Source organism: Streptomyces sp. AM8-1-1 (assembly GCF_032229325.1).
Lineage (GTDB): Bacteria > Actinomycetota > Actinomycetes > Streptomycetales > Streptomycetaceae > Streptomyces > Streptomyces achmelvichensis.
In genome coordinates this window covers 1425940-1482818 of record NZ_CP135086.1, presented here as the reverse complement: position 1 = coordinate 1482818, position 56879 = coordinate 1425940, and the positions used below count along the sequence as shown (strand labels likewise).

51 protein-coding genes and 1 pseudogene (1 of these 52 running past the window's edge) are annotated in these 56879 nt (G+C 71.0%); 31 read left to right on the top strand and 21 right to left on the bottom strand.

Annotated elements, in window-relative coordinates; translation table 11 throughout:
* From RPQ07_RS06700 to RPQ07_RS06685, 4 genes are all read left to right on the top strand, one after another.
* Positions 1-1447, top strand: the 3' portion of a protein-coding gene (locus RPQ07_RS06700) for a phage tail sheath subtilisin-like domain-containing protein (RefSeq protein WP_313943114.1). Its footprint begins 128 nt before the window's first position; only the last 1447 of its 1575 coding nucleotides appear in the window; its start codon lies beyond the left edge, outside the window; the stop codon is at positions 1445-1447.
* A gap of 67 nt (positions 1448-1514) precedes the next feature.
* Positions 1515-1958, top strand: a complete 444-nt coding sequence (locus RPQ07_RS06695) for a phage tail protein (RefSeq protein ID WP_313943113.1) — start codon at positions 1515-1517, stop codon at positions 1956-1958.
* On the top strand, positions 1958-2455 hold the full coding sequence (locus RPQ07_RS06690; protein WP_313943112.1) for a hypothetical protein: 498 nt from the start codon (positions 1958-1960) through the stop codon (positions 2453-2455). Before RPQ07_RS06695 ends, RPQ07_RS06690 begins: the two co-directional genes overlap by 1 nt.
* Complete coding sequence (locus RPQ07_RS06685) at positions 2452-2610, top strand: DUF6760 family protein (RefSeq protein WP_313943111.1); 159 nt, start codon at positions 2452-2454, stop codon at positions 2608-2610. Before RPQ07_RS06690 ends, RPQ07_RS06685 begins: the two co-directional genes overlap by 4 nt.
* A 998-nt stretch (positions 2611-3608) precedes the next feature.
* Here the strand turns inward: RPQ07_RS06685 and RPQ07_RS06680 are convergent.
* A complete protein-coding gene (locus tag RPQ07_RS06680) occupies positions 3609-3905 on the bottom strand; it encodes a hypothetical protein (protein ID WP_313943109.1) in 297 nt (98 codons plus the stop codon).
* Between the two features lie 1288 nt (positions 3906-5193).
* Here RPQ07_RS06680 and RPQ07_RS06675 point away from each other — a divergent pair.
* The 8 genes and pseudogenes from RPQ07_RS06675 (at position 5194) to RPQ07_RS06640 (ending at position 13543) form a co-directional block, all read left to right on the top strand.
* The gene (locus RPQ07_RS06675) at positions 5194-6042 is read left to right on the top strand and encodes a hypothetical protein (protein WP_313943108.1); all 849 of its coding nucleotides are present in this window, start codon (positions 5194-5196) and stop codon (positions 6040-6042) included.
* Between the two features lie 67 nt (positions 6043-6109).
* On the top strand, positions 6110-6535 hold the full coding sequence (locus RPQ07_RS06670; protein ID WP_313943107.1) for a phage tail protein: 426 nt from the start codon (positions 6110-6112) through the stop codon (positions 6533-6535).
* A gap of 15 nt (positions 6536-6550) precedes the next feature.
* Positions 6551-7273, top strand: a complete 723-nt coding sequence (locus tag RPQ07_RS06665; protein WP_313943106.1) for a LysM peptidoglycan-binding domain-containing protein — start codon at positions 6551-6553, stop codon at positions 7271-7273.
* Positions 7273-9134 (top strand): annotated as a pseudogene (locus tag RPQ07_RS06660) (VgrG-related protein). The gene RPQ07_RS06665 and the pseudogene RPQ07_RS06660 overlap by 1 nt, the downstream one beginning before the upstream one ends.
* Positions 9134-9559, top strand: coding sequence for a GPW/gp25 family protein (locus RPQ07_RS06655; RefSeq protein WP_313943105.1), 426 nt, complete (start codon positions 9134-9136; stop codon positions 9557-9559). Before RPQ07_RS06660 ends, RPQ07_RS06655 begins: the two are co-directional and overlap by 1 nt.
* Positions 9559-11517, top strand: coding sequence for a putative baseplate assembly protein (locus RPQ07_RS06650; RefSeq protein ID WP_313943104.1), 1959 nt, complete (start codon positions 9559-9561; stop codon positions 11515-11517). Before RPQ07_RS06655 ends, RPQ07_RS06650 begins: the two co-directional genes overlap by 1 nt.
* Positions 11514-12071: a phage tail protein gene (locus RPQ07_RS06645; RefSeq protein WP_313943103.1), complete on the top strand. Its 558-nt coding sequence runs from the start codon at positions 11514-11516 to the stop codon at positions 12069-12071. The genes RPQ07_RS06650 and RPQ07_RS06645 overlap by 4 nt, the downstream gene beginning before the upstream one ends.
* Positions 12068-13543 (top strand): NADase-type glycan-binding domain-containing protein, encoded by a 1476-nt coding sequence (locus tag RPQ07_RS06640; protein WP_313943102.1) that lies wholly within the window; start codon positions 12068-12070, stop codon positions 13541-13543. Before RPQ07_RS06645 ends, RPQ07_RS06640 begins: the two co-directional genes overlap by 4 nt.
* A 146-nt stretch (positions 13544-13689) precedes the next feature.
* On the opposite strand, the gene RPQ07_RS06635 is transcribed toward RPQ07_RS06640, so the two are convergent.
* The 4 genes from RPQ07_RS06635 to RPQ07_RS06620 form a co-directional block, all read right to left on the bottom strand.
* Positions 13690-15078, bottom strand: coding sequence for an OFA family MFS transporter (locus tag RPQ07_RS06635; protein WP_313943101.1), 1389 nt, complete (start codon positions 15076-15078; stop codon positions 13690-13692).
* Between the two features lie 82 nt (positions 15079-15160).
* Positions 15161-17314 carry an acetate--CoA ligase family protein gene (locus RPQ07_RS06630; RefSeq protein WP_313943100.1) on the bottom strand — a complete coding sequence of 718 codons (2154 nt, stop codon included), beginning with the start codon at positions 17312-17314 and terminating at the stop codon, positions 15161-15163.
* Positions 17315-17316: 2 nt separating this feature from the next.
* A complete protein-coding gene (gene frc, locus RPQ07_RS06625; RefSeq protein WP_313943099.1) occupies positions 17317-18555 on the bottom strand; it encodes a formyl-CoA transferase in 1239 nt (412 codons plus the stop codon).
* 12 nt (positions 18556-18567) lie between these two features.
* The gene (locus RPQ07_RS06620; protein ID WP_313943098.1) at positions 18568-20262 is read right to left on the bottom strand and encodes a thiamine pyrophosphate-binding protein; all 1695 of its coding nucleotides are present in this window, start codon (positions 20260-20262) and stop codon (positions 18568-18570) included.
* Positions 20263-20421: 159 nt separating this feature from the next.
* Here RPQ07_RS06620 and sucC point away from each other — a divergent pair, with 159 nt between their 5' ends.
* From sucC to RPQ07_RS06605, 3 genes are all read left to right on the top strand, one after another.
* Positions 20422-21555 (top strand): ADP-forming succinate--CoA ligase subunit beta, encoded by a 1134-nt coding sequence (gene sucC, locus RPQ07_RS06615; RefSeq protein ID WP_313943097.1) that lies wholly within the window; start codon positions 20422-20424, stop codon positions 21553-21555.
* An 11-nt stretch (positions 21556-21566) separates the two neighbouring features.
* A complete protein-coding gene (gene sucD / locus RPQ07_RS06610) occupies positions 21567-22454 on the top strand; it encodes a succinate--CoA ligase subunit alpha (RefSeq protein WP_313943096.1) in 888 nt (295 codons plus the stop codon).
* A 125-nt stretch (positions 22455-22579) separates the two neighbouring features.
* Positions 22580-24148: an aldehyde dehydrogenase family protein gene (locus tag RPQ07_RS06605; RefSeq protein ID WP_313943095.1), complete on the top strand. Its 1569-nt coding sequence runs from the start codon at positions 22580-22582 to the stop codon at positions 24146-24148.
* Between the two features lie 67 nt (positions 24149-24215).
* On the opposite strand, the gene RPQ07_RS06600 is transcribed toward RPQ07_RS06605, so the two are convergent.
* On the bottom strand, positions 24216-25523 hold the full coding sequence (locus RPQ07_RS06600) for a DUF2254 domain-containing protein (RefSeq protein WP_313943094.1): 1308 nt from the start codon (positions 25521-25523) through the stop codon (positions 24216-24218).
* A gap of 186 nt (positions 25524-25709) precedes the next feature.
* On the opposite strand from RPQ07_RS06600, the gene RPQ07_RS06595 reads away from it, so the two are divergent.
* Complete coding sequence (locus RPQ07_RS06595) at positions 25710-27752, top strand: DUF1996 domain-containing protein (protein ID WP_313943093.1); 2043 nt, start codon at positions 25710-25712, stop codon at positions 27750-27752.
* A gap of 127 nt (positions 27753-27879) precedes the next feature.
* The gene (locus tag RPQ07_RS06590; protein ID WP_313943092.1) at positions 27880-28713 is read left to right on the top strand and encodes a S1 RNA-binding domain-containing protein; all 834 of its coding nucleotides are present in this window, start codon (positions 27880-27882) and stop codon (positions 28711-28713) included.
* Positions 28714-28789: 76 nt separating this feature from the next.
* Here the strand turns inward: RPQ07_RS06590 and RPQ07_RS06585 are convergent, their stop codons facing one another.
* The 3 genes from RPQ07_RS06585 to RPQ07_RS06575 all read right to left on the bottom strand — a co-directional run bounded on the left by RPQ07_RS06585 (position 28790) and on the right by RPQ07_RS06575 (position 34063).
* Positions 28790-31996, bottom strand: coding sequence for an alpha-L-rhamnosidase (locus RPQ07_RS06585; protein WP_313943091.1), 3207 nt, complete (start codon positions 31994-31996; stop codon positions 28790-28792).
* A 217-nt stretch (positions 31997-32213) separates the two neighbouring features.
* Positions 32214-33116, bottom strand: coding sequence for a serine hydrolase (locus tag RPQ07_RS06580; protein ID WP_313943090.1), 903 nt, complete (start codon positions 33114-33116; stop codon positions 32214-32216).
* Positions 33113-34063 (bottom strand): LysR family transcriptional regulator, encoded by a 951-nt coding sequence (locus tag RPQ07_RS06575; RefSeq protein ID WP_313943089.1) that lies wholly within the window; start codon positions 34061-34063, stop codon positions 33113-33115. Before RPQ07_RS06575 ends, RPQ07_RS06580 begins: the two co-directional genes overlap by 4 nt.
* A 165-nt stretch (positions 34064-34228) precedes the next feature.
* Here RPQ07_RS06575 and bla point away from each other — a divergent pair, with 165 nt between their 5' ends.
* The 3 genes from bla (at position 34229) to RPQ07_RS06560 (ending at position 37046) form a co-directional block, all read left to right on the top strand.
* Complete coding sequence (bla, locus tag RPQ07_RS06570) at positions 34229-35179, top strand: class A beta-lactamase (RefSeq protein ID WP_313943088.1); 951 nt, start codon at positions 34229-34231, stop codon at positions 35177-35179.
* Between the two features lie 239 nt (positions 35180-35418).
* Positions 35419-36396, top strand: coding sequence for a magnesium transporter CorA family protein (locus RPQ07_RS06565; RefSeq protein WP_313943087.1), 978 nt, complete (start codon positions 35419-35421; stop codon positions 36394-36396).
* Between the two features lie 98 nt (positions 36397-36494).
* Positions 36495-37046, top strand: coding sequence for a YciI family protein (locus RPQ07_RS06560; RefSeq protein WP_313943086.1), 552 nt, complete (start codon positions 36495-36497; stop codon positions 37044-37046).
* A 38-nt stretch (positions 37047-37084) separates the two neighbouring features.
* Here the strand turns inward: RPQ07_RS06560 and RPQ07_RS06555 are convergent, their stop codons facing one another.
* A complete protein-coding gene (locus tag RPQ07_RS06555) occupies positions 37085-37630 on the bottom strand; it encodes a hypothetical protein (RefSeq protein WP_313943085.1) in 546 nt (181 codons plus the stop codon).
* 286 nt (positions 37631-37916) lie between these two features.
* Here RPQ07_RS06555 and RPQ07_RS06550 point away from each other — a divergent pair, with 286 nt between their 5' ends.
* The 4 genes from RPQ07_RS06550 to RPQ07_RS06535 all read left to right on the top strand — a co-directional run bounded on the left by RPQ07_RS06550 (position 37917) and on the right by RPQ07_RS06535 (position 40621).
* Positions 37917-38897, top strand: a complete 981-nt coding sequence (locus RPQ07_RS06550) for an endonuclease/exonuclease/phosphatase family protein (RefSeq protein ID WP_313943084.1) — start codon at positions 37917-37919, stop codon at positions 38895-38897.
* A 143-nt stretch (positions 38898-39040) separates the two neighbouring features.
* Positions 39041-39424, top strand: coding sequence for an MmcQ/YjbR family DNA-binding protein (locus tag RPQ07_RS06545; protein WP_313943083.1), 384 nt, complete (start codon positions 39041-39043; stop codon positions 39422-39424).
* A 107-nt stretch (positions 39425-39531) separates the two neighbouring features.
* Positions 39532-39939: a hypothetical protein gene (locus tag RPQ07_RS06540; RefSeq protein WP_313943081.1), complete on the top strand. Its 408-nt coding sequence runs from the start codon at positions 39532-39534 to the stop codon at positions 39937-39939.
* Positions 39940-40060: 121 nt separating this feature from the next.
* The gene (locus RPQ07_RS06535; protein WP_313943079.1) at positions 40061-40621 is read left to right on the top strand and encodes a peptidase inhibitor family I36 protein; all 561 of its coding nucleotides are present in this window, start codon (positions 40061-40063) and stop codon (positions 40619-40621) included.
* A gap of 151 nt (positions 40622-40772) precedes the next feature.
* On the opposite strand, the gene RPQ07_RS06530 is transcribed toward RPQ07_RS06535, so the two are convergent.
* Both RPQ07_RS06530 and RPQ07_RS06525 read right to left on the bottom strand, forming a co-directional pair.
* Complete coding sequence (locus RPQ07_RS06530) at positions 40773-41201, bottom strand: TIGR03668 family PPOX class F420-dependent oxidoreductase (RefSeq protein ID WP_313943078.1); 429 nt, start codon at positions 41199-41201, stop codon at positions 40773-40775.
* Between the two features lie 15 nt (positions 41202-41216).
* Positions 41217-42041 (bottom strand): LLM class F420-dependent oxidoreductase, encoded by an 825-nt coding sequence (locus RPQ07_RS06525; protein WP_313943077.1) that lies wholly within the window; start codon positions 42039-42041, stop codon positions 41217-41219.
* Positions 42042-42321: 280 nt separating this feature from the next.
* Here RPQ07_RS06525 and RPQ07_RS06520 point away from each other — a divergent pair, with 280 nt between their 5' ends.
* Positions 42322-43866, top strand: coding sequence for a hypothetical protein (locus RPQ07_RS06520; RefSeq protein WP_413777707.1), 1545 nt, complete (start codon positions 42322-42324; stop codon positions 43864-43866).
* Here RPQ07_RS06520 and RPQ07_RS06515 read toward each other — a convergent pair.
* Together RPQ07_RS06515 and RPQ07_RS06510 are read right to left on the bottom strand one after the other, a co-directional pair.
* Positions 43856-44338, bottom strand: coding sequence for a hypothetical protein (locus tag RPQ07_RS06515; protein WP_313943076.1), 483 nt, complete (start codon positions 44336-44338; stop codon positions 43856-43858). The genes RPQ07_RS06520 and RPQ07_RS06515 overlap by 11 nt on opposite strands.
* Before the next feature lie 154 nt (positions 44339-44492).
* On the bottom strand, positions 44493-45497 hold the full coding sequence (locus RPQ07_RS06510; RefSeq protein ID WP_313943075.1) for a GlxA family transcriptional regulator: 1005 nt from the start codon (positions 45495-45497) through the stop codon (positions 44493-44495).
* Between the two features lie 131 nt (positions 45498-45628).
* Here RPQ07_RS06510 and RPQ07_RS06505 point away from each other — a divergent pair, with 131 nt between their 5' ends.
* The 3 genes from RPQ07_RS06505 (at position 45629) to RPQ07_RS06495 (ending at position 47157) form a co-directional block, all read left to right on the top strand.
* Positions 45629-46042, top strand: a complete 414-nt coding sequence (locus tag RPQ07_RS06505) for a hypothetical protein (RefSeq protein WP_313943074.1) — start codon at positions 45629-45631, stop codon at positions 46040-46042.
* Positions 46039-46467, top strand: a complete 429-nt coding sequence (locus RPQ07_RS06500; RefSeq protein WP_313943073.1) for a hypothetical protein — start codon at positions 46039-46041, stop codon at positions 46465-46467. Before RPQ07_RS06505 ends, RPQ07_RS06500 begins: the two co-directional genes overlap by 4 nt.
* Positions 46468-46596: 129 nt before the next feature.
* Positions 46597-47157, top strand: coding sequence for a cysteine hydrolase family protein (locus RPQ07_RS06495; RefSeq protein WP_313943072.1), 561 nt, complete (start codon positions 46597-46599; stop codon positions 47155-47157).
* 142 nt (positions 47158-47299) lie between these two features.
* Here RPQ07_RS06495 and RPQ07_RS06490 read toward each other — a convergent pair whose 3' ends face one another.
* On the bottom strand, positions 47300-47857 hold the full coding sequence (locus RPQ07_RS06490; protein ID WP_313943071.1) for a GNAT family protein: 558 nt from the start codon (positions 47855-47857) through the stop codon (positions 47300-47302).
* Between the two features lie 164 nt (positions 47858-48021).
* Between RPQ07_RS06490 and RPQ07_RS06485 the strand changes: the two genes are divergently transcribed.
* A complete protein-coding gene (locus RPQ07_RS06485) occupies positions 48022-48480 on the top strand; it encodes a hypothetical protein (protein WP_313943070.1) in 459 nt (152 codons plus the stop codon).
* Positions 48481-48607: 127 nt separating this feature from the next.
* Here RPQ07_RS06485 and RPQ07_RS06480 read toward each other — a convergent pair whose 3' ends face one another.
* From RPQ07_RS06480 to RPQ07_RS06455, 6 genes are all read right to left on the bottom strand, one after another.
* Positions 48608-49222, bottom strand: a complete 615-nt coding sequence (locus tag RPQ07_RS06480; RefSeq protein ID WP_313943069.1) for a dihydrofolate reductase family protein — start codon at positions 49220-49222, stop codon at positions 48608-48610.
* 422 nt (positions 49223-49644) lie between these two features.
* Positions 49645-50316: a response regulator transcription factor gene (locus RPQ07_RS06475; RefSeq protein WP_313943068.1), complete on the bottom strand. Its 672-nt coding sequence runs from the start codon at positions 50314-50316 to the stop codon at positions 49645-49647.
* Positions 50313-51650, bottom strand: coding sequence for a sensor histidine kinase (locus RPQ07_RS06470; protein ID WP_313943067.1), 1338 nt, complete (start codon positions 51648-51650; stop codon positions 50313-50315). Before RPQ07_RS06470 ends, RPQ07_RS06475 begins: the two co-directional genes overlap by 4 nt.
* A 10-nt stretch (positions 51651-51660) precedes the next feature.
* The gene (locus tag RPQ07_RS06465) at positions 51661-52839 is read right to left on the bottom strand and encodes an acyltransferase (RefSeq protein WP_313943066.1); all 1179 of its coding nucleotides are present in this window, start codon (positions 52837-52839) and stop codon (positions 51661-51663) included.
* Positions 52832-53809 (bottom strand): alpha/beta hydrolase, encoded by a 978-nt coding sequence (locus RPQ07_RS06460; protein WP_313943065.1) that lies wholly within the window; start codon positions 53807-53809, stop codon positions 52832-52834. The genes RPQ07_RS06465 and RPQ07_RS06460 overlap by 8 nt, the downstream gene beginning before the upstream one ends.
* Before the next feature lie 188 nt (positions 53810-53997).
* A complete protein-coding gene (locus tag RPQ07_RS06455; RefSeq protein ID WP_313943064.1) occupies positions 53998-54882 on the bottom strand; it encodes a hypothetical protein in 885 nt (294 codons plus the stop codon).
* 89 nt (positions 54883-54971) lie between these two features.
* On the opposite strand from RPQ07_RS06455, the gene RPQ07_RS06450 reads away from it, so the two are divergent.
* Positions 54972-55592 carry an L-threonylcarbamoyladenylate synthase gene (locus RPQ07_RS06450; RefSeq protein ID WP_313943063.1) on the top strand — a complete coding sequence of 207 codons (621 nt, stop codon included), beginning with the start codon at positions 54972-54974 and terminating at the stop codon, positions 55590-55592.
* 114 nt (positions 55593-55706) lie between these two features.
* A complete protein-coding gene (locus tag RPQ07_RS06445; protein ID WP_313943062.1) occupies positions 55707-56795 on the top strand; it encodes a hypothetical protein in 1089 nt (362 codons plus the stop codon).
* The last annotated feature ends 84 nt before the right edge of the window (positions 56796-56879 follow it).

The following is a 56879-nucleotide window of genomic DNA, read 5'->3' as shown; positions in this document are numbered from 1 at the left end:
GACCCTGGTCACCAACTGGTCCCAGTACGTCGCGGCCTTCGGCGAGTTCACCGACGGGTACTACCTGGCGCACTCCGTGTACGGGTTCTTCAACAACGGCGGCAGCGCCGCCTACGTCGTCCGCGTGGGCGGTACGCCCGGCGGCGCGTCGTCCGACGGTTCTCCGGCCGCGCTGCGCGGCTCCGCACAGCAGGCCGCGCTCCCGGCGGGCGAGCCGAAGCAGCTCGGCACCTTCAGCGTGACCGCCGTCGCGGGCGGATCGCTCAGTGTCGAGGTCGCCGACCCGGAGGGCGAGGGCCCCGCCGAGCGGTTCAAGCTGATCGTCAAGGACGGCGACAAGGCCGTCGAGACCTTCGACGTGACCGCCAAGAAGGGCGGCCGCAACTACGTCGTCACCCAGGTCAAGGAGCGCTCCAAGCTCATCGCGGTCCAGGAGTCGGCACCCGCCGGGCAGCTGGCGCGCCCCGACAACCAGAGCGTGGCCCTGGCGGCACCGGCCCCCGCGCCCGCCGCCCCCGCCGGTGCGAGCGACTCCCAGCCCGGCCCCGCCGAGTACCTCGGCGACTCCGCCGACCGCACGGGCTTCGGCGGTCTGGAGGCCGTGGACGAGATCGCCATGGTCGCCGTCCCCGACCTGATGGCCGCCTACCAGCGTGGTGCGGTCGACCTGGAGGCCGTCAAGGCGGTGCAGCTCGGTCTCATCGCCCACTGCGAGCTGATGGGCGACCGGGTCGCGATCATCGACCCTCCGCCGGGCCTGAATGCCCGTCAGATCCGTGTCTGGCGCCAGGAGACCGCGGGTTACGACTCCAAGTACGCAGCCCTGTACTACCCCTGGGTCAAGGTCTTCGACCCGGCCTCGGGCCAGTCGACGCTGGTCCCGCCGAGCGGTCACATCTCCGGTATCTGGGCCCGCAACGACTTCGAGCGCGGTGTGCACAAGGCACCCGCCAACGAGGTCGTCCGCGGAGCGGTCGACCTGGAGATCCAGATCACCCGCGGCGAGCAGGACCTGCTGAACCCCATCGGCGTCAACTGCATCCGCGCCTTCCCGGGCCGCGGCATCCGCGTCTGGGGCGCCCGCACGATGTCCTCCGACCCGGCCTGGCGCTACCTGAACGTGCGCCGGTACTTCAACTACCTGGAGGAGTCGATCCTGCTCGGCACCCAGTGGGTGGTGTTCGAGCCGAACGACCACAATCTGTGGGCCCGGATCCGGCGCAACGTGTCGGCGTTCCTCGTCAACGAGTGGCGCAGCGGCGCCCTCTTCGGCCAGCGGCCGGAGGAGGCGTACTACGTCAAGTGTGACGCGGAGACCAACACCCCGGAGTCGGTCGACCTCGGCCGGGTCATCTGCGAGATCGGCATCGCGCCGGTCAAGCCCGCGGAGTTCGTGATCTTCCGGCTGGCCCAGTTCTCCAGCGGCAGCGGGGAGCTGGAGGAGTAGGCCGCCGGCCTGACTCCCCAGCCCACGCCCACCTTCCTCCGGAACTCCTCAGAAGGACAGAGAACAGATGAGCCTCAGCCCGGGTGACTCCCTCACCTCACACAATTTCGGCCTCCAGATCGACGGAGTGATGGTCGAGTACCTCGCCGAGGTCAGCGGTCTGACCATCGAGCAGGACGTCATCAAGAGCCCGCAGAACTCGGCGCAGGGCAGGCCCGAGATCAGCCTCATGCCGGGTGTGCAGAAGGACGGTCAGTGCACCGTCGTACGCGGCATGACCCAGTCCCCGGCGTTCACGACGTGGATCAACGACTCGATCTCCGGCCGGATGAGCACCGCCCGCAAGGACGCCTCGATCATTCTGATGGACTACGAGAACAACCCGGTCAAGCGCTACAACATGCGCAAGGCCTGGTGCAGCAAGATCGACGCCAGCACCCTCAAGGCGGGCGAGGCCTCGGCGCTCACCGAGACCGTGACCATCGTCTTCGAAGAACTGGTCATCGAGTAATGCGGCGTACGACGTCCAGAACGGGCGCCGGCCCGGTGGCGGACGCACCGGCGCCGGAGGCGGCCGCGGCACCGGAGCAGACGGTTGCTCCGGCGCCCGCACCGGCCCCGGCCGCCGTCGAGCAGCGGCTGCGGACGGAGTTCCCCTTCGAGCTGCCCCGCGGCTACGTCGACGGGACCGGCACGGTCCACCGGGACGGCGTCATGCGTCTCGCCACGGCCCGGGACGAGCTGATCCCGCTGCGGGACGTCCGTGTGCAGGAGAACCCCGCCTATCTGTCGGTGGTCCTGCTGGGCCGGGTCATCTCCAGCCTCGGCACGCTTCCGTCGGTGCACGACGGCGTGGTGGAGAACATGTTCGCCTCCGACCTCGCCTTCCTCCAGGACTTCTACCGCCAGGTGAACGCCGAGGGCCACACGCGGGCCGCCGTGCAGTGCCCGCACTGTTCGGAGCCGTTCGAGGTCGAACTCGGCGGGAGCCGCCTGGGGGAATCGTGACGTACGCGACCGACCGGCTGCACGAGGAGATCGCGTACGTCGCCTACCACTTCCACTGGAGCATGGAGGAGATCCTGGACCTCGAACACCACGATCGCCGCCGCTACACGGAACAGATCGCGTCCCTGGTGGCGCGGGGCGGGGCGGAGGGCTGAGGCGTGGCGTTCTTCGATCGGCTCAGGGGCGGGTCGGCGGCTGCCGCCGGGCGCCGGGGCGGCGACGCGGAGGCGGCCGCGAGCCCGGCTGCCGTGACGAGCCCGGCTGCCGTGACGAACTCAGCTGTGGACGGCGGGAGTTCGTCGGGAGCGGGCGCGGATGCGGGCGCGGGCTCGGAGGGTCCGGGCACGGGTTCCGGGGCTGCGGTCGCGGTGACGGCCGGCTGGGCGGGGCTGGCTCCGATGCAGCGGGCTGTCGGCAGGCAGTCCGGTGTCGCGGACGCCGGGTTCGGCGGGCGGCTGAGCACCTGGCAGAACCCCTCCTTCACCGGGACCCTGTCCCACGCCGTCCTGGACGGGGCCCCGGGCGGGCTGGTCAAGGATGTGCTCACCTCATCGGCGCGGCCGGTCCCCGGACTCGAACTGCCCTCGCGGACACTGCCGGTGGCGGTGGCCGAACCCGAGGTGCCGGAGGCTGAGCCGGGCGCCGCGCTGCCGGTACAGCGCGCGTCTCGGGAGGTCACGGCGTCGCGCCCGGAGGGGCCGCGCGTGACTCCCGTGGCGCCTCGGTCCAACCGGCCGACCCTGTTGACGAGCGCCAGGGCGACGCCTGTCGTGCAGCGGCGTGCACTGCCGGTGGCGCGACGCGAACGTGCGGGCGGTGACGGGTCGGTGGGGCGCGAGCCGGTGGGCGCAGCCCTTTCGACAGCCGCGCCGGTTGCGCCGGTCGGTCCGGTCGGTCCGGTCGACTCAGCGGTGATCGGCGCGGAGGCGGACCCGGTCGGGGCGACGCCTGCCGTGTCGACCGCCGGTTTGGACGCCCGTGGGGCCGATGCGGCCGGTGTCTCGGTCGGTGCTGCTCCGAGTGCATCCGGCAGTCGGCCCGCCGAATCCCGTCGCGCGGCGGCTGGTTCCGATGCGGCGACGACCGGTCCAGCGCTTCCCCCGGTCATCCCCGAACGCAAGGCAGCAGGCCCCGCCGGAGCCGAGACCGACGTTCAGCGGGCGACGGCCGAACCGCACGGCACGGCAACGACGCGCGCAGTGACGGACGCTCCCGGCGGAGCGACGCAGCGCACGGGCAGTACGGCACACGCCTCCAGCGACGCTTCGGCCGATGTCCCCCGGTCGACGGTGAGCCGCAGCGGCACCGCGTCCGAGGCCACAGGAACGACGGCCGGAGGCAACACCAGGGCGGCCGCACCCAGCACGCCGGCGGCAGGCGCGGGGGAGGCGGTGGCACGTTTCCAGGGGGCGGAGATGCCCCCGAGCACCAGCACGTCGACCACTCCCACCGGGACGGTGGCGGACCCCAGTAGGGGGACCGCAACCACCCCCAGCGGGCCGGTAGTCGACGCCCGCGGGAAGGCCGCCGCGCCTCGCGGCCCGGCACGTGCTCCCGGCTCGGACTCCACGCCGACCGGCCCCGGCGACTCGGTGGTCAACGTCCAACGGGCGGCGGCGACGGACCACCGTCCCGCGGCAACCGCCGCCGACGCGGAACGGGGCCACACCGAACGGTCGACCGAGCGAGGCGGGACGGCGGACGTCCCGAGCGGCACGACAACGACGACCGACCCCCTCGGTGCCGCGACCCCTCCTGCCGGAACCAGGGCCGAGCCCACGCCTTCTGCGGCCGGCGTGCGTCCGGCGGCCGACCGAGGCATCCAGGCACCGCGCCCGGCTCCGGTAGCCAACTCCCGTGACCCGTACCTGGGTTCGGCCTCGACATCGACGCCAGCCGCTTCACCGGACGGCGGCCCTGCTGCCACCACCCCCAGCGCGATCACCCCGGCGGTGACCGGCACCCAAAGCCCGGCAGCCGGCTCCCCGCGCACGGCGATCGGTTCCGACACCCCCGCGGTCCCCGCCCCCTTCACAGCTTCCGCCCCGAACTCACCTGGTTTCGCGCTGAGTCGAGACGCATCCCCAGTCCCGAGCCCTCAGCCCGTCACGGGCGCGCCCCCGGTACAGCGGAGCTCGTCCGACACGGTCAGGCGTACGGGCCTCGGAGCGCCGACCTCGCGGAACGTCCCCGCAACCGGCACGCCGGCCGTACGCCCGGCCCCGGCAGCCCCGGCAGCCCCGGCGGCCCCGGCAGCCCCGGCGACCCCGCCACTCGGCTCGGCAGCCCCTGCGTCCGTGAATCCCCCGGCTCAGCCCAGCGGTTCAGCCACACCGTCGAGCCCGGCAGACCGCAGCGACTCGGCCGTACCTGAGACCCCGACCCCGCCCCCGATCCCGACGCCCGCACCCGCGACCAGTGGGCCGCCGCCCGCCCCCGTACAGCGCGCCACCACTCCCACCCCCCAGCGACGGCCCCTCCTCGGCGCACCTCTCTCCGCCCTGCCCCCGGACGCGAAGCCCGTTGCGGGACGCACTTCTCCCGGCGCGCACAGCCTCGCGGGTCCGCCTCCCGCACAGCCCGTACAGCGAGCGGCGACCGTTCTCCAGGCGGCGGCCGCGCCGGATCTTGCGGCCTCACCGGCGGCACAGGCCCTTCGCAGGCCGCCGACCGGGCCCGGGACACCGTCCGACCCACCAGCCGTCCCTCTGACGAGCCCTGCGGTCACCGCCGGTGCCGTGGAGGGCAAGGCCACCACGACCCCCGTGCCGCCCCCGGCCGCTCCGGTCCGTGCCCTGACTCCCGCACGCGCCCTCACCTCGGCCGTGCCACCTCCTGCGGCACCCGCCGTCCAGCGCCGTGCGGCCCCGGCCGCCGTACCCCTGCGCCGCCCCGCGCCCCCGACCGGCCGACCGGAACCCTCCGGCGTCGGCCCGGCCGTGCAGCGGTCGGCCGCCCTCGGCTCCCGCCCCGTGGCCCAACGCCTGACGGCAGCCGGGCCCACGCCGACCACGCCCGCGCCCCCGCCTGCCCCGCTCACCGGCCGCGCCGCGCCGATGTCGCAGGCACCACCGCGGCCAAGCACGCCCCGCGTACCAGCAGTTGTCCAGCGGCACGCCCCCAGAGCAGCCGTCGGCGCACCCGCGCACACCACCACCGCCGGCGCACCCGCGCACACCACCACCGCCGACGCGGCACACGTTCCCACCCCCGCGCGCACCTCGGCACCGGTCCCCGTCCAACGCGACCCCAAGAACCCGCTTCTTCCGACTCCCGCCACAACCACCACCGCCGTCACGCCCGTTACCGCCCACCGCACCACGTCCCACGGCTCCGGTTCCTCCGCCTCCGGCTCCGGCTCCGTCTCCGGCTCCACCGGTGACCCGCCGGGCCGGGACACCGCCGCCGGCGAACCCCCGCCCGCGTACACCCCGGTGGCCAAGGGCCAGTTCGACCCCCGCTCCCTGACCGACTTCCAGCTCGACGAGCTCACGCACAGGCTGATCGGCCGGATCACCCGGCTGATCCGTACCGAACTGCGCCTCGACCGGGAGCGGATCGGCAAGCTCCGCGACCCCCGTCGCTGAGCGGCCCCCGCGCCCACCGGAACACGCACCGCACGCACCACCGACGTCCGCAGAAAGGCCGCCCCCGATGTCCCGCGATCTCGACCCGGGCTCCACCATCTTCTTCACCCTCACCATCGACGGCGAGAGCCTCGGCTACTTCAACGGGTGCGAAGGGCTCTCGTCCGCGGTGGAGGTCGAGCAGCACCAGGAGGGCGGCAACAACGGGTTCGTGTGGCAACTCCCGTCGCGCGTCACCTTCTCCACCATCCGCCTGACCCGGCCGCTCACCCCGGACACCACCAAGGTCGCGGCCTGGATCTCCTCGGTGGCCACCGGGATCAAGCGGCCGACCGCGCAGATCGCCGCGTTGCGCGCGGACGGTTCGGAGGTGGCCCACTGGGGGCTGATCGACGTGCTGCCGGTCAGCTGGCAGGGCCCCACCCTGGACCCGGCCAACCCGGGCGTGGCCACGGAGGTCCTGGAGATCACCCACCACGGGTTCACGGACTGAGGGGCGGCACACGACATGGCACAGGGCAAGAAGGGCGCCGGCAAGAGCCTGGTGCGCGCCACGCTCGCCATCCACGAGCCGCCCGTCGGAACCAGCACCACCCCGGGCGCTCTGATCAAGACGTTCACCTTCGACTTCAACCCCGCTCAGTTGCAGCTGAGCCGCCGCGCCCAGTGGAAGTCCACGCCCGCGGCGGCCGTGCGTGACGGCACGGTCCCCGAGTTCATGGGGCCCGAGCCCCGGGAGATGACGGTCGAGGTCTTCCTGGATTCGTCCGGCAAGCCGAGCGGAACCTCGGTGCTGAAGAAGGTGGAGTCCCTGCTCGACTGCTGCGAGGTGACGGCGAAGAGCATCGCCGCCAAGCAGCCGTCGCCGCCGTGGGTGGTGTTCCAGTGGGGCTCGTTCTCCACGGCCCGCTTCACCGCGTACGTCAGCTCCGTCGACGTCACGTACTCCCTGTTCGGCACGACCGGTGTGCCCATTCGTGCCACCTGCCAGGTGTCGCTGCACGAGATCCCCGCCAAGACCAAGGGACAGAACCCGACATCGGGCGCGCTGACCGCGCGCAGCGTGCACCGGGTCGTCGCGGGTGACTCGCTCCCGTCACTGGCCTGGCGCGAGTACGGCAACGCGTCCGCCTGGCGGGCGATCGCCGAGGCCAACGGCATCGACGACCCGTCCCGTCTGCCGACCGGCATCGAACTCGTCCTTCCGGCCGCCGAGGAGGTGGGACGCTGATGGTGAAGCCCTCCTTCTCCAACGTCATCCACGTCACCATCGACAGCAAGAAGCTGCCGCCCGCATACGCGGACCTGCTCGTCGGCGGCTGGGTCGACCTCGGTGCCGGGGTGCCCGGCGCGTTCCGGCTCACCTTCCGCGACCCGCACGGGCAGTTGCTCGGCAAACTGAACATCAGGTTCGGCTCCAAAGTGGTCCTGGCCCCCGTCTCCGACGGCCAGGGAGCGGCTTCCCCGCTGCTCACCGGCGAGGTCACCGGCATGGAGACCGACTACGACGGCACCGGCACCTTCACCGTCATCCGCGGCTACGACCCGGGCCACCGTCTGATGCGGGTGCGCAGAGTGGCCGCGTACCGCAACCAGACCGCCTCCGACATCGCCCGGAAACTGGCCGGGACGAACGGCATCCCGATCGGCGAGGTCCAGGGCACCAAGGGCGTCTACGACTTCGTCAGCCAGTCCCATGTGACGGACTGGGACTTCCTGGCGCGGCTCGCCGACGAGAACGAGATGGTGATGTCGCTGGACCCCAAGGGGAAGTTCCGATTCGTGAAACCGGACCCGGCGTCCGGGGCGCCCCCGACGAGCACGCCCGGCGAGAAGAGCCCGTTCGTGCTCCAGGGCGGCATCGACGTACTGCGCTGCCGGGCCGCCGTCACCGCCGCCGACCAGGTCGACAAGGTCGAGGCGCGGGGCTGGGACGTCAGGACCAAGAAGAAGATCGTCGAGTTGGCGAAGGCGAGCAGCAACCCGGGCATCGCCATCGGCACCACCCCGGGGAAGGCGGCCACGGCCTTCAAGGCCGCCAAACTGGTCGAGACCGACACCCCGTACGACCGGCAGACCGAGGTCAGGTTCGCCGCCGGCTCCCTCGCCGACGACATCACCTCCTCCTTCGCCGAACTCGAGGTCACGGTGCGCGGCAACCCCCAGCTGCGTCCTGGTGTGCCCGTCACGCTCACCGAGGTGGGCACACCGTTCGAGGGCAAGTACACGGTCACCTCCGTACGGCACACCTTCGGCGACGGCAGTCACTACGAGACGTGGGTGACCGTCAGCGGCCGGCAGTGGCGCTCGCTGTTCGGTCTGACGTCCGGCGGCGGAACGGCGGCCCCTCGGCTGCCGAGTGTGGCCAACGCGCTGGTCACCGATGTACAGGACCGCTGAAACAGGGGCGCGTGAAACTGCAGTTCCCGTGGCTGGACGACGCGTACGTCAGCGACTGGACGCGCACCGTGCAGCTGGGCGGCACGGGCGGCGGCGGCGTCTTCCCGGCGGACGTCGGCGACGAGGTGCTGGTGGCCTTCGACCGGGGCGCCCTCGACCATCCCTTCGTCATCGGCGGGCTCTACAACGGCCGGGACCAGCCGACCGTCGTCAAGGACGTGCCGCTGCACGACGGGCTCAAGAAGCAGGCGATCCGGCACACCCTGTCCGACCGGCAGGGCAACCGCGTGGACCTGCTCAGCCAGAAGACCGGCGCCCGCAAGCAGGGGGTGCGCATCGTCACCGGCAACGACCGGCTCACCATCGACCTCGACCGCACCCGGACAGAGATCACCGTGGACAGCAAGGGCGCCGTCACCATCACCGGCGGCACCTCGGTGTCCGTCGAGGCCGGCAACGACCTGACCCTCTCGGCGGGCAAATCCCTCACCATCAAGAGCGGCGGCCTCATGAACATCCGGGCGCGGTCCGCCCTCAACGTCAGCTCGACCGCCGGGGTCCTCGCCCTCGGGGCGCTCGGACCGTCGGGCAGTGTGCAGCTCCGGACGACCGGACCGGGCGGTGTCAACGTGCAGTCCCCGTTCATCCGCATGCTGGGCCTGGTCACCGCCAACGGTAAGCCGGTGATCTGATGGCCGAACAGTTCGTCGGATCCGGCTGGGCGTTCCCGCTGCGGATCGGGCCCACCGGCGGCATCGCCCTGGTCAGCGGAGAGCGCGAGATCGAGGAGGCGATCCGGCTCGTGCTGGCCACCGCCCCGGGCGAGCGGCCGATGCGCCCCGAGTTCGGCTGCGCCATTCACGACCTGGTGTTCGCACCGGTCAACGAGGCGACCGCGGGCCGCATCCAGCACGAGGTGTACGCCGGCCTCGACCGTTGGGAACCGCGCATCGAGGTCCACGACGTCGAGGTCACCGCGGGCACCGAGCAGGGCGTGCTCTTCATCGACGTCCGCTACTCGATCCGCGGTACCAACAACCCGCGCAGCCTGGTCTTCCCCTTCTATGTCATCCCCTCCCACGACGAGCCGGACCCGGCTCCCGAAAGCGACCGCTGATGGCTCTGCCCTCCCCGAACCTCGACGACCGCCGCTTCCAGCAGTTCGTCGACGACGCCAAGCGCTACATCCAGCAGCGCGCCCCGGAGTGGACGGACCACAACGTCTCCGACCCCGGTGTCACCCTCGTGGAAACGGTCGCCCACATGGCCGACCAGATCGTCTACCGGCTCAACCGGGTGCCGGAGAAGAACCACCTGGCCTTCCTGGACCTCGTCGGCATCACCCTCTTCCCGCCCTCGGCCGCCCGCACCGACGTCACGTTCTGGCTGTCCGCACCGCAGGAGGACCATGTCCTGCTGCCCGTCGGCACCGAGGTCGCCACCACGCGCACCGAGAGCGAGGAAGCGGTCGTCTTCGCCACCGAGCGAGAACTGACCGTCGTGCCGTGCGAGTTGAGGAACCTCGTGGTCCAGCAGAGCGGTGAGGCCCGCGCCGACAGGACCGCCGACCTCGCCGAGGGCAAGGACGTGATGTGCTTCGCCGAGTCCCCCCGGCCCGGTGACTGCATGCTGCTCGGCCTCAGCGCCGCCGTACCGCACTGCGCGCTCGCGATGGAACTGGACAGCCGGGTCGACGGAGTCGGCGTCGACCCGCGACAGCCGCCGCTGGTCTGGGAGGCCTGGACCGAGGACGGCTGGGCGGCCTGCGAGGTCGACCGCGACGGCACCGGCGGACTGAACAGGCCGGGTGAGGTCGTCCTGCACATCCCCGGCGGGCACACCCTCTCCCGCACCGGCGGCCAGGAAGCCGGCTGGCTGCGCTGCCGCGTCACCGAACCCCTGCCCGACCAGCCCTTCTACACGACCTCCCCGACCGTACGGTCCGCCGAGGCGTTCACCATCGGCGGCACCACCACCGCCGTGCATGCGGAGACCGTGTACGACGAGGCGCTCGGCGAGTCCACCGGCCTGCCCGGGCAGCGGCTGCGCCTGGCCCACGCACCCGTGGTCGGCGACACCCCGCCGGTGCTGCTCCAGACCGCCGAGCGCGACGGCTGGGCCGACTGGGACGTCGTGCCGTCGTTCGCCGCCACCGCCCCGCACGACCGGCACATCACCCTCGACGCCGCCACCGGCGAGATCGCCTTCGGCCCCGCGGTCCGGGAACCCGACGGCACACTGCGCCAGTACGGGGCCGTGGCCGCCAAGGGCGCCGTCATCCGTGCCCTGCGCTACCGCACCGGAGGAGGCAGGGCCGGCAACGTCGCCCGCGGCGCCGTCCGGGTGCTGCGCACCTCCGTCCCGTACGTCTCCGAGGTCGTCAACCGTGAGGCCGCGCGCGGCGGGGTCGACGGCGAGACGGTGGCGGAGGCAAAGACCAGGGCGCCCATCACCCTGCGCGCCCAGGAGAGGGCGGTGACCCTGCGCGACTACGAGGAACTCGCCCGCCGTGCCGCCCCCGAGACGGCCCGCATCACCTGCCTGGAGGGCGACGAAGGAGAGCACGGGGCGTACGCGGTACGGGTGTTGGTGGTCCCGCAAGCGGTGCCGGACCCCGGCGGCCGGCTGCGTTTCGAGCAACTGGTCCCCGGCGACGCGCTGCTGCGGCGCATCACCCGGTACCTCGACGAACGCCGTCTGATCGGCACCCGGCTGGCCGTGGGCCCGCCCTTCTACCAGGGCATCACGGTCGTCGCGACGCTGCACGCGTTCCGGGGAACCGACACCGACCGGGTCCGCCGCCAGGCACATGACGCCCTCTACCGCCACCTCGACCCGCTGACCGGCGGCGCCGACGGGCGGGGCTGGCCCTTCGGCCGCCCCGTGCAGTCCGGCGAGGTCTTCGCCGTCCTCCAGCGCGTCCCCGGCGTCGAACTCGTCGACGAGGTGCAGCTCCACCCCGCCGACCCCCTCACCGGCAAACGCGGTGAGGCCACCAACCGCATCGATCTCACCCCGCCCTCCCTGGTGTTCTCTTTCGACCACCGGGTCCGCGTGATCGGGGACGGGGCGTGAGGGGCTCCGTCGACGGGCTGGAATCCTCCGCACCGATCGGCGCGATGCTGCCCGCGGTCTTCGCCGACGACGACCTGGCGCAGCGTTTCGTCGCCGGGCTCGACGAAGTGATCGCGCCGATCCTCAACGTCCTCGACTGTCTGGACTCCTACTTCACGCCGACTCTCGCCCCGGTGGACTTCACCCACTGGCTCGGCGGCTGGGTCGGAGCCGAAACCGACGGCACGGAGCCGGAGGTCCGGCTGCGCAAGGCCGTCGCCGCCGCGGCGTATCTGCACCGCGTCCGCGGTACCCGCCGCGGTCTCGCCGAGGCGATCCGGCTCGCCTTCGGGGTGGAGCCCGAGATCACCGAGAGCGGCGCCGCAGACTGGGACGCACGCCCGCTCGGTCCCGTCCCCGGCGAGCGCCGCCCGCGACTGCACGTCACGCTGCGGCTGCCCGACGCGACCCCCTCGGACGAACACCGTCTGGACAGCCTCGTGGCGGCCGCCCGGCCCGCCCACATGCCCTACGCGGTCCAGGTGATCGCTGCCGAAAGGAAACCCGAGAGATGACCAGCCAGACCTCCGGCACCGGCCCCGGACGGGAAGCGGTCCCGAGCTGCGCCGAGTGCGGAACCCGGGCCGAACCCGGACAGTCCTTCTGCGACTCCTGCGGCGCGGTGCTCGGCTGGACCGCGTCCCCGTCCACCGCATCGTCATCGTCCTCTTCCTCGTCCGCGCCGGCGTCCGCGTCCGCGTCCGCCGGGCCCGTGGCAACGGCCGTGCCCGCGGCCGCCGTTCCGGACCGGGCCCCCAGCGCCGAGGGCGGGACGGCGGCCCATGCGTCGGACCGGGGCGCCGAGCCCCGGACCCCGGTCCCGGGCGGCCCCGGCGCGACGGCCGACAGCGAGCGCGGACACGGCGCACCCACCCCGCACCCGCAGGCCGGAGCAACACCGGCCGCGATGGGCGGCCCGCACGAGCCGAGGACCGACATCCCGCACGACGGAGGCGGACGGACCACGGCACGCCGAGGGGACACCGGCCCCGACGCCACCGCGGACACCGCCCCCACCCGGCCGGTACCGCCGGCCGCCCCCGACTCCGCTCCGCCCGCCGCTCATGACCCGGCTCCCGCACCGGACGCGGCGTCCGAACGTGCCAGATCCCTGCTCGTACCGGTCGCCGATCCCGAACACCGGGCTCCGGCCGAGCCGGCCGTGGCACCCGTGCTGCCGGGCCGCCCGGTTGCCGCCCGTCCGCAGGTCCGGGCCCCGGAACCGGACCACGGAACCACCGGCGGAGTGCGCTGCCCCTGGTGCTCCACCGCCAACCGGCCCGACCGGCACTTCTGCGGCCGCTGCGCCATGCCCATGGGCGAGCGGCCGCACACTCCGGGCCAACTGCCGTGGTGGCGCCGCCTCTTCGCCTCCCGCAACGCCGAGGCCCCGTGGGCCGGCGACCGCCCGCGCCTGCGCCGCGGCTTCGGCCGGGTCCTCAACTGGGTGGTGGCGGCGCTGGTCCTCGCCCTGCTCGTCACCGCCCTGGTCAAGGCCGACGACGGCGTTCAGGCGACACGCGACCACTTCGCCAAGCGGGCCCCCCTCTCGCCGGACCGGGTCACCGCCTCCCGCTCGTACCCCGGCCACGGCCCGCAGCTGTTGGTCGACAAGCTCAACAACACCTGGTGGGGTCCGGGCATTTCGCAGTCCGGCAAGGGGGAGTGGGTGGAGGCCCGCTTCGACCGCCCCACCCGCCTGCTCGACCTGGTGATCACCTCCGGTGTCTCGGCCCGCGCCGACCAGCTGTCCTCGTCCGCGCTTCCGCACCGTGTCGAGGCACTGATCACCACCGCCGACGGCAGGACGACGACGCGCCACATCACCCTCGACCAGAGTGCCGGGGGCCAGCGGCGCCCCTTCCGCGTCGGTGAGGTCACCGCGGTGCGCTTCACGCTGGAGTCGGCCCACGGAGCCTCGGGCGCCAAGCAGATCTCCCTCGCCGAGATCGAGTTCTTCGGCCCGTCGAGCAGCGGCGTCTCGTAGGGCCGGGACGCGGGTGACCCCCGCCGTCCCGGAACGGCCGGGCCCGCGGGGGAGCGGATGGTGCGCCCACGGCCGAGGGGGGCCGCCGCGACCGGTCGATCCGGTCGCGGCGGCCCCCCTCGGCGACACGCTCGTCACCCGTCCGTTCAGTCGCCGTCCCGGCTGATCGGCATCGGGTTGGCCGCCAGACTCTTGGATTTCGGCCGGCCCGGTGGGGTCAGGAACAGGGCTATGAACGCGGCGAACAGCGAGATCGAGCCGGCGAGGGTGAACGCCCCGCTGTGGCCCCAGTTGCTCACCACGACGGCTCCCATGCCGGATCCCATCAGCCCGGACACCAGCTTGGAGCTGTAGACCAGCCCGTAGTTGGAGGCGTTGTTGTTCTCGCCGAAGTAGTCCGCCGTCATCGCCGCGAACATCGGGAAGATGGCGCCACCGCCGAATCCGGAGATGCTGGAGAAGATCAGGAACAGCGGGAGGTTCTCGATGTTGGCGGACCACAGGATTCCGTACTGCGACAGCCCGAGGACGACACAGACGAAGATCAGACACCGCTTGCGGCCGTAGCGGTCGGACAGCCAGCCGATCACCCCTCGGCCGGTGCCGTTGACGATGGCCTTCAGCGACATGGCCGTGGCGACGATTCCGCCGGCGAAGCCGGCCTCCTTGCCGATGTCGACCTGGAAGGCGATGCCGAAGATGTTCACGCCCGAGGTGCACAGCAGGCAGAACCACATCAGCGCGACCCGCCCGGTCTGCCAGGCCTCCTTGGGGGTGTACTGCCGTACGGCGGGCGGGTTCATCGCCAGGGCGCGACGGGCCCGGGGGTCGTCCGGCGGCCGCAGCGGGTCGACGTCGGCAGGCCACCAGTTCTTCGGCGGGTCCTGGAAGAAGTAGCCGGCCACGGCCACCATCGCGGCCAGGAAGAGACCGACCGAGACGAGCACCCAGCGGAAGTTCGTCAGATCCATGTAGCCGGTGAAGAGGAAGACGAACGGCACGGAACCGTAGGCGAAACCGCCGTTGACGAAGCCGGTCTTGCCTCCCTTGCGCTCCGGATACCACTTGCCGACCATGTTCACGCAGGTCGCGTAGACCATGCCGGCGCCCATACCGCTGAACATGCCGAACCCGATGTACGCGACGATCACATGCGGCGCGTACGCGAGGGACAGATACCCCAGCAATGTGCCGACTGCGCCGAACATCATCGCCCAGCGCGCGGGCAGTCTGCCGCTCTCCCTGAGCTTTCCGGCGGGGAAGGCCACCGCCGCCTGGAAGAACACCCACACACCGAGCATCCAGAAGATGTGCCCGCTGTTCCAGCTGTGTGCGATGTGCAGTGTGTCCTCGGCCGACGCGAACGCGTACTCGGCCGAGCTGATGCCCATCATGCCGACCCACGGCAGGATGACCATCCACTTGCGCTTACGGCCCATGATGTCGATATCGGTCTCGCCGAGGCGGTACACGCGGCCGTTGCGGTCCGTCACCTCCCTGAAGGCGACGGGTGTCGAGATGTCGGTGGTAGTCATGTCGGTTTGCACCCCTTGCGTCGAAAGAGCTGGCCAGCGCCCCCTGTCCAATACCTTTCGCACTCGCTCGGGAGGGGTCAGCTCATCGGCCGCCCCCCAACAGACCGGCCGCACGGGCCCACCGGTACTTCGCACCGAGGGCCGCCACCGGCTTCTCGGTGGTGTAGGGGTACGCCACGACACCCCGCTCGAAGAGGTACTGGCACGCCTCCTCGACCTCGACGTCACCGGCGAGCGATGCCACGACCGGCTTCTCGATGCCCCGGGCGCGGAACTCCTCGACCACCCGCGCCGTGAGTTCGGCGAACACCATCGGCGGAGTGACGATCGTGTGCCAGTAGCCGAGGACGAGCGCGTGGATCCGTGGATCCTCGAGCCCGAGCCGGATGGTGGCCTCGTACGTCGAAGGCGGCTCGCCGCCCGTGATGTCGATCGGGTTCCCGGCCGCGCCGAACGGAGGGATGAACGCCTTGAAGGCCGCGTCCAGATCGTCCGGGATCTCCATCAGCCGCAGGCCGTTGTCGACGATGGCGTCGGAGAGCAGCACACCCGAACCGCCGGCGCCCGTGATGATCACGACGTTGTCGCCGGTCGGAGTCGGCAGCACCGGCAGCGCCCGCGCGTACTCCAGCATCTCGTTCAGCCCGGGAGCCCGGATCACACCGGACTGGCGCAGGATGTCGTCGTACACCGCGTCGTCGCCCGCGAGGGCGCCCGTGTGCGAGCCGGCCGCCTTCGCGCCCGCCGCCGTACGGCCCGCCTTGAGGACCACGACCGGCTTCTTCGGCACGGTCGCCCGCGCCGCCTCGACGAAGGCCCGGCCGTCCTTGAGGTCCTCCAGATGCATGGCGATGCAGTCGGTGTTGGGGTCCTCGCCGAACCAGGTGAGCAGATCGTCCTCGTCGAGGTCGGACTTGTTGCCGAGCCCGACGATCGCGGACACACCGGTCTTCGTGGTCCGGGCGAAGCCCAGGATCGCCATGCCGATACCGCCGGACTGGGAGGTCAGCGCCACCCCGCCCTTGACGTCGTACGGCGTGCAGAACGTGGCGCAGAGGTCCTGCCAGGTGGAGTAGTAGCCGTAGATGTTGGGGCCCAGCAGGCGGATGCCGTGCCGTTCGGCGATCTCCACGATCTCGGCCTGGAGCCCGTGTTCGCCGGTCTCGGCGAACCCGGAAGGGATCAGCACGGCATTCGGGATGCCCTTGCGTCCGACCTCTTCGAGCGCGGACGCGACGAACTTCGCGGGGATCGCGAATATCGCCACATCGGGCTCACCCGGCACGTCCATCACGCTCTTGTACGCCTTGCGGCCCTGGATGTCATCGGCCTTGGGGTTCACCGGATGGATTTCGCCCGAGAAACCGCCGTCGATCAGATTCCGCATGACCGAATTGCCGATCTTGCCCTGTTCGTTGGACGCGCCGATCACCGTCACCGACTGCGGCTTCATCAGCCGCCGCATCGACGTCAGGATCTCCTCGCGGCTGTACGTACGGCGCTTCACCGGCTGTTCGTCGGCGAGGATCACGCGGATGTCAGCGGCCACGGCCCCGTCCGGCGTCGCGATCACCGGGTTGAGGTCGACCTCCGCGATCTCCGGGAAGTCGCTCACCAGTTGGGACACCCGGCGGATCTGCTCCGCCAGCGCCCACCGGTCCACCGCCGGCGCACCGCGCACGCCCCGCAGGATCTCGGCCGCGCGGATCGAGTCCAGCATCGACGTCGCCTCGTCCGCCGTCACCGGCGCCAGCCGGAACGTGACGTCCTTCAGGACCTCGACCAGCACACCGCCCAGCCCGAAGGCGACGACCTTGCCGAACGTCGGGTCGGTGACCGCGCCGACGATGACCTCCTGGCCCGGCGGCAGCATCTGCTGCACCTGCACACCGTCGATGCGTGCGTCCGGTGCGTACGCCTTGGCGTTCTCCACGATCTTGCAGAAGGCCGCGCGCACCTCGGCCGCGCCCCGCACACCGACGATGACCCCGCCGGCATCCGTCTTGTGCAGGATGTCGGGGGAGACGATCTTCAGGACCACCTTGCCGCCGAGCCGGTCCGCGTACAGCACCGCCTCGTCCACGTCCCGCGCCAGCGCCTCGCCCGGCACGGCGATCCCGTACGCGTCGGCGACCGTCTTGCCCTCCGGAGCCGTGAGCGCGCCGCGCCCCTCGGCCCGTACGGCCTCGAGCAGCGCCCGGACCGCTTCCTTGCCCTCGTCGTGAGCCGTCGTCACTACTAGATCACTCCACTCGTCTTCAGCAACCGCAGCTCCTCGTCGCCGAGGCCCAGCTCGCCGACGTACACCTCTTCGTTGTGCTCGCCGAGCAGTGGCGAGGTGACCACGTCCACCGGGGAGTCCGACAGCTTGAGCGGACTGCCGACCGTGGTGAACGAACCGCGCTGCGGGTGCGCCACCTCGACGACCATCTCGTTCGCGACCAGCGACGCGTCCTCGATGATTTCCCTGGTGGAAAGAATCGGCCCGCAGGGGATGTTGTGGGCGTTCAGCCGCTCCAGCACCTCCCACTTCGGAAGCGTCGAGGACCACTCCTCGATCAGCTGGAACATCTTCGACAGCTTCGGCAGCCGCGCCTCCGGCGTCGACCACTCCGGGTCCTCGGCCAGTTCCGGCCGGCCGATCAGCTCCGACATCGGCCGCCAGCCCACCGGCTGGACGATGACGTACACATAGTCGTTCGGGCCGCCGGGCGCGCACTTGACCGCCCAGCCGGGCTGTCCGCCGCCCGACGCGTTGCCGCTGCGCGGCACCTCGTCGGCCTCGGCCGTGTCCTGGGCGTTCGGGTACTCGGCGAGCGGACCGTGTGCGAGCCGCTGCTGGTCCCGGAGCTTCACCCGGCACAGGTTCAGCACGGCGTGCTGCATCGCGACGTTGACCCGCTGCCCGCGGCCGGTGGACTCGCGCTGGAACAGCGCGGCGAGGATGCCGGCGACCGCGTGGACGCCGGTGCCCGAGTCGCCGATCTGCGCACCGGTCGCCAGCGGCGGACCCTCCTCGAAACCGGTGGTCGACATGGAGCCGCCCATGGCCTGCGCCACGACCTCGTACGCCTTGAAGTTGGTGTACGGCCCGTCGCCGAAGCCCTTGATGGAGGCGTAGACGATCCGCGGGTTGATCTCCCGGATCCTGTCCCAGGTGAACCCCATCCGGTCCACCGCTCCGGGGCCGAAGTTCTCCACCATCACATCACTGCGCCGGATGAGCTCGGTGAGGATCTCCTTGCCGCGCTCCGTCTTGGTGTTGAGCGTGATGCTCCGCTTGTTGCAGTTGAGCATCGTGAAGTAGAGCGAGTCGACGTCAGGCAGGTCGCGGAGCTGCTTGCGGGTGATGTCGCCGCTCGGCGCCTCCAGCTTCACCACGTCGGCGCCGAGCCAGCCCAGCAGCTGGGTGGCCGAGGGACCGGACTGGACATGTGTCATGTCGAGGACGCGCACGCCCTCAAGAGCCTTGGTCATGAGGGGGCTCCTCTACTTGTACATGGTCTGGTTCATGGTTCCGGGGGCGTACGCGTCGGGGTCGACCCAGACATTGATCAGCGACGGCAGTCCGGACTCACGGGCACGGCGCAGCGCCGGCGCGATGTCGGCCGGGTCGCGGACCTCTTCGCCGTAACCGCCCAGCATCTGGGCGAACTTGTCGTAGTGGACGTCGCCGAGGGTGTTGCCGACCCGCTCGCGCTCCAGTCCGTACTTCTGCGCCTGGCCGTAACGGATCTGGTTCATCGAGGAGTTGTTGCCGACGATCCCGACGAAGGGCAGGTTGTAGCGGACGAGCGTCTCGAAGTCCCAGCCGGTGAGCGAGAACGCGCCGTCGCCGAACAGCGCCACGACCTCCTTGTCGGGCCGCGCCTTCTTGGCCGCGAGCACGAAGGGGACACCGACACCGAGCGTGCCGAGCGGTCCCGGGTCCATCCAGTGGCCGGGCGACTTGGGCTGCACGACCTGCCCGGAGAAGGTGACGATGTCGCCGCCGTCGCCGATGTAGATGGAGTCCTCGGTGAGGAAGTCGTTGATCTCGCTGACCAGGCGGTACGGGTGGATGGGGGAGGCGTCCGACGTCAGCTGCGGCAGGCGCTTCTCGAGCGCCGACTGTTCGGCCGCGCGCAGCTCCTCCAGCCAGGCCTTGCGCTTGACCGCGCCGCCGTTGAGCCGTCCCGTGACCGATTCGGCGACGGACTTCAGGATCTGTCCCGCGTCGCCCACGATGCCGAGGTCGATGTCCCGGTTCTTGCCGACCGTGCGGTAGTCCAGGTCGATCTGCACGACCGTCGCGTTCGGCGAGAGCCGCTTCCCGTACCCCATGCGGAAGTCGAAGGGCGTGCCGACGATGACGATGACATCGGCGTTGGAGAACGCGTACCGCCGTGACAGCTGGAAGTGGTGCGGGTCCCCGGGCGGCAGTGTGCCGCGGCCGGCGCCGTTCATATAGGCGGGCACATTGAGGGTGCGGACGAGCTCGACGGCCGCGTCGGTGGCGCGAGTCGTCCACACCTGGCTGCCCAGGAGGATCGCCGGCTTCTCCGCGTGGACCAGCAGATCGGCGAGCTTCTCCACCGCCTCGGGGTCACCGGCCTGGCGCGTCGAGGCCCGGTACTGCCCGGCCTTGGGCACCCGTGCCTTCTCCACCGGCACCCGGGCGTCCAGTACATCGCGCGGTATCTCCAGGAAGGAGGGGCCCGGGGCTCCGTGGAAGCACTCGCGGAAGGCCATCGAGACCATGTCGGCCGCACGCGCCGTGTCCGGCACGGTCGCGGCGAACTTGGTGATCGGCGTCATCATGTCGACGTGCGGCAGGTCCTGGAGCGAGCCCATCTTGTGCTGGGTGTGCGCCCCCTGACCGCCGATGAGCAGCATGGGGGACTCGGCGCGGAAGGCGTTGGCGACGCCGGTGACCGCGTCGGTGGTGCCGGGGCCGGCCGTCACCACGGCGCAGCCGGGCTTGCCCGTGATGCGGGCGTACCCGTCGGCGGCGTGTGCGGCCACCTGTTCATGGCGTACGTCGACGACTTCGATGCCCTCGTCGACACAGCCGTCGTAGATGTCGATGATGTGGCCGCCGCACAGCGTGTAGATGACCTCGACGCCCTCGGCCTTGAGGGCCTTGGCGACCAGATGACCACCTGAGATGAGTTCCGGGTTGGTGCCGCTGTTGTCATCGGGCATGGCGAAGTCCTGTCCCTTCGTAGGGGAGTCGGTCGGCGTCCCAGTACATTGCATACAGTCGACGAATACTGTATGAAGCTTGTTATCCCGCATCCGGTGGGTGGTGTCCAGGGGGCGTGCGGCACTTTCACTCGTGAAATCGATGCAGTAGGGGTTGGCATGGATCTGTACGAGCACCAAGCAAGGGATCTCTTCGCGGACTACGGCATCCCGGTGCCGGACGCCGAAACGGCGGACACGGCGCGCGAGGCGCGAGAGGCCGCCGAACGGCTCGGCGGGCGGGTCGTGGTGAAGGCCCAGGTGAAGACCGGCGGCCGCGGAAAGGCGGGCGGGGTCAAGCTCGCCGCCGACGCTGCCGCGGCGGAAGTGACGGCCCGCCAGATCCTCGGCATGGACATCAAGGGCCATACCGTCCGCACGGTGATGCTGGCCCAACCCGTCGACATCGAAGCAGAGTTCTACGTCTCCTACGTCCTCGACCGCGCGGCCGGCACCTTCCTCGCCATCGCGTCCGCCGAAGGCGGCATGGACATCGAGGAGGTCGCCGCCACCCGGCCGGAGGCCGTCGCCCGTATCCCCGTCGATCCCGAGCGCGGAGTCACCGCGGCCAAGGCCGCCGAGATCGCCGCGGCCGCCGGACTGCCGGCCGAGACCGCGCCCGTCCTGACAAGTCTGTGGCAGGTCCTCGTCCGCGAGGACGCCCTCCTCGTCGAGGTCAACCCCCTCGTACGGACCACCGACAACACGATCCTCGCCCTCGACGGCAAGGTCACCCTGGATGACAACGCCCGCTTCCGGCAGGCCCGTTGGGGTTCCTCCGAGGACGATCCGCACGGTGACCCGCTGGAGGCCGCCGCGGCGGCCAAGGGTCTCAACTACGTCAAGCTCGACGGCGAGGTCGGCATCATCGGCAACGGCGCGGGCCTCGTCATGTCCACCCTCGACGTCGTGGCCGGCTGCGGTGCCCGCCCCGCCAACTTCCTCGACATCGGCGGCGGCGCCTCCGCCCAGGTCATGGCCGACGGCCTGTCCGTGATCCTGTCCGACCGGGCCGTGAGCAGCGTCCTGGTCAATGTCTTCGGCGGTATCACCGCCTGTGACGCCGTCGCCGACGGCATCGTCCAGGCGCTGGAGACGGTGACCCTCACCAAGCCGCTCGTCGTACGTCTCGACGGCAACAACGCCGCCCGCGGCCGCGCCATCCTCGACGACCGGGCCCATCCCCTCGTCCGGCAGGCCACCACCATGGACGACGCCGCCCAGCAGGCGGCCGACCTCGCCAACGCGCACTGAGAGGACACGACATGGCCATCTTCCTCACCAAGGAGAGCAAGGTCCTCGTCCAGGGCATGACCGGATCCGAGGGCATGAAGCACACCCGGCGCATGCTGGCGTCCGGCACCGACGTCGTGGCCGGCGTCAACCCGCGCAAGGCGGGCACCGTCGTCGACTTCGACGACCGCGCCGTCCCCGTGCACGGCACCGTGCGCCAGGCCGTCGAGGCCACCGGCGCCGATGTCAGCGTCGTGTTCGTGCCGCCGCCGTTCGCCAAGGCGGCCGTGATCGAGGCCGCCGACGCCGGGATCGCCCTCGTCGTGGTCATCACCGAAGGCATCCCCGTCCACGACTCGGTCGCCTTCCACGCCTACGCCAGGCAGCGCGGCACGCGCGTGGTCGGCCCCAACTGCCCCGGACTCATCAGCCCCGGACAGTCCAACGCCGGCATCATCCCCGCCGACATCGCCACCGAGCCGGGCCGCATCGGACTTGTCTCCAAGTCCGGCACCCTCACCTACCAACTCATGTACGAACTGCGGGACATCGGCTTCTCCTCCGCGGTCGGCATCGGCGGCGACCCCGTCGTCGGCACCACCCACATCGACTGCCTGGCCGCCTTCGAGAACGACCCGGACACCGAACTGATCGTGCTCATCGGGGAGATCGGTGGGGACGCGGAGGAGCGGGCCGCCGCGTACATCGCCGAGCACGTCACCAAGCCCGTCGTCGGCTACATCGCCGGCTTCACCGCGCCGGAGGGCAAGACGATGGGGCATGCGGGCGCCATCGTCTCCGGCTCCACCGGCACCGCGCTCGCCAAGAAGCAGGCACTCGAAGCCGCCGGCGTACGCGTCGGAGCCACCCCGACCGAGACCTCGCGGCTCGTCATCGGCCGCCTCGAACAGTCTCGTTGAGGCCGTTGCCGACGGCCCGGTCGGCCGCGGTCGTCGACGCCCAGGTCACCAAGGCCGCGTGTGTGCCATCGCACGCGGCCGCCTGCCCGGCACCTCCCGCCTCCTATCGAGCGGAGACCACCCTCATGGCACCCACCCTCACCGCACCCACTCCCGCCCCCGCACTCGCCCTGAAGCCCGGTACCGCCTGGCAGGACGCCTGGCACCGCTGCCTGACCACCGCCCCCGAGGCCTTCCGGCACGACCGGGTGCTGAACCTCTGGGCCGCCGGCTGGAAGCACGACGGCAACCCGCTGCCCGCCACCAGCCCGGTGGACGGCAGTCCGATCGCCGGCCCGCCACGCCTCGACGCGGGGACGGCGCAGCAGGCGGTGCGAGCCTCGCTGGATCAGCACCGCGCCTGGCGCCATGTGCCGGTCGCCGAACGCCGGGCCAGGGTCTCGGCCGCTCTCGACGCGCTGACCGAACACCGTGAACTGCTCGCCCTGCTGCTGGTCTGGGAGATCGGCAAGCCGTGGCGGCTCGCGCAGGCCGACGTCGACCGTGCGATCGACGGAGTGCGCTGGTACGTCGACGGCATCGAACCCATGCTGACCGGCCGCAGCCCGCTCGCCGGCCCGGTCTCCAACATCGCCAGCTGGAACTACCCGATGTCCGTCCTCGTCCACGCCATGCTCGTCCAGGCACTGGCCGGCAACGCGGTCATCGCGAAGACCCCGACCGACGGCGGACTCGCCTGCCTCACCCTGGCCTCCGCGCTCGCCGCCCGGGAAGGGCTCCCCCTCACCCTGGTGAGCGGCAGCGGCGGCCAGCTCTCGGAAGCACTGGTGCGCTCACCGGAGATCGGCTGTGTCTCCTTCGTCGGCGGCCGCGACACCGGCGCCGACATCGCCACCGCCGTCGCCGACCTCGGCAAGCGCCACATCCTCGAACAGGAGGGTCTCAACACCTGGGGCATCTGGAACTACAGCGACTGGGAGGCCCTCACCGCGGTCGTCCCGAAGCTCTTCGACTACGGCAAGCAACGCTGCACCGCCTACCCGCGGTTCGTGGTCCAGCGGGAGCTGTTCGCGGACTTCCTGGCGGCCTACCTCCCCGCCGTACGCTCCATCCGTACGGGCCACCCCCTGGCCGTGGCGAACCCGTCCGACCCGTTGCCCGCACTGGACTTCGGTCCCCTGATCAACGCGGCCAAGGCCAAGGAACTCGACGACCAGGTGAACGAGGCCATCGGGCGGGGCGCCGTACCGCTGCACCGCGGAACGCTGGACGAGGGTGCGTTCCTGCCCGGCCAGGACACCTCCGCCTATCTGCCCCCGGTCACCCTCCTGGGGCCGCCGCCCTCCTCCCCGCTCCATCACGCCGAACCCTTCGGCCCGGTCGACACGATCGTCCTGGTCGACACCGAGGCGGAGCTGCTCGCGGCGATGAACGCCTCCAACGGCGCGCTGGTCGCCACCCTGTCGACCGACGACCCGCAGACCTTCGACCGGCTGGCCCCGCAGATCCGGGCGTTCAAGACCGGCCACGGAAAGCCCCGTTCGCGGGGCGACCGCGACGAACTGTTCGGCGGCTTCGGCGCGTCCTGGCGGGGCGCCTTCGTCGGCGGCGAGCTGCTCGTCCGTGCGGTCACCGACGGTCCGGCGGGGGAGCGGCTGCCGGGCAACTTCCCGGACCACCATCTGATGCCCTGACCGTCCCGTACGCCTTGGGCTGCCCTGACCGTCTCGCACGCCCTGGGCCGCGAGGTCATGAGGGTCCCTAGCCGATCCCCTGGCGGTCGGGCCGGAGTGCGAACTCCCGCTCGGCCGCCTCGGGAACGGCCCGTGCCACCGCTTGTGCCATCAGCTCTCGATGCCGCAGCAGCGGCTCCCTGCGCTCGGCCGACGTGAGCAGCATCAGATCGTCGAGGGCGGCCATCAGCCGCCGGGTGACCTGCGGACTGCCGGTGGACGCGCCACGGATCTCGGCCAGCCCCAGATCCACCAGATCGGTCCAGCCGGGCACCTCCTGCACCAACCGCACCGCACCCTTGGCATCGCGGTGGTACGCCGTCCCGAGCGGCTGGCGCGCCATCGTGGAGAGCAGCAGGACGATCCGGTCCAGACACTGCACGGCCGTCGTCGGGTCGTTCACCGCCGGCGACAGCGCACGCAACGCGATGTCCGAGAGCTGCCGCAGCCCGAAGCCGATGTCCTGAGAGGTCGCGCGCTCGGTCCCGACGGACGCCGTGAGCCCCACGGCCTTCAGCTCCCTGCCCGCCTCACCGTGCACGGCCAGCACGGGAGTCCCGGGAACGACGTAGTCGCCGACCCGCGGAATGAGGCGCAGGACGATCCCGTTCCGCCGGGCGACCCGGACGAGCCACGCGACGTTCACATCCCTCAGCACGCCGGGCCGCCCGTGATACGAGATGCGGGCGCTCTCGGCGGGAATGCCGACGGCGTCCTTCCCACCGGTCGGCTGCCGCAACACCTCCCGCAACGACTCCCGCGCGATGCGGTCGGCCACCGGACCCACCTGCATCAGGCGCAGCGTCGAACTCACGTACGCGATGAAGAGCACCAGGCTCACCCCCACCAGGAACAGGGTCAACGCGCTCTGGACGAACGGGACGGACGTGACGAGCCTGGGGTCGGACTCGCTCTCGTACGACGTCAGCACGAGCAACGAGAACAGGAACGTTCCCAGGAACACCGTCAGCGTCGCCTTGCTGATCCGGCTCCGCACAAAGATCCGCACCACGCGGGGAGTGAGCTGACCGCTCGCCATCTGCACGGCGACCAGCGAAATACTGAACACGACACCGATGAAGGTCATCATCGCGGAACTGATGGTCGTGACGATGGTCTGCAGTTCGTCGGTGATCGACGTGAAGTCGGCCACCACCTCGAACTCCTCCGCGTCCTGGAGATAGCGGACGAGCGCGAAGTCCAACTCCGATACGCCCACCCACAGGGCGACGGAGCCGATCAGTCCCAGGGTGGGGGCGAACCACAGGGTGTCACGGAGGTGCTCGCGCAGGGGTGCGAGGAAGCGTGGGCGCCGGTAGCTGGTGCGATCATTCACAAAGCCGAAGGTAGCGTCACGAAGAGCGGTCGTGCGGATACACGCTGTGCGAAGGCGAGGCGCTCTCGGCGGCGTCGAAAAAACTTCCGGCGAGGTTTGAACACCACGGAACTCTCGCGCGTATAGAGCGCAGCGCTTCTTATCAACCGGTCCAGCAGTGAAGCCCTGGGAGTTCCCGTGAGACGCATGACGCGAAGACGTCCAAAAGGTGCACAGCGCGCGACTGTCGCCGCCGTGGCACTGATTCTGGGAGGGGGCGGCCTCATCGGGTTCGGATCCTTCGCCTCCGCCGGTGAAGGAAGCTCGTCCGGCCAGGACGGGACGCTGAGTGCCGGCGCCTCCACCATCGAGTGTCCCGAGGTCGCCAACGCACTGCCGGGTGTTCCGGTCGAGGCGCGGACCGAGGTCGACCGTGAACTGGCCCTGATGGACAGCCAGATCACCGAGGCGTACGCGAAGTTCGCCGAGCGGAAGGAACAGATTCAGCGTGATCCGCAGTTGGCGGAGAACGCGATTCTCAATCCTTTGAAGGACAAGCGTCAGGCGAGCATCGACCGGATCGCGACAGCGATCGGCCGAGGCGGTGAGAAGCCGCAGGGCATGGACGAACTCGCTCCCTGTGAGCTGCGCGATGACGGCAACGACCAGGGCGACGGCCAGAACCAGGGAGACAATCAGGAGGGCAACGACCAGGGGCAGGGCCAGGACGGCGGTCAGGACCAGGGCGGGGACAACCAGGGCCAGGCCAACGGCGGTCAGGACGGCGGCCAGGACAACGGCGGCCAGGTCGGCAACGGGCCCGAGGCGAGCGACTTCGCCGACATCCAGTCCATCCAGCCGAACGTCAAGGCGCCCCAGGCGGGCAATGACGCCTCGACCGGCACCTTCGCCACCGACTGCGGGGTGAACGAGAACGGCAAGTTCAACCCGGACAACGTCATCGTCGCCCCCGGTGTCGCCAATGGCGCGCACCATATGCACGACTACGTCGGCAACCAGGCGAACGACGCTTTCGCGAGCGACGACGATCTCGCCAACGGCGACACCACCTGCCAGAACCAGGGTGACAAGTCGACCTATTACTGGCCCGTGCTGCGTCTGCAGAACGGTCAGGACGAGAACGACGCCAATGCGGACGGCGGCGGCAAGGACCAGAACACCGGTGAGATCCAGCGGCCTTCCGAGGTCACGCTGAACTTCGTCGGCAGCCCGGTCGGCAAGGTCACCGCCATGCCGCGGTTCCTGCGCATCATCACCGGTGACGCCAAGGCGCTGACCAATGGTGACAAGAATGCCAACGCGTCCTGGAGCTGCACCGGATTCGAGGACCGTCAGCTGAGGGACAAGTACCCGATCTGTCCCGAGGGCAGCAAGGTCGTGCGCTCCTTCAAGTTCCAGAGCTGCTGGGACGGTCAGAACATCGACAGCGCCAATCACCGCACACATGTCTCGTTCGCGAACGAGAACGGCGAGTGCTCCGACGGCTTCCGGGCGATTCCCCAGCTGGTGCAGCGGATCGTGTACGACGTGCCGCCCGGCCCCGGCTTCGCCCTCGACTCCTTCCCCGAGCAGCTGCACAAGCCGATCACGGACCACGGCGACTTCATCAACGTCTTCGACGAGAAGCTGATGAACGACCTCGTGGACTGCATCAACAACGGCCAGAAGTGCGGTCCGGGCGAGGTGGCGCCGAAGCCGGACGAGACGCAGGCTCCGAAGCCGGACGAGTCGCAGGCGCCCGAACCGGACGAGTCGCAAGCCCCCCAGCCGGACGAGACGAAGGCCCCCGAGCCCAGCAATTCGGCCGAAGCGCCTCCCGCTCCCGAGGAGACGGACAAGCCCGACGAGGGCGGCGCCGCTCCGAAGCCCGACGACACGACCGGCCCCGACGAGACGCCCGCCGCGCCGGGCAAGCCTGCGGAGGAGAACGAGGAGCAGAACCCGGCGACTTCGCCCCCGCGCGGAAATGATGCCCCGGGAGCGGCAGAGCCCGAGGCCGGCGTGCCCGCGGAGCCGAAGCAGCAGGTGCTGAAGGCGGCCACCCAGGAAGTCACCCCGCCGAGGGCGTACAACACCCCGGCCCAGGTCGCCAATGCGGCGGCCCCGCAGGGCGGCCTCGCCGACACGGGCGCCCGCATGTGGCCGCTCGCGGCCGGCGCGCTCCTGCTGGTCGCCGGAGTCGTACTCCTGAGGGTACGCGGCAGAGGAGGAAGCGCACGTCACCTCTGAGCCCCGACGCGGCGGGCTGATCAGGCGGTCCGCCCCGAGGAGCTGAAGGACACCGGCTCGCACCACCGTGAGGTGGTGCGAGCCGGTGTCGTGACGGCAGTACGTCACGGATGAGAGGCTGCCCGATATGCGCGACCCCTCCGACGATCAGGCTTCCCGGCGGTTTCTGGCAGGGCTCCACGTGGGTGACATCTGCGGCGGGACGGCGACGGAGGTCACCCCGCGTGGGGTGCTGGTGACCCTGGACGGATTCGCCGCCCGTCCGCTGGGTGTGGTGGGATCGCTGGACCTGACCTGGGGTCCGCGTCACTCCGCGGGTGTGGAGGTCGGCCGGCGGATCACGGCCGAGGTGCTCGCCGTCGATGCGGACGACGGCCGGGCCTGGCTCTCGACGGCCGCCATCCAGCATCCTGAACTGTGGGCGTTCCTCAGGTCACTCCGCTTGGGCGAGACCCTTTCCGGCACCGTCGCGGCGATCGAGAACTTCGGTGTGTTCGTGGCGCTGGACGACGGTCCCGACCACCCGGCCTTCCCCGGTGTGGGGTTCATCAGCATCCCCGAACTGTCCTGGACGCGTTTCGAGACGATCGCCGAGGTCGTTCAGGTCGGACAGCGCGTCTCCTGTGAATTCCTCCAGTTCGACACCACGAACGGAGAAGCCAGGCTGTCCCTGCGCGCCAAGCGGCCGGATCCCTTCCGGGCAGTCGCCGACGGCACCGAGATGGGCGGGACCCTGCGGGGCCGGGTCACCAAGCTGGCGCCGATCGGCGTTTTCGTCCGGGTCGCCGACGGGATCGAGGGACTGGTCCCGTCACCGGAGCTCAGCTCGACGCCCGAGGGCGACGCTTCGGTGGCTGCGCCCGAGGTGGGTGACGAGGTCACGGTCACCGTCGCCGGGATCGACCGGGTGCGACGCACCGTCCTTCTCTCCCGACGACAAGGGTCGCCCGACCTCGGCTGACGCGTCGCCGTCACGGCGCGAGCCGTTCGCCCTCCGGACCGGGAAGCACCGGCCCGCAGGGCGAACCGCCCCCTGCTCACACCGTGAAGCGGTGGCTCCCCGACCCCACGTCGAACACCGCGCAGCCGTCCTCCGTCCGCACCAGCCTCCCCTCCGTGTGCCGCACACGGGCAGGGTCGTTCGTCGGGATCCACACCTCCGCCGTGGTGTTGGGCGGCACGCTGCACGACAGCGTGAAGCCGCCGGGCCGCTGCTGCCAGTGCGTCGAGACCGGGCCGTAGAGCGAGGCGAACGTCGCCCGGGCGGAGGTGACCTGACCTCCCGGGCGGGGGCGGACGACGATCTGCCGGTAGCCCGCCCGGCCCGGGGCGATGCCGGCGATGTTGGCGTACATCCACTCGCCCACGGAGCCGTAGGCGTAGTGGTTGAAGGAGTTCATCTCCGGGGTCTGGAAGCCGCCGTCCGGCTTGATGGAGTCCCAGCGTTCCCACATGGTCGTCGCGCCCCTGTCGATCTGGTAGCCCCAGCTGGGGAAGGTGCGCTGGTGCAGCAGGCGGTGGGCGACATCGGTGTGGCCCGTGTCGGTGAGGACGGGCAGCAGCCGCGGTGTGCCGAGGAAGCCGGTCGACAGGTGCCAGTCCTTCGCCCGGATGAGGTCGACCAGGCGGTCGGCCGCCGCCTTGCGCAGGGCGTCCGGCATGAGGTTCATGGACAGGGCGAGGACGTAGGCCGTCTGTGTGTCGCCCTTCACCTTGCCGTCGTCCGCGATGTACGCGGTCCGGAACGCCGTGCGTACGCGGGCGAAGAGGTCGGCGTAGGGTGCCGGATCCTTGCCGAGCTCCGTCGCGAAGCGCGCCGCGAGGTCGGCACTGTGCGCGAAGTAGGCGGTCGCGATCACGTCCTTGGGCGTCTCGTCCGACACGTTCAGCCAGTCGCCGTATCCGGCCGCCGGCCGCAGCAGTCCGTTGCTGTGCTTCTCCAGATGGCCCAGCCACGCCTGGACGGACGGCCATGCGTCCGCGAGGACCTGCCGGTCGCCGTATGCCTGATACAGCGCCCAGGGGACGGTGACGCCCGCGTCTCCCCAGCCCGCGACGCTGTTGCCGACCGTGCCGACCATCGGTGCCACGTCCGTGAACGCGCCGTCGGGTGTCTGTGCGTCACGCAGGTCGACCAGCCACTTGGTGAGGAAGCGGGCCGACTCCATCGTGTAGGCGGCCGTGGGAGCGAAGACGTTGATGTCACCCGTCCACCCCAGCCGCTCGTCGCGGGCCGGTGTGTCCGTCGGGACGGAGAGGAAGTTGCCCCGCTGTCCCCAACCGATGTTGTCGTGCAGTGTGTTGAGCATCGGGACATTCGTCTCGAAGTCGAAGGTGAACGGTGCGGAGGTGTGCATCACCCGACCGGTCACCGCGGTGGTCGACGGCTTGCCGGGGAAGCCGGTCACCTCGACATAGCGGAAGCCGTGGAAGGTGAAGCGCGGCTCGTACGTCTCCTCACCACGCCCCTTGAGGATGTACGTGTCCGTCGCGGCCGCCGACCGCAGGTTCGCGGTGTAGAGCGTGCCGTCGGGGTTGAGGACCTCCGCGTGCCGCAACCGCACCGTGGTACCCGCCTCGCCGGACACGCGCAGCCGCACGGAGCCGACCATGTTCTGCCCCAGGTCGAACACATGGACGCCCGGTGCGGGCTCGGTGACCTTCCTGGCGGCGAGCTCCTTCGTGACGCGTACGGGTCCGTCCACCTGAGCGACGATCTGCTCCGGGACGTCGTCGTCGGCCGCGCCGCGAACCGCGTGCCACGACCCGTCGTCGTAACCGGGTGAGGTCCACCCGGCCGTCTCCTTCCGTGCGTCGTACACCTCGCCCGACAGCAGATCGGCAGAGGTGATGGGGCCGGAGGTGGCACGCCAGTCGGGCCCCGAGGTGATGCGCTCGCTCGTCCCGTCGGCGTAGTCGATGTCCAACTGGGCGAGGAGAGCCGGGCGTTCGCCGTACTGATGCGGGCCGAACATGCCGACGTTGCCCGCGTACCAGCCGGGCGCCACAAAGGCGGCGATGGCGTTGGCGCCCGGGCGGACCGAGCCGGTGACGTCGAAGGTCTGGTACTGCACGCGCTTGCGGTAGTCGGTCCACCCCGGGGCGAGCTGGTCGCGTCCCACGCGACGGCCGTTGAGATACGCCTCGTACAGGCCGAGAGCCGTGGCATACAGACGGGCGCGGCTCACCTTCTTGCGCGGCAGCCGGAATTCGTGGCGCAGTTGGTTCGCGGCGAAGACGGCCGGCACAACGCGGCCCCAGGGCCCGGCCCCCCACGCGGCGACCTCCTTCGCCGCGCGCCACGCGCTGTCGTCGAAGGCCGGCTCGCGCCAGTCGTCGGCAGGCTTGTGGTCAACGCACTTCCACGAGGCGTCGGTGAAGACCTTCTTCTCACCTGAGGCCGTGGTGAGGACCAGCACGCAGATCAGACCGGCGGGTCCCACCGTGGCGTTCACGGCGGAGACCGCGAGGGTGTTGGCGCCGGACCGGATGTGGCCGAGGACATCGACGACGGCCGGTCGGCGCCAGCCCTCGTTGTCCGTCTCCAGGCCGGTGCGCGCCAGTTCGGCGCCGTTGAGGGAGACGCTGTAGACGTTGTCCGCCGTGATGGCCAGCGTGGCCGCGGTGATGCCGGCCGGCAGGTCGACGGTACGGCGGAACCAGCGGGTCGCCGCCGGAGCGCTACTCGCCGGATCGCCCTCGGGGAACCAGATCCACGAACCGCCCTCCAGGGACGGCGCATCCGTGAGCACGGAGGGAGCGGAGATCCACTTCGCCGACCACTGGCCCGCGCCCATCAGACCGGTCTCCCACCACGAGGGCGCGCTCCACGGGGAGGCACCGCCGTCGGCGTCCCACACCCGCACCGACCAGAAGTAGCGCGTGCGGGGTTCGAGCGGGGGACCGGCGTACGGGACGAGGACGGATTCGTCCGAGACGGTCTTGCCGCTGTCCCACACGTCCGGATGGGACAGGCCGGCGGCGCTCGTCGCGACGCGCACGTGGTACGCGCTCTGCCGCTGCCCCGGCCGGGCCGAGACCATCGGCCAGCTCAGGCGCGGGCGGGCGGCGTCGAGCCCCAGCGGTTGCCGGACGTACTCGACCGTGGGGGAGACGATCCGCAAGGCGCTCCTGCTCGCACGACCCGCGGCGGGCGAGGGAACGGCCACGGCCGGTCCGGCTCCGGCGGCCACGGCTCCCGCGGTGGCGACGGCGCTCGCGAGGATGTTCCTTCTACTGATCACAGCGGCCCCTAGAGGGAGAAGGTGAATCGATTCACGGCTGCGAAGGTAGGGGTGCGGGGAGTGGACGTCAATGCGCGTGCGAGCCATTTCTCGGGCGTGTGGAGGTGACCTGCGAAAACGGCTGAGGCTCGATCAACTCCGCTTCATTGAACGGGGATTGAACCCTTTCAATCCTGTGTCGGCCGTGCGGCACGGGCGGCTCCGGGCCCGCTCCGGCCTACAACTGCCGCAGGTGGTCCCGGAGCCTGCGGGCCGCCTGTGCCATCAGGGCATCGGCGCCCGGCTGGGTACCTGCCGGCACGAGCGACGCGGTGAAGACGGCGACGGCGAACGCCTGACCGTCGGCGTGCTCGACGACCCCGACCTCGTGGCGGAGGTTGAGGAGCGTGCCGGTCTTGGAGGACCAGGAGGTGGCATCGGCAGTGAAGTCCGGGGCGAGCCGGTGCCGGAGCATGTTGTGGGCCATGAGGCCGCGCACCCGCTCGGCCACCTCCGAGTGGATCGCCGACGGTGTCCACAGCGCCTGGAGCAGATCCACGTAGGCACGCGGGCTGCCGGTGTTGGCGCGGGTGGTGTCGAGTTGCGGCACCCGGTGCCCCCGGCCGCTGGTGCCGGCGTCGATCGCGAGGGCGTGCGCGAGATGGGCCTCGGTGGCGTCGAAGCGTTCCACGGGTGTGTCGGACAGCTCGCGCATGCTGTGTCGGACGGTGATGCCGCGCAGGCCGAACCGATGGAGGATCTCGGCGACCCGGGCCGGCGGGGTGAGGTCGAAGAGGACGTCGGCGGCCGTGCCGTCGCTCACGCAGGTGCTCAGATAGAGAAGATCGTCGAGCGCGATCCTGGCGGGGTGGCGGAAGCGGCTCAGTCCGGTGGGGCCCGGCGTGGTGATCCGCCCGGGGCGCACATCGAGCACGGTCGCACCGTCCAGCTCGCCCAGGCGGATGCGCTCCGCCGTCGCCAGCGCGAGCGGGACCTTGACCAGGGAGGCGGCGGGCAGTTGGGTGTCCGGCTCGATCCCGAGCTCGTCCCCGGTGTGCAGATCCCGGACGAGCAGACAGCCGTGCAGACCACCGTCGTGCAGCTCGCGGCGCAGATCGCTCAGCAGGGCCTCGGTGCTCACGCCGCCGTACCTCCGGTGCTGCCCGACGGTGTGCCCGCCCCACTGCCTGCCGGGTCGGCCGCCGGTGTGCCTGGCCGGGTGCCTGCGCCCAGACAGCGGCCGATGCCGTCGCCCAGGCGCGCCTCGACGTTCTGGGGATTGCCGTCACCGGCGGCGACGAGAGCGAACCCCCGGCTGAGCACGATTTCACCGATGGGCCGCCAGTGCAGGGCGAGTTCCTCCGCCTGCGCGGGGGAGCACAGCAACAGATCTCGTGAGCAGAGCGCTTCCGCCGCCGCGGATGTCAGATCGGCCGCGGCGACGAGCTGGGCGGGCCGCAGCCCGACCGCGTCCCGCAGCCGGGTCAGCGGATCGCGAATGTGCGGCACGTCGTCCTCCGGCTGGATCCAGACACGGGACGCGGGATCGACCGAGGCGCGGCCGACCCGCAGTGTTTCGAGGTAGAGGCGCTTCACCCCGGGATCCCGGGCACCGGCGAGCCCGAGCGGCACGGACCACGTCGCCTCGTCCGCCGGCACCGCCAGCAGTGCGGCCCGCACCTGCTGCGCATGGACGAGTTCCCTGCGCTGGGCGGGAGCGGCGATACGGAGGTCGAGGGTGACACCGTGCCCGCGTGCCTCGGCGACGAGGCGGGCGAGAGAGGCCACCGAGCAGATGCCGGGCACGGCGAGCCGCCAGGGCTTGCGCTTGGCGGCCTCCGACTCGTTCAGCAACACCTCGGCCGCCCGCACGAGCTGCCTGGCCGTCGGCAGCATGTCCCGGCCGAAGGGAGTGAGGACGGCTCGACGCGAGGTGCGCTCGAACAGCTGCTCGCCGAAGCGTTCCTCGAGGGCGGCGACGCGACGGCTGGCCACGGGCTGCGACATCCGGGCGGCCGCGGCGCCGACGGTGAAGCTCCCGTGCTCACTCACGCTGACGAACGCGCGACATGCCGCCACCAGATCCACGGCCCGACTCTATGCCTTTTCGGCATGGAACAGCACAGGACCGTATTGGACCGCATGGTCACCGGAAGGTGAGGGTGGTCCCGGCACACATCACCACGCACCGGGACGGAGCCGAGCTCCGTCCCCTACGCGCCCTGCCTGCGGGGCGCCCCGGAGGTTCGGACCATGCACCACACCCGCGTCCGCCACGCCCTTCTCGGCGCGCTCGCCACGCTTGCCCTCGTCCCCCTGGTGGCCTGCGCCGGCTCGCAGGAGTCCTCGTCCTCGTCGTCGCCGTCCGTGTCGTCCCCGTCCTCGTCCGCATCGCCGGGGAGCACGCGTACGGACGCGAAGACGTTCGCGGGCGAACTCAAGGCTCTGGAGGGCACGTTCGACGCACGGCTCGGTGTGTACGCCATCGACACCGGCACCGGGCGCGAGGTGGCGCACAACGACGGCGAGCGATTCCCTTACGCCTCCACGTTCAAGGCGCTGGAGGCAGGTGCCGTGCTGCGCAGGTACTCCATGAGCGGGATGGACCGCGTGATCACCTACTCCAGAAACGACCTGATCGCCAACTCCCCCGTGACCGAGAAGCACGTCGAGACCGGGATGACCCTGGCCCAACTCTGCGACGCCGCCGTCCGCTTCAGCGACAACACGGCGGCCAACCTGCTCTTCGACGCACTGGGCGGGCCCAAGGGCCTGGGTGCCGTGCTGAAGGAGATCGGTGACAACGCCACCAGGATGGAGCGCCGCGAGCCCGAACTGAGCCGATGGACCCCGGGCGACACACGGGACACGACCACACCGCGCGCACTGGCCGAGGACCTGCGCGCCTTCGTCCTGGGAGACGTCCTCGGCAGGGCCGAGCGTGCTCAGCTCACGAAGTGGCTGCGGACCAACACCACCGGAGCGAAGCTCATCAGGGCCGGGGTCCCGAAGGGCTGGGTGGTCGGGGACAAGACCGGCACGGGCAGCGGATACGGCGCCCGCAACGACATCGCGGTGGTGTGGCGGCCGGGCGCTGCACCGATCGTCATGTCGATCATGTCGAACCGCGCCGGTGAGTCTGCCGAGCACGACGACAAGCTGATCGCGGAGGCGGCTTCGGTGGTCGCGGACACGTTGTCGTAGCGGGATTCTCCGTCGTGACGGATGCGCGTGTCACTCCTGTGCCGCCCGCACGGGATTCACGACCGAACTCGGTCTCCCCTCCGACATTCCCGGCTCTGCCGAAATCCGGCCGACTTCCTGCCGGCGAGGCGCTCAGGGCTGTCCGGCAATCCCCGGCGGGCGCACGACGACAACTACGGCCCCTCGCCCGCCGCGCGCTGATCCGCCGGGGATGACGGGACAGCCCTTAGGCTCGCGCCATGGCGACGCGTACACGGCTGTACCAGAACGGAACTCTCGTCCTGGAGGACTTTCCCGCCAGTGATGTCTCCGAGCATCTCGCCGACCCGACGTCCGTGGTGTGGCTGGACCTCTATCGCCCCGGATCCGCCGAACTCGTCATGGTGGGCGAAGAATTCGACATCCACGAACTGGCTCTGGAAAACGCCGCGCAGCACGGGCAGCGGCCGAGGCTCGATCGTTTCCGCAGTCACGATGTCCTCACCGCCTATGCCGTCACCATCGGCGGGGACGGTGCGGAACTGTCCACCAGCGAGATCGCCGTATTCCTCACCGGCCGGGCAATGATCACCGTCCGAAAGGACGACGGATTCGACATCGGTGCTGTCGTCACCCGCTGGGACGAGAGTCCTGGCCTGGCCCGTCATGGTGTGGCGTTCCTGCTGCACGGTCTGCTCGCCGACATCGTCGACGGACACTCCGCCGCGGCCCAGCAACTCGATGACAGCATCGAGGCATTGGAGGATCTGCTTTTCTCGTCGGACCGGCGGGAGATCGAGACCGTGCAGCGACGGGCGTTCGCGTTGCGGAAGTCCCTCGTCCGGCTGCGCCAGATCGTGCTGCCGATGCGGGAGGTGGTCAATGCGGTCATGCGGCCCGGCCTGCACGTCAACATCGAGCCTCTGGTGGCCTATTACCAGGACGTCTTCGACCATGCGCTACGCGTCACCGAATGGACCGAATCGCTGCGGGAGATGATGGCCTCGGTCATGGAGACCAACCTGTCGGTCCAGGCCAATCGCATGAATCTGATCATGAAGAAGGTGACGAGCTGGGCCGCGATCATCGCTGTCCCGACGGCGATCACCGGCTACTTCGGCCAGAATCTTCCGTATCCCGGCTTCGACCATGAGTCGGGATTCATCGTCTCGACCACCCTGATCGTGGCCCTGTCGGCTTCGCTGTACATGATCTTCAGGCGCCGGGACTGGCTGTGAACGACACCTCGCCCGCGAAGAGCGGTTCCGCGGCGGGTGTCGGGGGCCGCGGGGACCCGTTGCCGGAGCGTCGCGCACCGTGATGAAGACTGTGGACCATGGAGTTCTTCTGCTACCACCGCGACCGGCCGGATTCCCTGGAGCTGCGTCACGAGCTGTTGGAAGCCCACTGGTCCTACATGGACGGATACGCGGCGGAGATGATCGCCCGCGGCCCGACCCTCACCGGCGACGGCGAGGTGCCCACCGGCAGCGTGCACATCGTCGACCTGCCCGATCCCGCCGCCGCCCGCGTGTTCGCCTTCGATGAGCCCGGCTACCAGGCAGGCGTGTACCGCGATGTGCTGCTGCGCCGGTGGCGCAATCTGCTCGGCCGCACCATGTGGGACTTCGCCGGCGGGCCTGATGACGGCACCCGGTACCTGGTGCTCGGCCTCGGCACGGGACAGGCCGCCGATCTCACCGTGCCGGACGGCCAGGACGAGCTGATCGCCTACGGGCCGCTGCTGTCCGACGACGGCGCCACCTGGGTGGGTACGGCCGCGCTGCTGCGGGCGCCGGACCCGGACACGGCACGCGCCGTCCTGACCCCGGACCGCTACGCCGGCATCGAGGTCCACCGCTGGCAGTTCGGCGGCCGGCGCTCATGAACTCCCGTAGCCGGCAACGGTTGTGCCCCGAGGCGGGTTCAGCCGGCGGCGCGTGAGGCGTCCGGGGACCGGGCGAAGTCGGCGAGCGTGCGGAAGTCGTCATCGCGCAACCCGATCCGCGGATCGACATGGTGCAGAAGCCCACGCCCGCGGTGGTGAGCGGTCACGTACTCCTCGTCCAGGCCGCTCTGTTCGTCGTCCACCCAGGCGAAGGTGCGGCCGTCGGCGAAGTCCACCAGGGGACCTGTCTTCCAGTGGACCCCGTCGGGCCGTTCCTGGAACAGCGCGTCGCCGAAGTCGACATAGGGGAGCTCGGGAAGATCGAGCACCGGGGCGATCCACCGGTTGGCATCGGCCATCCATGTCGTCGCCCAGCACAACTCGTAGTCGAGCCCGAGAAGGGCCGGCCCGTGCTCCGGGTTGAGCCACACCCGAAGGGGCCGCCGCCGGGGCGACAGCCCTTCCGAGGTACCGGCCGGCCTGGGCACTCTGAGAGTGGTGTATCCGTCGGGGCGCCTCTCCGGCTGGGCCGCATAAGGGTTGAGCGGCCCGTCCACGTCGAGGAACAGCAGTGGTCGGCTCACGATCGCCCCCGGCTCCGGTTGATGTCGGCCTCCGGCGTGGAGCGTAACCGCACCGGCCGCACTGCAGCTCCGCCCTCATGAACGGTTGCGGTAAATGCCCCGGCGCAGCACGGAACCCCGATCGCCCGATCATGCGTGGTACTGAGCACGCCGTGCGCCCACAACCGCGGGGCGGGACGAGCACGAGACGGATGGGTGGACCGTGGTGGAGCGGGCGGACAGCTCTGTGGCGTCGGGCAGTTCGGCTGCGCCGCCGACTTCGACGGTCGCGGCTTCGCGGCGGAGGGTGTCTCGCCTCAATCCGTGGCGCCGCGGCAAGGACGCGAGGCCCCGGTCGCCCTGGGCCCGCGGGCGCGTTCTCGCCGCCCTCGCCGTGCTGACCGCCGGACTCCTGGCGTTCCACTCGGCGGTGCCCAACACCGCGGTTCGTCTCGGCAGCCTGCTGGAGGCTTTCCTGCCCTGGCTCGGTCTGGTCGTCCCCGTGTTGCTCGGACCGGCCCTGCTGCGCCGCTCCGCCCTCGCCCTGGTTGCTCTGCTGCTGCCCGCTGCCGTCTGGGCCGGCCTCTTCGGCGGGATGCTGCTCGGTGAGAGCCGGACCCCGTACGACTTCCTGGCGGTGCAGCACAACGTCAGCGACGAGAACGCCGACCCCGCGGGCACCGCCGCCGCTCTGGTCGACTCCGCACCGGACCTCATCGCCCTGGAAGAGCTGACCCCTGTCGCCCTGCCGGCCTACGAGAGGGCGCTGGAGACGGCCTACCCCTACCACGCGGTCAGAGGCACCGTCGGGCTCTGGTCGGCGTATCCACTGTCGGACGTCCGCACGGTCGACATCAGGCCGAAGGGGATCGGGGACGGCTGGAGCCGCGGTCTGCGCTCCATCGTCCGTACGCCGCGCGGCGACCTCGCGGTGTACGTCGCCCATCTGCCTTCCGTCCGCATCGGACCCGGCGGGTTCGGTTCACACCGGCGGGACGAAAGCGCTCACCTGCTGGGTGAGGCCCTTGGCGCGGAGAAGCTGGACAAGGTGGTCCTCCTCGGAGACCTCAACAGCACGCTGGACGACCGGGGACTCGTACCGGTCACTTCGCGGCTGACCTCGGCCGAGCAGAGCTTCTCCTTCAGCTGGCCCGCCGGATTCCCGGTGTCCAGGATCGACCACGTCATGGCCCGCTCGGCCACGGTGACCGAGGTGTGGACCCTGCCCGCGACCGGCAGCGACCACCTGCCGGTCGCCGCCGGAATCGACTGGGGGCCCGAGCGCTGACCGGCCGCAGGCTGCTCCCGGCAGGCTTTGCCCACTCGCGCCGCGATGCAACGGCACGCGCCGGACGACGCACGTCAACGGGCGAACACTGCCGGTCGAGGCACTAGCGTGGGAGGGACGGATCGCGCGATCAGGAGGACGGCATGACGACTCCACCGAAGGCCGCGCTGGCGAAGTGGAACAAGGTGCGCTCCTTTGCCCTGGGGCTGCCCGGTGCCGGCGAGGAGTTCCCCTGGGGCGAGACCGTCGTCAAGGTGAACAAGAAGATCTTCGTCTTCCTCGGAGTGGCGGACGGCAGCTACCCGTTGGGTGTCGGCGTCAAGCTCAAGGACGAGGCGATGCACGCTCACGCACTGTCCTGCCCGGGCGCCGAGCCGTCCGGATACGGCCTCGGGAAGGCGGGCTGGGTGCAGGTCCCGCTCGCCGAGAAGGGTGCACCCTCGGCGGAGGTGCTCTCCGACTGGGTGGAGGAGAGCTACCGCGTCATCGCGACGAAGAAGCTGATCGCCGAGCTCGACGCCCGCTGACCGGGCTCCGCCACCTCTTCCACAAAGGACCGCTCGGGCTCTCCGCGAAGTCGGCCGGCCGTACTCCCCGAAGCGCATCCCTTGTCGAATGAGAGAGAGATGCGGAAATGGATCAGGTGAGTATTTCGCTGCATCGCGAGGCGCGCGTCAAGCGGATGATCGGCATCCTCCGCGTGCTGATCGCGGCCGCTATTGCGACGGCTGTCTATTTCCTGGTCGCGGGCATGGTCGCCGGCGGTGTGGCGCTCCTCGGCATGATGGGTGTTGCCTGGGTCGTGTCGGAGAAATCGTCGTGCGCAAGGCCAGTCCGTGAACCCTTCGCCGCGTTGAGGGGGGAGTGCAAGGTCGGCCCGGGTGATCAAGAAATGCGCGGGGGCGGAATTCGGTCAGAGTATTCACCGCATTCGCTGAATTGCGACATGTGGAGTGCCGCGCCCCGATTCCCCGAAGGAATGGCTTGTTCCTCTGCCAACCTTTCGTGCGCTGTTGACGGGGCATTCGTGCCGCCCCTTTAGTTGCTCCTGTCCGCACAAGGGACGGCCAGGAGGATTTCACGCCCTGACTGACCACAGGGGGACGTTCGACCTCTCCCGGGGCGTACCTGGCCGGCCTGCTGAATTCGATCAGGGGGAAACAGTGAAGACATCACGTTCCGTCTTGGCCGCAGCCGCGTTGACCGCGGCCGCCGCGCTTCTCACCGGCACGGCGCCGATGGCATCCGCCGCCGGAACCCAGGGTGGCGGCGCCGTCGCCGCCTACGGGCAGAAGACGGTCAACCTCAAGCAGGAAGGCTGGGGCGACGCCAGCAGTTGCGTCGTCTACTCCAAGACCGCGGTCCGCTGCTTCAAGACCCACGCAGAAGCGGACAAGGCGCTCGGCTACTCCCGCGCCACGGATCCGCTGGCCCGCAGCATCGGCACCCGGGCACTGCCGGCCTGTGCCTCCGGCTGGACGTGCCTGTACGAGCACGCGAACGGTGGCGGTCGTCGGCTGATCTTCAGCGACTACTACTGGCACAACCTCAACGAGTACGGCTTCAACGACCAGACGTCGTCCTGGCGCAACAGGCAGTCGAACTCGTACGCCTGGCTGGCCCGTGACGAGGGAGGCAACGGCGGCACGATCTCCATCAGCCCCAACTCCTACAGCTCGAACCTCGGCGCCTACAACGACTGGGCCAGCTCGGTCGCCGCCTGACGCCGAACACCAGCACAAGGAACAGCGACTCCGCGCCTGCGGGGTGCCGGCTCGACGCCGGTGCCCCGCAGGCGTCTGTCCGTCCGGCGGCAACGCGTCCACACGGCGACCCGGTTGCCGGTCCGGACTGTCCGCCGGCTCGCGCTGCCGCTCACCACGCCTGCCAGCCGCTCCACCGCGCGACGGAGATCACGACGACCGGCCCGTCGGGTTGCCGGTCCGCGTACTGCTCGTACTTCGCCGTCAGCAGGCCGGCCCACCGGGCCGCCTCGGCGCAGTGGTCCGGTGGCGGGAGCACATGGGCCCTGCCGTCCGCGCGGGCCCACCACAGCCGGTCCCAGTCCTCCTCGTAGTGGTCGACGATCAGGCACACCGAGGGGTTGGCGGCGATGTTTGCGAGGCGTTTCAGCTGTGTCGTCCGCTTCGGTTTGTGGTCCACGGCCAGCACCACCGTGTCGCCGTCCACCGCGAAGACCACCGGCGCCAGGTGCGGGTGTGCCGTCGCGTCGGCCGTCGCGAGGTGGGCGACGCGCGCCGCGGCGAACCGCTCCCGTACCTGGGTGCTCGTCAGAACGGGCATGGCACTCTCCCTGCCTCAGCGGTACCGGGCGGCGAGGCCGGCCAGCCGGTCCAGGAACGTGTGCGTCTCCCGTTCGTGCGTCGTCGGCACATAGAACAGCAGCCGCTCGACCCCCAGGCGGGCGTACCCCTCGATCTGCTCGGGGTCGTCGGACGCCGCGTACACCGTCACCGGCACCTCGCGGCCGGCCAGGGCGCGCAGCCGCTCGATCTGCGGACCGAGCTGCTCCGGCGACACGCTGTTGGCCAGCCAGGCGTCGCCGAGCCGCGCCACGCGCGGGAACGCGCCTTCCGCGCCGCCGACGTAGATCGGCGGATGAGGGCGCTGCACGGGCTTGGGCCAGGCGAACACCGGATCGAAGTCGACGAACTCACCGTGGAACTCGGCCGTGTCCTCGGTCCACAGCGCGCGCATGGCGCGCAGTCGCTCGTCCGTGAGCCGGCCACGGGTCGCGGGGTCGGCGCCGTGGTTCCTCATTTCCTCACGATTCCAGCCGACCCCGATGCCGAAGATCACGCGGCCGCCGGAGACCAGGTCGAGGGAGGCCACCTCCTTCGCCGTGATGATCGGGTCCCGTTGCGGGATCAGCGCGATGCCGGTGCCCAGCAGAAGCCGCTCGGTCACCACGGCGACCGCGGTCAGGGCCACGAAGGGGTCGAGGGTGCGGTAGTACATGTCCGGCAGGTCGCCGCCGCCCGGGTAGGGGGTCTGGCGGGCCACCGGGATGTGGCTGTGCTCGGCGATGAACAGGGAATCGAACCCGCGCCCCTCGAGTGCGGTGCCGAGTGCGGTGGGGCTGATGCCCTGGTCGGTGATGAAGGTCGAGACTCCGAATTTCACGTCGGCTCCGGGGGCGGTGGGACAGGGGAAGGGACGGGCGGCACAGAACTCCTGACTACCCGCCCAGGGGGGTACGGCTCCCACTGACCACCCGGGTGAACCACCCGTCCGCCCGGTCCCCGTTCGGCCGTCCCGCCGGTCCCCGCCCTGCGCACCCGACCGCAGCGGGGTAATTTGTCGATATTTATCCCTGTGTTTTCCTCGTACTTCGTCCTCCCTCCTCCGTTCCGCGGACCGAGGACGAAGGAGATGCCCCGGCCGGCGGCGCGAAGGGTGGACGATGCCGAAGACGACCGTGCACTCGCGGCGGACCCGGAGCACCTCACGCGGACTGTCGGTGGTCGGCAGGCGGTCGTGGAGCCCGGCGGACACGCGGCTGCTCGCGGCCGTGGCGGTCGCCTTCACGCTGTTGCAACTGGTTCTGGTGCGGCCCTGGATGGGTCTCGGCTGGGACGAGACGGTGTACGTCAGCCAGGTCGGCGGGCAGGCACCGGCTGCGTTCTTCAGCGCGCCCCGCGCGCGAGGGGTCTCGCTGCTCGTCGCTCCGATCGCTTCCTGGTCGTCGTCCACCGCTTTGCTGCGCGTCTTTCTGGCGGTGCTGGCAGGGCTGGGGCTGTTCATCGCCCTGCGGTGCTGGCGTGGCCTGTTCCCCGTGCGGGTGCTCGCGTCGGGCGGCGCGCTGTTCGCGACCCTGTGGATCACGATGTTCTACGGCCCGCAGGCGATGCCCAACTTCTGGGTCGCGATCGGCGCGTTGGCGGCGGTGGGCTGCTTCCTGCGGGCCCAGGCCGACCGCGCTGCCCGGGCGCCCGTGTGGGGAGTGGCGGGCAGCGCGGCCCTGATGGCACTGATGCGCCCGACCGACGCGGTCTGGGTGGTGCTGCCCCTGTTGGTGCTCCTCGTGTGCGTACCCGGATGGCGGCACCTGCGCCTGCTGGCCGCCCTGCCGGTGGGGCTGCTGGCCGGGGCCGCGGAATGGGTCGTCGAGGCGTACGTCAGTTTCGGGGGTCTGCGCACACGGATGGCCGAGGCCTCCCGCGTGCAGGGCGATCTCGGCTGGAACATCGCCGTGGGCGACCAGCTGCGCAGCCTGAGCGGCCGCACGCTGTGCCGGCCGTGCACCAGCGCGATGCCCGACGTGGCGGTGCTCGTCTGGTGGTGCGCCCTTCCCCTGCTCGCCGCCCTCGCGCTGGCCGTCGCGGTCCGGGCCCGGCGCACGGCACGCACGCTGGTACCGCTGGCCTGCGCCTTCAGTGTGGCCGTGCCGTATCTGTTCCTGATCGGCTATGCCGCTCCCCGGTTCCTGCTGCCCGCCTACGCCCTGCTCGCCGTTCCGATCGCGGACGGGCTCCTGCGCCTGGCCGTCACGCCGAGCGGGCGCCGGCGTCCGGTGGGCGTCACCCTGCTGGCGGTCGCGCTGGCCGGGCATCTGGCGGTGCAGTACGCGGTGCTCTCCCGCGCCGTGGAGCGCACCACGCTCTCCCACGCGGCCTGGTCCCGCGTCGTCGACCAGCTGCACCGGCTCGGGGTACGACCGCCGTGCCTGCTCTCCGGACACGAGTCCGTTCCGATCGCCTACTACGCCGGATGCGCCTCCGTGCACACCCACGGCAACAACGCCAACACCACGGCCGCGGAGATCGGCCGAGCGGCGCAGAGGATGCCGGTCGCCGTGCTCACCACTCGCACCTCGGGCCCGCCGCCGTACGCCCGTACCTGGCCCGCGTACCGCCTGGAGGACCCGGGCCCGTACCGCGGGCAGTACGTCTACGTCGCCCCCGGGCGCGGCTCCGGGCCTTCTGCCGGCCAGGTTTCTAACCGGTGAACGGCAGTCTGTCGTCGCCGAGTTGCGCCACGAGGAGTCGCCCGTCCGCCCGTACGTTGCACTCGCTGATGACCCGTTCGACCTGACAGGCCTCGCCGTCGCGGGGTTCCAGGCGCAGGGTCACGGTCACCTCGCCCAGGCCCTGGCGGGGGCCGTCCTCGGCGGTGAGCCGGCGGTAGAGCGTGTTCGGCCAGTGGTCCGGGTCCGTGTCCTGCCACATCGTCAGACTGGGTTCGCTGAAGCGGCAGGCGTGTCCACCGTGTGGCTCCTGCAAATACGAATGACTCAGCGGGAGGGTGCCGAGGAGGGGGGCCAGCCGGGTGCGGAGCCGGTCGTTCTCGATCAGGCGGTGGCGCTGCCACGTCCTTCCGCTGGTCACGCTCATCCGCAGCGTGGCCAGGAGATAGGGGTGGCCGTCCGGCGCGGTCACGGGTTCGTCGCCGCGCCACTTGGGCCAGGAGGAGGCGGGCACGGGTAACGGACCCCCGTGGTCCGGTGCTTGGCTGTCTTTGCCGGTCAAACGCATCATCCGCCGCCCTCCATCGGCAAATTATGCCCCGCCATCGGCCCCGCGCAGGCACGATCACCCCTCACGGCGTGAATATCCCGCGCGGCGCCGGGAGTTGTCACCGGCTGTCGGGCGGTGGGGCCGCCATGGCGGGGTGCGTTCCGGACTGCGCCTGGGCCGCCCGATAGCGCGAGGGCGGGATCCCGTAGCGGTCGACGAACGCCTGCCGCAGGGTCTCGGCCGTCCCGAAGCCGCAGCGCTTCGCGACGCTCGCCACCGGTAGCCCGGTGGCGACCAGCAGATGGGCGGCCGCCTCCGTCCGTGCGTGCCGCACGAACCGGCCCGGCGTCCGGCCGAGATGCTCGATGAACAGCCGTGTGAGGTGACGTTCGCTCACCCGTACCAGCGCGGCCAGCGACTTCGTGGTCAGGTCGGCGCCCGGATGGCTGGTGACATGGTCGACGACACGGCGTACGAGGTCGTGCTCCGGCGGCGCGGCGGCGACGAACATGCTCATCTGTGCCTGGTTTCCCGGCCGTTGCAGATACGTCACCAGTGCCTGGGCCACCCCTCGTGCCAGTTCGGGGCCGTTGTCCTCCGCGACGAACGACAGCGTCAGGTCCAGCGCGCTGGTCACCCCGGCGGAGGTGGACACCTGGCCGTCGCGGATGTAGATCGGGCTCGGGTCCACCGTGACCTTCGGATACGTCGCGCCGATCTCGTCGGCCCACATCCAGTGGGTCGCGGCGCGTCTGCCGTCGAGGAGACCCGCGGCCGCCAGGACACCGGCGCCGGTGCACACCGACGCCACGCGCCGGCTCTCGCCCGCGAGGCGGCGCACATGGCCCACGATGCGCGGGTTCGCCGCCGCCGCCTTGAATCCCAGGCCACCCGCGACGATCAGTGTGTCCAGGGGGCCCTTGATCCGTTCGAGGGATTCCTGTGCCTGGAGAGTCAGCCCCTGGTCACAGGTGACCGCCCGGCCGCCGGACGTGGTCAGACGCACGCGGTACGGCGGCCGGGCGCCTCCGAGATTGGCCGCCTCCAGCGTCGAGGTCACGCAGGCGATGTCCAGCAACTGCGCCTCGTCGTAGGCGACGACGACCACCAACCGCTCGTCCATGGCTCCCATCCTATGTCTGAATGACAGGGATCCCAAGTATTCGGACACCGCCTCCGTCATTCCTTGTCGGCTGCTCGCCACAATCCGAGGGTGAGGACATCGGTCCGGTCGTCACAGCAGGGAGGGTTCTCATGAGCAACGTCGCAGCGGAACGCGGACACTGGCCGCGCTTCGCACTGCACTACGCGGAGATGGTCGTCGCGATGTTCGCCGGGATGATGGTCTTCGGCGCGGTCGTGGAGGGCATCGTCGCCGCCGCTGACCTCGGTTACTCGGCAGAGCGGCAACCGGCCCTCGCCTCCGTGGTGATGACCGTCGACATGGCGCTCGGGATGGCGATCTGGATGCGCCTGCGAGGTCACCCACGGGCGGGCATCGCGGAAATGTCGGGGGTTATGTTCGTCCCCCTGCCCGTCCTCCTCCCGTTGCTGTGGCTGGACGTGATCTCGGACCAGACCCTGATGGTCCTGCTGCATGTGGCGATGTTCCCGCTCATGCTGCTCGTGATGCTCCGCCGTCGCGCCGCCCACGGGGTGCGGTCATGAGCCCGTCCGGCATCGCCGCCCGGCTGCGACCGGTGCTGGTCAGGTACCACTGGCCCAGCTGGGTCGGGGCCGCGACCGTGGCGCTGCTCGCCGTCATCGGGGTGCACACGAAGTTCGCGCACGGCATCGTCGTGGCGGCGATCGTGTACTGGGTCTGGGGCGCCGTACGCGGGCAGCTGTGGCGGGCCGGCTGGCTCACGCTGGAGACGGCGGGTGTCCTGGTCTTCGGCGCCGTCATGCTGGTGGCCCTGGCTCTCGACGGGGAGCAGGCACGGCTGGTACTCGCGGCGGGATGGCTGGCCCACGCCGGCTGGGATGTCGCGCACCACCGGGCGGACATGATCGTCCCGCGGTGGTACGCGGAGTTCTGCGGCGTCCTCGACGTCCTGCTGGCGGCTGTGGTGCTGACGCTGCCGACGTCGTAGAGCCGGTCGTCCGGATCCGGCCGGGCCCGTCGGTCCGGCCCGACCGAACGGCGGGCCTGCCCCGGGCTTACCGTGGGCGGACACGGGTGGCCGGCGCGCGCAGGAGCCCCGCCGGCCGAGGAGGAGACCATGACCACGCTCGAGAACCGGCCCAACACCGCACTCCTCGTCGTCGACGTGCAGAACGGCGTCGTCGCGGGGGCGCACCGGCGTGACGCCGCCGTCGGCAACATCGGCAGCCTCGTCGAGAAGGCACGGCGGGAACGCGTCCCCGTCCTCTGGGTCCAGCAGACCGACGACGAGCTGGCGAAGGGGAGCGAGAAGTGGCAGATCGTTCCCGAACTGGCCCCGCACGACGCCGAACCCCGCATCGAGAAGGGCTACGGCGACTCGTTCGAGGAGACCACCCTGGAGGCGGAGCTGTCGGGACTCGGCGTCGGGCGGCTCTTCGTCGTCGGCGCACAGACCGACGCCTGTATTCGCGCCACGCTCCACGGTGCGTTCGTCCGGGGATACGACACGACCCTCGTCAGTGACGCCCACACGACCGAGGATCTGACGGAGTGGGGCGCTCCGCCGCCCGCCCAGGTCATCGCGCACACGAACCTGTACTGGGCCTACGAGACGGCTCCGGGACGGACGGCCGGGACGGTGGAGACCAAGGAGGTCGACTTCGGCGGCACGTTGTGACCTGTCCGCCGGAGGAGACGCGGCGCGCTCCGACCTGCGCCCCGCCGCCCTAGGCGCCAGGCGTTCAGTACACGGCGGGGTTCAGTACGCGGCGGCGTTCAGGACACGGGCGTCAGGACACGCCATCCACAACCGGCCGTGGTCAGGACGCCCTGCCCGCCCGCCAGTCCGGGGCCAGCACCGACCAGATCTCCTCGTCGTGCCGCTTCCCCCGGTACAGATAACTCTCGCGCAGCACGCCGTCCTTCGTCATCCCGAGCCGCCGGGCCACGGCGATGCTGGGCTCGTTCGCCGCCGAGACCCACCACTCGACCCGGTGGATGCCCCGCTCCTCCACGGCCCAGTCGATGATCACGCGTACGGCCCGGGTCACCAGCCCCCTGCCCACGGCCGAAGGCTCCAGCCAGCATCCTGCCTCGGCGGTGCCCTGCTGTACGTCCATCCTCCGGAAGATGACCGCGCCGACGAGCCTGCCGTCCGTCCTGATGCCGTAGATCCGCCCGGTGTCGGCGGCGGTCTTCTCCGCGTACGCCTGGAGGAAGGCCCGGCTCGACTCCAGGTCGGTGACGACGTCGGGCAGGCCGTTGTACCGCCCGATGAACTCCCGCCCCCGGTCCACGTGAGCGAGGAACTCCTCGGCCTGCCACGGCTCGAGCGGCCGCAGCTCCGAACCGTCGTCACCCAGGGATGTCGCGTACATCGTCACCTTCTCGTCCACCGTCGGAGCCGGTCCCCGTGATCTCCGGGGCCGGGGCACGCTATCAGCGCCAGTTCCGCCGGCAGTCGCGCGGTGACGTGCGGCGGATACGGAGCCCGGCCGAAATGTGTTGGCCGTGACGGATACTCCGACGACACAATCGCGGGATGTACGTATTTCGCTGCCGCCGGTGCCACGCCGAAGTGACCGGGCCCGTCCAGGAGGTGGCCCTCCCGGACGTGGACGAGGCACCCGCGCCGTACGCGCTGCCGGACGGCCAGGAGGAGTGCCCGCAGCGCATGGCGGCGGGGTGTTTCGCCTTCGAGCCGCCGCCGCAGCAGTCGCAGCAGTTCGTGCCGGTGTCGGAGCGGCGAGCCGTCGTGATACCGCGTAAGGCGAAGGTGCAGGGCGTGCTGGTGAACCAGGGCGATGTGCGGGATCTGGTGCGGTCGACCGTACGGGGACGGCTGAACGGATGCTGCGGGCTGGACGGTTGCGACGGGCCGAACCTCGTGTGCCGGTTCTGCACGGCGGACATCGCGGTGGAGCGGTCGGACTGCTGGACGCCGCAGGAGGTCGTCCTCGTCGCCGGGGCGGTGGAGTTCGTCCTGGCACCGGCACAGTAGATCCCGATGGCCGGGGGCGGCGGGCACCGGGCCCGGCCCCGAGGGCCCGCGGGCAGTCGTCCACCGGTCCGGGGGCCCGGCACGCACCGGCGGTGCGCCGCCCTGACGCGCAGGCCCCGGGCCGCAGCTACTCGGGCTGGGGCAGCCGGCTCTTCGCGTCGTCGTAGGTGCCCTCGCCCGCCGATTCGGCACGGGTGTAGACGAGGTTCAGCACCCCGGTCCGGAAGGTCTCGGACGAGATCAGGGTCAGCGGGACCGGGGCCTCGCCCTCGTCGAACAGGCGCATTCCCTTGCGTACGGCGATCGGGTGCACCAGCAGGCGCAGCTCGTCCAGCAGTCCCGCCTCCAGCAGTTGCCGGACGACGGAGACCGAGCCGCTGATCCCGATGGGACCGTCGCCCGCTTCGTTCTTCAGGGCGGTGACCGCCTGGACGAGGTCGCCGTCGAGCAGCTCGGAGTTCCGCCAGGTGAAGTCGAGCTGCTGGTGCGAGACGACGATCTTCCGGACGTCTCCGAGCGCCTTGGCGAAGTGGGCGTCCTCGCCGCCGGCCGCTTCCCGCTCCGGCCAGGCTCCGGCAAAGCTGTCGTAGGTCTTACGGCCCAGGAGCAGCGTCTCCGACGGGCTGAGGGCGGCGTCGACGGCCGCACCCATCTCGTCGTCGAAGTACGGGAAGTGCCACTGGTCTGGCGCCTCCACGACGCCGTCGAGCGAGATGAACAGCTGAGCGATGATCTTCTTCATGGCGGGCTCTTCCCAGAGTCGTCGGTGATGTCCCGTGTCCTGACAGACGGCACGAGCGCGCAGAAGTCATCGCCCTGCGTCACCCGAATCCCGCATCCACACCGACCACGGGCTCCGCGTCCTCGCCAGGGGCCCGACGCGGCCCCGGACCGGCGTACGAGCCGCACCGGCGCGGGGCGCGGTGAAGCCCGGCGAGAGCGCGGGAACAATCCGGGGACGCCCGCGGTTCTGGTCTACGTGGCTGCGGAGGGGACAGTGTCCCCGGGCCCTACCCATAGCCCATGGGGAAGATCGTTCGGCTGAAGCCCCATGGAGCCTTTCGCCGCGAGGCGACCGCCCTCCGCCGGCCACCACGAACGGCCCCGGCAGGCCTCCTCAGTCCTCGGCCGGGGCCTTCTCGTGCGTCGGCAGGCAGCGCGGGGTCAGTAGCCGGCCGGGCGGACGACGCCCGTTTCGTACGCGTACACCGCCGCCTGCGTACGGTCGCGCAGACCCAGCTTCAGCAGAATCCGGCCGACATGGGTCTTCACGGTCTGCTCCGCCACGACCAGTCGGGTCGCGATCTCGGCGTTCGACAGCCCTTGCGCGATCAGGGCCAGGACCTCGGTCTCGCGTTCCGTCAGAGCTCCGACGCGCTCCATGAGCGGAGCGCGGTGGGTGCGGGTCACCCGCGAGAACTCGGCGATCAGCCGCTTCGTGATGTTCGGCGCGAGCAGCGCGTCACCTGCCGCCACCACCCGTACCGCCTGCGCCAGCTCGGCGGCCGACGCGTCCTTGAGCAGAAAGCCGGAGGCCCCCGCGCGCAGCGCCTCGTACACGTACTCGTCGAGGTCGAAGGTGGTGAGGACCAGCACCTTCACGGCCGGGTCGCCGGCGGGCCCGGTGATGCGGCCCGTGGCCTCGATCCCGCCCAGTCCCGGCATACGGATGTCCATGAGGACGACGTCGGGGGTCAGTTCGGCCACCTTGGCGATCGCGTCGAGGCCGTCCACGGCCTGGCCGACGACCTCGATGCCCGGCTCGGCGTTCAGCAGCACGGTGAAGCCCTGGCGCACCATCATCTGGTCGTCCGCGATCAGCACGCGGATGGTCATGATCCGTCCTCCAGGGGAAGCGTGGCCAGCACCTCGTAACCACCGTCGGGCAGCGGTCCGTTCACCAGGTCGCCGCCCAGCATGTCAGCCCGCTCACGCATCCCGAGCAGCCCGTGCCCGCCGTCGCGGGCGGGCGGGACCGGACCGGAGGCGGCGGTGTTCGTGACACGGACGGCGAGTACGGCCGCGTGATAGCCGATCTCCACCCGCACGCGGGCCCCGGGAGCGTGCCGCATCGCATTGCTGAGTGCTTCCTGCACGATGCGGAACGCCGAGAGTTCGACGCCCGGAGCCAGCGGACGTCGCTCGCCCTTGATCTGTGTGTCGACGCCGACACCGGCGCCGCGCACCGTGCCGATCAGGTCGTCCAGCCGGTCCAGGGTGGGCTGCGGGGCATGGCGCACCCCGTCCGCGACGGCGTCCTCGGAGCGCAGGACGCCGAGGACCCGGCGCAACTCCGCCAGCGCCTCGACGGCACTGTCCCGGATGCCCGCGAGGTTCTCCCTGAGTTCGTCGGACGGCGCTTCGACGAGGTGGGGCGCCACCTGTGCCTGGATGGAGATCACCGACATGTGGTGGGCGACCACGTCGTGCAGCTCGCGCGCGATGCGGTTGCGCTCCTCCAGCAGCGCGCGGCGGGCCCGCTCGCCGGCCGTGAGCTCCTCCTGCACGATCAATTCGCTCCGGGCGACCTGCCGGCCGCGCAGAGCGGCACCCAGAACCGCGGCCGTGACAAGGATCGCGACGGCCTGGCCGACGCCGGCGGGACGGGCCCCCGGCGGCAGCAGAGCACACAGCAGCCCCACGACGACGCCGACGGCCAGCGCCCCGGCGGTCGCCCGGGGCCGCAGGCGCAGTGCCAGCAGGAACAGCACACCTGCCTGCGCGGTGATCGCGGGCCCGGTCCACGGGGTCAGGCCGCCGGCCGTGGAGACGTCCCCCGCGAGCGCCGGAAGAGCAGCCGTGACCGCCATGGCGGCGGTCGTCACCCACCAGGCCACCACCGGACGGAAGGCCGCCACGACCGGAGTCGCTGCCTGCACCACGCCGAGCAGCAGGGCCGTGCCCATGCCGATGCCGTACCGCGGGGAGAAGGCCAGGGCGTTGACGGCGAAGGGGGCGATCACGGCGGCGATCAGCACCAGCAGGACGACGACGGCCGGCTGCCACATCTGGCCGCCCGGTGTGGCGATCGGCGGCAGCGGGCGCGCGGCCGTACTCCACAAGTCCTCGCGCAGCGCCGCCAGGACCGCGCGCGCCGCCGTGGGCACGCGTCGCCCGGTTCCCGCCCTGCGCGCGGCGTCGCCCCCGTGTCCCACCCCGCTGTCTCCCACACGATCAACCCTAGGCATCGCGCGCCGCCTCCCTCCGGGCGGGCCTGCCCGTGCGCACCACCGTGGTGCGCCCCCGCCTCTCCCGTTCGTGGGCCCGATCCTGCTCGTAGGTTCTGAAGGCCGCCCAGCACACCAGCAGCGCCGCCGCGAACACCGGCAGCCAGAGCACCCTGGCCTGCACCCAGCCCGGTCCGTCGGGAACCGTGTGCAGGCCCGGCACCGCCCTCCCCGCGAGCAGGGCGGTCGCGGTGACCGCCATCATCGCCGTCTGATGCCAGAGGAAGACGGTCATCGCCGACAGGTTGACCAGCGCCACCGCGGCCCAGGCCAGAGGTCTGGCACACAGCCGTCGCAGCGGGTCGAGCAGCAGCAGTGCCGCCCCGCACTGGGCGATCCCGAAGGTGACGGCCGCGAGTGTGGGCGGGGCGAGATTGGAGATGGCGGCACCCGGCACTCCGACCATGGCCGCCGGATAGCCGGCGAACAGCACCAGCAGGGTGGTCGCCGCCGAACCGCCCACCAGCAGGGCCCACGCCGTCGCACGGCTGCTCAGACCGCCCCGCGCCCAGGCGGCGCCCAGACAGTACGGGACCAACCAACCCGCCACCACGTTGAGTTCGCCGATCCGGTCCGGCCCGGAGAGGCCGAAGCGGAACAGGTCGACATACAGGACGACAGCGAGCGGCCACAGCGGATGCAGTCGCGCCGCGAGTGGAGTCGCGGCCGTCAGGACGGCGAAGATCAGCAGGAACCAGAGCGGCGAGAGCACCAGCTTCCCGAGAGCGTGCACCGTCGCCCACCCCGTGCCGCACGCGAGCATCGTCCCGGCGGCCAGGGACCACACCACCAGCACGGCGCACACCGGCCCGAACAGCCTCCCCAGCCGCGTACGCAACCACTGCCGGTATGTCACGCCGCGTTCGCGTGCCGACAGATAACTCCTCGTCCCCACCTGCCCACCGACCAGGAAGAACACCGCGAGCGTCTGCAACACCCAGGAGACCGGCGCCAGTCGGGGCAGATGCTGGAGCGGGCTCGAGACCCGCACCGTGCCGCTGTCGGCGACCAGCGCGGTCACCAGCCAGTGCCCCAGCACCACTCCGAGGATGGCCAGGGCCCGCAGGGCGTCGACGGCGCGATCGCGGCCCGGCGGGGCGGCGGCGTCGATACGGCGGACGACGTCACGCACGGCCTTCCCCCGTCCGCGCGGTCGCCGAAACGATGCGCGCGATGTTCCGCAGGGACACCGACCCCGCCCGCAGATAGCCGCTGTGTCCGCACGCGCCCGCGTCGAAGCGGCGCGCACCGAACCTGTCCGACACCGGGTCCGCGCCGAAGCCGATGGTGGTGATGTGCAGGCCCAGCCGTACGTGGGGCACATCCGCTATCCAGTCGCCGCTGCCCCGGCCCGCCCAGACGGTCGCCCGGGTGCGCAGCTCCCGGACGTGGCCGACGCCGGTGCCGGGGCTGCCGTAGAGCACGATGTCCGATGCCTTCAGACCGGAGGCGGCACGGGCGCACACGACGGAGCCGTAGGAGTGGCAGAGCACCGCGATGCGGGTGGCCGGGGCCGCCGCCGCCAACTCGGCGACGAAGGACCGCAGGGCGGGTGCCGCGCTCTCGGCCGACGCGGCGGTGAGAGCCGCCGCACTCGGGGTGGCCGGGGTCCGGTAGCCGAGCCAGGCGACGACGGCACCGCTGCCACCGAGCTGCCGCCGCAGTTCTCGGGCGTCCGCACGGAAGCGCTCGTATCGGTCGAGACCGGTGTCGGACCCCGGGACCAGCACCGCGATCCGGTCGGCGTGCGACAGATCGCCGAACACCTCGGCGGTGCGGCCGCCGTCCCGGCCGTCGAAGGCGAGGAACCGGCGGTCGGGCCCGGCCATGGCGGACAGCACGGCCGCGCGCCGGCGGTCGCCGTGTCCGGAGGCTGCGCGCTCGGCCGCCCGGATGCCCTCCCGCTGAGCGGCGTAGCGCGCGGCCAGGGCAGCGGGGGCGACGTTCACCGGTCCGATGGCGACCGGGGCGGGTGCCGGAACGGCCGAGGGCCGCGCGGCGCCCGACACCGGCACGGCGACGGACGCGGTGACCAGTGCGGCGAGCAGGCTTCGACGCAGACGCAGACGCAGACGGCGGCGGGGGCGGGGGCGGGACGCCATGAAGGGTGCTCCTTCCGTGGTGCAGCAACACATGGCTGCAGTACGGAAGTTAGGGACAGCACCTCATGACCGGCGTCCCGCTGCGGAGGGGACCGCGCGGGTAGCTCTCAGGTACGACGAGTAGGGGGGCGACGCACCCCCGCCGCACCACACACCAGCCCGTCGCCCCGGGATGCCGGCCGAAGACGTCAGCGTCGTGCGCGTTTGTCCGGCGGCAGGACCCGCTCGATCGCCCGCACCATCGCGGTCGGCCGCGTCGGATGCCACACCGCGCGGTCGGCGAACGGCCAGGCGTACGTCGGGCTGCCGTCCCGGATGCAGTCGAGGAGCCGTGGCTCGTCGAGCTCCTCGGCCGACCACGCGTAGAGCTGCTGCAACCGCGGCCCGATCAGGCCGTAGTCCAGCATCCGGCCGAGGTTGTGCTCGACGGCGAGGTAATCGGCCACCGCGTCGTCGAGGGGGTACCGGTCGGGAAGGACCCGCGACAGGGACAGGAAGATCCCGGCCATCCCGAGCCGGGGATCGCCGAGCCGTGGGCCGAGCGGTGCGAGGCGTCCGAGTGCCAGACGCGGGGCCGAGACCAGGGCGTGGGTGTAGAGGACGCGCAGCAGCACGACATTCATGAAGAAGCGTTCGGGCCGGCTCTCCTCGCCCGCCAGGTCGCGATGGTCCAGGTAGGCGGAGGCGATGCTCGCATTGTGGGCCCGGTACCACGTACGCGCCGTCGGCTCGGAGATGAAGGACATCCACAGCCCCACCGTGGGCGACGACGCCGTACCGCCGAGTCCGCCGCTGCGGGCGACGGCCTCGCAGCCGTCGCGCAGGAGCCGCTCGTTGACCGCACGCCACCACGGACTCCCGGGAAGCGCCCCCTGTACCGGTGCCAGCACACCTCGGCGGATCTGCCAGCGCATGAACGACAGCGCCGCCCGCCGGAAGGGCAGATGCTGCGGGGCCCTGCCGACCGGGCCGTGATAGGTGCGGGTGACCAGGTCGAGGCGGGCCGCCGGATCGTCCCGCACGGCCTCGACCTGACTCAGTGCCCACGCTGCGGCGGAATTCCCCGAACCCACGGGCCCATCGTGGGACACGGCCGTTCCCCGTGTCCACCGCGAACGGCGCCTGCGGGGGCCGAACGGGTTCCAGCCCGTAAGCTCGCCGGATGGCGAAGTACTTCGACGTGCACCCCGAGAACCCTCAGCGGCGCACCATCAGCAGTGTGGCGGACAGCATCCGGTCGGGTGCGCTCGTCGCGTATCCCACGGATTCCTGTTACGCCCTGGGATGTCAGCTGGGCAGCCGTGACGGCATCAGCCGGATCCGGAGCATCAGGAACCTCGACGACCGTCACCACTTCACGCTGGTGTGCCAGAACTTTGCGCAGCTCGGGCAGTTCGTGCACATCGACAACGACGTGTTCCGCGCGATCAAGGCGGCGACGCCCGGCAGCTACACCTTCATCCTCCCCGCGACGAAGGAGGTGCCCCGCCAGCTGCTGCACCCCAAGAAGAAGACGGTCGGCGTCAGGATTCCCGACCACGTCGTGGCCCAGGCCCTGCTCGCCGAACTGGGCGAGCCGCTGCTCTCCAGCACCCTGCTCCTGCCCGACGAGGACGAACCGATGACCCAGGGCTGGGAGATCAAGGAACGGCTCGACCACGTGGTGGACGCCGTGATCGACTCCGGCGACTGCGGCACGGAGCCGACCACGGTCATCGACTTCTCCGGCGATGGCATCGAGATCGTACGCCGGGGAGCGGGCGACCCCGAGCGCTTCGAGTAGCGGGGCCGGCGGCCGCCGGCGCAGGCGCACGGCTGCGTGCCGGACGACCGGAACCGCGGTCGGCCGCACGTCGTGATAACACCTGGAAGACGGCCGGGACGAGGGGAGTTCGCTGTGTCCACCAGCGATGTGCGGATCGACGGTAACTGTCTGGTGCTGGGCGGGGGAGCACGGGTGCGGTTCATCCGCACACTGCGGCTTCCGGAGTCCGGCACCCACCCGCTGCCGCCGGGTCTTGGCGAGTTCCCGGTGCGGCGTGTCGCAGACTTCCCGGACACCGTGCCGCCCGAGTGGCTGGCACGCGGCGGGGTGATGCTCCCGGTGTATCTGCGGGAGGCGATGTGGCTGAGCTTCTCCGGCACCGTGGAGCCGGCGGCGCTCCAGGTCGGGGTCGGCAAGGTGTGTGCCGTGTCCGGCGAGCGCTGGAGCGGCAAGTTGACCCGGAAGCCGCAGAACTACGTGGTGCTGCCCCGCCAGCCGTGGCTGGACGGCATCAACTCCGGCAAGGGGACGGTGCGTCAGTTCGTCGCCGTACCGCTGGGGATGGGCGCCACCGTGGAGGGCCAGGTGACCGGCGAGGAGACCTGGGGCGGCGTGCAGCTCCAGTCGTTCCCGCTCGCGGCCGGTGTCCTTGAGGCCTGGCGCGAGGAGCAGCGCGCCCGCGCCGAGCGCGAGGCGCGGGCCAGGGCGGCGACCGCTCAGGCAGGCTACGGAGGCATGCCGATGCCCGGGGGTGCACCGCCCGCCGCGTTCGGCGCCCCGCCCATGGCACCGGCGATGGCCGCGCCCGGCATGGCCCCGCCCCAGCCGCGGGCGGCAGCGATGGGGCTGGGCGTGGGCGGCACCATGCGCCAGGAGGTCTACCAGGACGACCGGCCGCTGTCCGACTGGGCAGAGACGCCCGCGGGCCGGGTTTTCGTCCACCTGGTGACGCCGCCGGAGTGGCGTCGCATCACCGGTGAGGCGGCACCCCCGTCGCCGGTCGACCGGGCCGCGTACACGCGTGCCGGACTGCCGTGGTTCGACTACTACGACGACGGCGCGGACGATCTCGCACCCACCGATTCCCTCGGCGGGGTCAAGCCGGTCGGCGAGTGGCTCGGCGACGACTCCGTGCCCTGGCAGGCACCGGGCGCCCACCAGGTGCACCCCCTCGGCGACGCGCCGCAGCCCGGTAAGCCGGTGGCCGACGGCGACTGGTGACGTCCCCTCGGCGGCCGGCCCCACCGAACAACCGGACCGGCCGCCGGGAGGCTCCTTGGTCCGGCCCCGGTCCGTCGGTACGGT

Excerpts from the sequence above, each read along its gene's own strand:
- RPQ07_RS06695 (WP_313943113.1), top strand. The coding sequence starts at position 1,515 with ATGAGCCTCAGCCCGGGTGACTCCCTCACCTCACACAATTTCGGCCTC.
- RPQ07_RS06690 (WP_313943112.1), top strand. The coding sequence starts at position 1,958 with ATGCGGCGTACGACGTCCAGAACGGGCGCCGGCCCGGTGGCGGACGCA.
- RPQ07_RS06670 (WP_313943107.1), top strand. The coding sequence starts at position 6,110 with ATGTCCCGCGATCTCGACCCGGGCTCCACCATCTTCTTCACCCTCACC.
- RPQ07_RS06665 (WP_313943106.1), top strand. The coding sequence starts at position 6,551 with ATGGCACAGGGCAAGAAGGGCGCCGGCAAGAGCCTGGTGCGCGCCACG.
- RPQ07_RS06655 (WP_313943105.1), top strand. The coding sequence starts at position 9,134 with ATGGCCGAACAGTTCGTCGGATCCGGCTGGGCGTTCCCGCTGCGGATC.
- RPQ07_RS06650 (WP_313943104.1), top strand. The coding sequence starts at position 9,559 with ATGGCTCTGCCCTCCCCGAACCTCGACGACCGCCGCTTCCAGCAGTTC.
- RPQ07_RS06640 (WP_313943102.1), top strand. The coding sequence starts at position 12,068 with ATGACCAGCCAGACCTCCGGCACCGGCCCCGGACGGGAAGCGGTCCCG.
- RPQ07_RS06635 (WP_313943101.1), bottom strand. The coding sequence starts at position 15,078 with ATGACTACCACCGACATCTCGACACCCGTCGCCTTCAGGGAGGTGACG.
- frc (WP_313943099.1), bottom strand. The coding sequence starts at position 18,555 with ATGACCAAGGCTCTTGAGGGCGTGCGCGTCCTCGACATGACACATGTC.
- RPQ07_RS06620 (WP_313943098.1), bottom strand. The coding sequence starts at position 20,262 with ATGCCCGATGACAACAGCGGCACCAACCCGGAACTCATCTCAGGTGGT.
- sucC (WP_313943097.1), top strand. The coding sequence starts at position 20,422 with ATGGATCTGTACGAGCACCAAGCAAGGGATCTCTTCGCGGACTACGGC.
- sucD (WP_313943096.1), top strand. The coding sequence starts at position 21,567 with ATGGCCATCTTCCTCACCAAGGAGAGCAAGGTCCTCGTCCAGGGCATG.
- RPQ07_RS06605 (WP_313943095.1), top strand. The coding sequence starts at position 22,580 with ATGGCACCCACCCTCACCGCACCCACTCCCGCCCCCGCACTCGCCCTG.
- RPQ07_RS06595 (WP_313943093.1), top strand. The coding sequence starts at position 25,710 with ATGACGCGAAGACGTCCAAAAGGTGCACAGCGCGCGACTGTCGCCGCC.
- RPQ07_RS06590 (WP_313943092.1), top strand. The coding sequence starts at position 27,880 with ATGCGCGACCCCTCCGACGATCAGGCTTCCCGGCGGTTTCTGGCAGGG.
- bla (WP_313943088.1), top strand. The coding sequence starts at position 34,229 with ATGCACCACACCCGCGTCCGCCACGCCCTTCTCGGCGCGCTCGCCACG.
- RPQ07_RS06565 (WP_313943087.1), top strand. The coding sequence starts at position 35,419 with ATGGCGACGCGTACACGGCTGTACCAGAACGGAACTCTCGTCCTGGAG.
- RPQ07_RS06560 (WP_313943086.1), top strand. The coding sequence starts at position 36,495 with ATGGAGTTCTTCTGCTACCACCGCGACCGGCCGGATTCCCTGGAGCTG.
- RPQ07_RS06545 (WP_313943083.1), top strand. The coding sequence starts at position 39,041 with ATGACGACTCCACCGAAGGCCGCGCTGGCGAAGTGGAACAAGGTGCGC.
- RPQ07_RS06540 (WP_313943081.1), top strand. The coding sequence starts at position 39,532 with ATGGATCAGGTGAGTATTTCGCTGCATCGCGAGGCGCGCGTCAAGCGG.
- RPQ07_RS06530 (WP_313943078.1), bottom strand. The coding sequence starts at position 41,201 with ATGCCCGTTCTGACGAGCACCCAGGTACGGGAGCGGTTCGCCGCGGCG.
- RPQ07_RS06520 (WP_413777707.1), top strand. The coding sequence starts at position 42,322 with ATGCCGAAGACGACCGTGCACTCGCGGCGGACCCGGAGCACCTCACGC.
- RPQ07_RS06510 (WP_313943075.1), bottom strand. The coding sequence starts at position 45,497 with ATGGACGAGCGGTTGGTGGTCGTCGTCGCCTACGACGAGGCGCAGTTG.
- RPQ07_RS06505 (WP_313943074.1), top strand. The coding sequence starts at position 45,629 with ATGAGCAACGTCGCAGCGGAACGCGGACACTGGCCGCGCTTCGCACTG.
- RPQ07_RS06500 (WP_313943073.1), top strand. The coding sequence starts at position 46,039 with ATGAGCCCGTCCGGCATCGCCGCCCGGCTGCGACCGGTGCTGGTCAGG.
- RPQ07_RS06495 (WP_313943072.1), top strand. The coding sequence starts at position 46,597 with ATGACCACGCTCGAGAACCGGCCCAACACCGCACTCCTCGTCGTCGAC.
- RPQ07_RS06490 (WP_313943071.1), bottom strand. The coding sequence starts at position 47,857 with ATGTACGCGACATCCCTGGGTGACGACGGTTCGGAGCTGCGGCCGCTC.
- RPQ07_RS06485 (WP_313943070.1), top strand. The coding sequence starts at position 48,022 with ATGTACGTATTTCGCTGCCGCCGGTGCCACGCCGAAGTGACCGGGCCC.
- RPQ07_RS06480 (WP_313943069.1), bottom strand. The coding sequence starts at position 49,222 with ATGAAGAAGATCATCGCTCAGCTGTTCATCTCGCTCGACGGCGTCGTG.
- RPQ07_RS06475 (WP_313943068.1), bottom strand. The coding sequence starts at position 50,316 with ATGACCATCCGCGTGCTGATCGCGGACGACCAGATGATGGTGCGCCAG.
- RPQ07_RS06460 (WP_313943065.1), bottom strand. The coding sequence starts at position 53,809 with ATGGCGTCCCGCCCCCGCCCCCGCCGCCGTCTGCGTCTGCGTCTGCGT.
- RPQ07_RS06450 (WP_313943063.1), top strand. The coding sequence starts at position 54,972 with ATGGCGAAGTACTTCGACGTGCACCCCGAGAACCCTCAGCGGCGCACC.